We start from the raw sequence: 56,466 nt of genomic DNA, 5'->3' as shown, positions 1-56,466 counted from the left end.
CTACCCCACAACCGCTTCCAAGCTACGGCGAAGGAGCGGTTGTGCTTTGTACTCCCTATGGAAACCTACGTTCTCGGCGATATTCACGGCGGCTTCCGGGCCCTGGAGCAGGTGCTGGAGCGCAGCGCCTTCCGCCCCGGCCTCGACCGGCTCATCCAGCTCGGCGACGTAGCCGATGGCTGGCCCGACACGCCCCAGTGCGTAGAGCGCCTGCTCAGCATTCCGCACAGCATCTGGCTCCAGGGCAACCACGACTGGTGGACGGCCGAATGGCTGGCCACTCGCTTACCGGTATCGGAGCTGAGCCCGGGCTGGCTTAGTCAGGGCGGCCGGGCTACGTATGAGGCTTACCAGCGCGGCCCGCACGAGCAGCTGGGCCGCCACTTCACCGCTTTTTTCGGTCAGCAGCGGCCCTACTTTGAAGACGACCAGAACAACCTCTACGTGCACGGCGGCTACGACCCCACCCGGCCCATTGCCGAACAGGAACCGGCGGAGCTGATCTGGACCCGGGACCTGTGGCAGAATGGCTGGGAAGCGCTGGGCTACACCGAATGCTTTATCGGCCACACCCCCACCGGGGCCAAAAGTCCGGTGCCCGGCCAGCGCGCCAACGTGTGGAACCTGGACCAGGGCGCGGGCTACTCCGGGCGGCTCAGTATGCTGAACGTGCGCACCAAGGAGTTCGTGCAGAGCGACCCGGTGCCGGAGCTGTACCCGGGCGTGAAGGGGCGGTGATAGAAATTGCTTTAAAACAGTAACGCCCGACCAATTGGCCGGGCGTTGCTGTTTTAAAGCAATTTCTGCTTACGAATGCAGCTTGGTCATCGTCTCCACGATTTCTTCCGAGATGCCCGTGCTGCTAAAGCCGCCGTCGTGCAGCAGGTTCTGCATGGTCACGTAGCGGGTCAGGTCCGAGAACAGGCTGACCACGTAGTCGGCGCAGGCTTCGGCCGGAGCGTTGCCCAGCGGCGACATCTTGTCGGCGTAGTCGTAGAAGGCGTCGAAGCCGCCCACGCCGGTACCGGCCGTGGTTTTGGTCGGCGACTGCGAAATGGTGTTCACGCGCACTTTCTTCAGCCGACCAAGGCGGTAGCCGTAGTTGCGGGCAATGCTTTCGAGCACGGCCTTAGCCTGCGACATGTCGGTGTAATCGGGGAATACGCGCTGGGCGGCGATGTACGACAGGGCTACCACCGAGCCCCATTCGTTCAGCGCGTCCTGCTTTTCGGCCACGGCCAGCATCTTGTGAAACGACAGCGCCGACACGTCCAGCGTTTTCTGGAACCATTCGTAGTTCAACTCGCCGTAATGCTTGCCCTTGCGGATGTTGGTGCTCATGCCGATACTGTGCAGCACGAAGTCGAGCTTGCCGCCCAGGTGCTCCTGCGCCCCCGTGAACAGCTTTTCCAGGTCTTCCATCGACGTGGCGTCGGCCGGGATGATGGGCGCGCTGCATTGCTCCGAGAGCTTGTTGATTTCGCCCATGCGCATGGCCAGCGGGGCATTAGTCAGCACGAAGCGGGCGCCTTCGGCGTGGGCCTTCAGGGCTACTTTCCAGGCAATGGACTTCTCATCGAGAGCCCCCGAGATGATGCCGACTTTGCCAGCGAGGATGTTATTGGACATTGGTTTTCTAGTTGGTCGTTTTTGGTTTTTGGTTTTTGGTTGTGGTTTTTGGCCTGTTCAAACAACCACACCGCTTTAGGCAAATCAGCTTTGCCGCTACGGCACCCCAAGTTTACGAATAACCAAAAACTAAAAACCAAAAACTAACCACCAGCCCTACCCCACCAATTCCTCGCCGCGCATGGCCAGCAGCTCGCGGGCACTCTGGAAGGCATTTTCGCTGGGCTTGGCGCCCGCAATCATGTGGGCAATTTCACGGATCCGCTCGTCCAGCGTCAGCTCCCGGATACGGCTCACGGTGCGGTCGGCGCGGTCTTCCTTGTACACGAAGTAGTGGGAGTCGCCGGCGGCGGCCATCTGGGGCAGGTGGCTGATGGCAATCAGCTGGTGCTTCCGGGCCATCTGCTGCATCATGCGACCCACTTTCACCGCAATTTCGCCCGAAATACCCGTGTCGATTTCGTCGAACACGATTGTCGGCAGCGCGGTTTTGTCGGCCAGCATGTACTTGATGCAGAGCATCAGGCGGGAGAACTCCCCGCCCGAGGCGGCTTTGCTCAGCGTCTGGGGCTGAGCCCCCTTGTTGGCCGTGAACAGGATGCTGACCACGTCGAGGCCACTGGCGGCGGGCTCCCCGGCCGCGTGCTGCACCACGATACGGGCGTGGGGCATGCCCAGCTCAGCCAGCAGCCCGCCCAGCTCCTTCTCAAACTTCGGAAACGACTTCAGCCGGCTTTCCGACAGCTTTCCGCCCTGCCGCTTCACCGTGGCCAAGGCGCCCTCGGCATCCTTGCGCAGACGACTGATTTCCTTGTCCAGGTTCAGCACCGAGCCCACTTTCTGCCGCAGCTCGTCGCGCACGGCCAGCAGGGCTTCCACGTCGCGCACCTGATGCTTGCGCTGCAGGTTGTAGAATACGTTGAGGCGCCCCTGCAGCTCGTCGATGCGGGCCGGGTCGCCTTCGGTGCGGCGCTCGGCGGCTTCCACTTCGTCGGCAATGTCGTGCAGCTCAATCAGGCAGCTGTCGAGGCGGGACTTCAACACCTGGAACTGGTCGGCGTAGGCCGCAATCTGACCGAGCATCGTGGCTGCTTCCTTCATGCTGCCCGTGGCGCAGTACTCACTTTCGCTCAGGCTCTGAAAAGCCTGGGTCAGCTTGTACTTGATTTCCTCGGCGTGCTCCAGCTGCTTCACTTCCTGCTCCAGCCCGTCCTGGTCGTCTTCGTCGAGGCGGGCTTCTTCCAGCTCAGTGAGCAGGAAGCTGTGGTAGTCCAGCTCCTTATTGGCCTGCACCACCTGATTTTCCAGGGTTTTCAGGTCCGCTTCCAGCTTGCGGTACTGGCGGAAGGCGTTGCTGTACTGTCCCCGCGCCGGTACCAGGCCGGCGTAGAGGTCGAGCAGGTTAAGCTGAAACACGGCGTCGCCCAGCAGCAGCGTGTCGTGCTGGGAGTGAATGTCCATCAGGTTGGCCCCGATTTTCCGCAGCGCGTCCAGCGTCACGGGCGTATCGTTCACAAAGGCCCTTGATTTACCCGTTGGGCTGATTTCGCGGCGCAGAATACACTGGGCATCGTAGTCGAGGTCTTCCGACTCGAAGATATCCTGGAGGTGATAGGTCGAAATGTCGAATTGCCCCTCAATGACGCACTTGCGCTGGGTGTCGAACAGCATCTTCGAGTCGGCGCGGTTACCGAGCAGCAGCCCGATGGCCCCGAGCATGATGGATTTGCCGGCCCCGGTTTCGCCGGTGATGATATTCAGCAGCGCCGAAGGCCGGAGCTCCAGCTGCTCGATAAGGGCGTAATTTTTTATGCGAAGGTCAACCAGCATGACGCGTCAGTTAGGAGGATAAGGCCCGAAACCGGCTGAATGACCGAAGTTAAATCAACTCCCGAAGCGCTTCAGCGGCTTCCAGCGGCATTTCGACTAATAAAATTAGTCATTCCTCCCAACAACGCAAGTATGCGCCAAGTATTTTAGCAACAACTCCTGGCCGATCCGGTAGTCATTCATCCCGGGTCGCAGCCCAGGCATGAGGGTTTCGCAGACCGCTTACGGCAAGTAGTTGCCGATCTACTTCAGCAGGGCCTGGTACTTGGCCGAGTTGGTGGGGTCTACCTCCGACATCATCGTCACAATCTGCTGCTTCTGCTGGGCATCCTGGGTGGTGCGGAAGATATCCGTGATTTCCTGCGACTTGGCCGTGAAGAACGAGCGGGCCAGCAGCGTACCGGGCCGCCGCACGGCGGCCTGCTGCACGCCCTGCAAAGCAGAGAAAATGCTGGTCCGGGCTTCTACCGGCTTCTCAATAAATACGTCGAGCCCCTGGCGGTAGTAGGCGTAGCTGCCCGAGCGCAGGGCTTCCAGCTGCGGGTCCTGCAGGTTGTTGAGCAGCCAGTAGCGGTTGTTCGACTCCGCGTCTTTCCAGCCATTATCACTCTCGCTGGTGACGCTCTGGGAAGCCGCGTTGTTGAGAATATTGCGGGCCTGATCGTAGTAAGGCGAGCCGCCAAGCCGCGAAAAGCTGTCCTGGTCCATGCCAATAATGAGGTAGGCATAGAAGCTCAGCAGCGACGACAGATTGCCCACGAAAGCATTTTCCGAATAGTCGATTACCGGCACCTGAGGGTCGTAGCGGAACACCCAGTTCTTATCGACGAAAGACAGAATATTCGTCTCGTAGCCCGTGCCGTACACCGGCCGGGTCGTAACAATACGGGCGGTGGCTTCATAGAGGCCGTTTTCGGGAATCTTATTGATGCCGATGAAAAGGCGGCAGTTGATGCGCTCATCGGGCCGGAAAGTTAGCCGGGTGAAGGGGCGGGTGTTCAGAAAGTTCTGAATGCCGCTGCTCATCTGCTGAATGAGCTGCCGGTCGGTTATGGCCACGTTCTCGGCCGTCACCTGTACCTGCACGTTAAGCTCCTGCGCCCGCCCCGGGTGAGCCAGCAGGATGAACAGCAACAGCAGCGGAATCAGAATTTTACGCATCACGACGGGACAGGCGGGCAAGGACGGTTCGGACAATATCGTGGGCCACGGCGGCTTTCGGCTTCAACTCAAAGATAGTCATTTGGCCTCCGGCCTCCAGCAGGGTCACTTTGTTGGTATCGTGGCGGAAGCCCGCGCCGGGGTCGCGCAGGGAATTGAGCACCACCAGGTCGAAATTCTTGCGGTGGAGCTTGTCCAGGGCGTGGGCTTCCTCATTATTGGTCTCCAACGCAAAACCCACCGAAAATTGTTCAGCCCGCTTCGTGCGGCCCAGCGTGGCGGCAATGTCCACGTTCTTCACCAGCTCCAGGGTGAGCGTGTCGCCAGCCTTTTTGATCTTGTTCAGCGCTACCTCCCGCGGCTTGTAATCGGCCACGGCGGCGGCAAACACCCACACGTCGGCGGCGGGAGCGGCCACGGCGGCGGCGGCATACATCTGGTCGGCCGTTTCGACGCGGATGGTCTGAATATGCGGGTGCGCGGGGGCCGTCAGGTTGGTAGGGCCGCTGATGAGGGTGACTTCCGCGCCGGTTGCCGCAAACACCTCGGCCAGCGCGTAACCCATCTTGCCGGTGCTGTGGTTGCCAATGAACCGCACCGGATCAATGGGTTCATAAGTGGGGCCCGCGGTGATAAGGACGCGCATTTTCAATTATAGCAGTTTCGGAATCGGGGTACCGGTCATTGGCTCCGGTCCGGCGGCTTTTTCAGCCGTCGGACCGGTCGACGGTCGCGGATATTGGTTCATGCTGGCGGGTTGTGCTGGCGGCGACCGGCCCGACGGCTGAAAAAGCCGCCGGACCGGAGCCTGTTGCCCATTGACAGATGGCTGACATGAGCCTGCTTCAGAACGACCGGTTTTTAATTTTTAATTAAAAAGAACCGTTCCAGCTCCGCCACGATATCCTCCGGCTCCAGCATTCGACCGGGGCCGGAAAGGCCGCTGGCCAGCTCGCCGGCCGGGGAGGCCAGCACGTGGTTGCCGAAGCTGCGCAGCCGCTCGAAGTTCTGCGTTACGGCCGGGTGAGCATACATATCCAGGTCCATGGCGGGGGCCAGAAACACCGGGCAGCGGGCCGAAAGGTAGACGGCCGCCAGCAGGTTGGGGCAATGCCCCTGAGCCAGCTGAGCCACCGTGTTGGCACTGGCGGGGGCCACGACCAGAGCATCAGCCCAGAGGCCCAGCTGCACGTGGTTGTGCCACTCGCCGGCGGCTTCATCCTTGAGAAAACCCGTAAGCACCGGCTTTTTAGAAAGCGTGCTCAGGGTAAGGGGCGTGACAAAGGCCGAGGCCGAGGCCGTCAGAATGACTTGCACCTCAGCCCCGGCCCTGATCAGCAGACGTACCAGCGTAGCAGATTTGTACGCGGCAATACTGCCGCATACGCCCAGCACTATCTTGCGGCCTTGCAGCGGCATCGCGTGGCAGTAGCTACTACTTACTCGACAACGCGCAGATTGCCGTTCTCGTCAAACTCCGACGGCGTGCTGAAGTAGATTTTGCCTTCCAGAAACTCCTCAATGGCGAGGTTGGTCGGCTTGGGCAGACGCTCGTAGTGCTTGGAAATTTCGATCTGCTCGCGGTTTTCGAACACCTCTTCGAGGTTATCGACCGTAGTGGCAAACTCCGCCAGCTTGCCGTTCAGCTCTTCTTTCAGCTTCACGGAAATCTGGTTGGCCCGCTTCGAAATGATGGCCAGGGACTCGTACACATTGCCGGTTTCGTTGGCGAAATCCGACATGTTGCGGGTCACGATGGAGGCGGAGACGTTGTTCGGAGCTTTCATTTTTTGAGGGGCTGTTTTTAATGTGCTGATGCTTTTAATGTGCTAATGTGGGCTGATGTGCTAATGTGAGAATGTGCTGATGTAGATTAATGTGCTGATGCTTTTAATGTGCTGAACTGTTCATGGGCTGCTTTTTAATGTGCCAGTTTAGGGCAGCAGAAACGAGGACCATGAACACCTCAGCACATTCTCACATTAGCACATTAACCATCCACACATTAATCCACATTAGCACATTAGCCCACATTAGCACCTTAATTAGAGGCCGTGCCTGCTGGTTTGAGCTTGGCAATTTCGGCTTGTGCGGATACGTACATAGTTTCGGCTTCCTTCAGCGTTTTGCTCTGCGGGTAGGTATCGAGCAGGTACTGGTAGAAGGGAACCACTTCCCGGTACCGTTCCAGCTGCTTTTCGGCCACGCTTTCCTTGGCCAAGCTGTACTGGGCGCCTAGTTTCAGGAAGGCGGCCTGCTCGTTGTAGGCCGAGGCCGGGAACTGCTGCTGAAACGAGGTGAAGGCCGTGACGGCGGACTGGTAGTAGCGCACCTGATAATACAGGCGGGCACTTTCGAAGGCCTTATTTTCCAGCTTCTTCTGCAGCTCCAGCGACATGCTTTCGGCCTCGGGCCGGAACTTGCTTTCGGGGTACCGGTTCAGAAACTCCTGAATCGACTCGATGGCGGAATACGTGTTGGTCTGGTCCAGCTCAAATTCCGGCGAGTCGCGGAACAGGGATTTAGCGTTCAGGAAGGTAGCTTCCTCGGCGTAAATCGAGTTGGGGTACGTGTCGGCAAAAGCCTTGAAGTAGTAGGCACTCAGCACGTAGTTGCGCTGTTGGTAGTTGGTATTGGCGAAGTAAAACTGGGCCTTTTCGGCCTCCGGGCGGCCTTTCAGCAGCGGCACCAGATCTTCGAGCAGCGTACCGGCTTTGAAGAAGTCGCCCTTTTCGTAGTACTGCACCGCAGCCTCATACTTTTTGTTGGCGTCGCCGTTCTTGAGCAGCTTTTGGTAGCCGGAGCAGGAACTCAGCAACAACGTGCTCAGAAACAGAAGAAAAAAGGCAGGGCGGAAATGCAGCATAAGGGGCGCAAAGGTAGCGGATTGCGAAACCGAATCAAAGGAAGGGAAAGCGGGGTTATTTAGCCCGGGGCCTGGGCGGGGTAACCGCCGCTGGTCGGGCCGGGGTAACAGGCCGGGGCGACCCGGCCCGCTTCACGGTCTTCGGTTTGATCGTGGTGGTTTTAGTTTTCGCTTTGGGTTTTAGCTTGGGCTTCGGCTTGGCTTTCCCCGGCAGAGCGAAATGCTTGCCCAACACCAGGCGGCGCGTGGGCCGTTCCTTGGGGCGCCAGCTAAAGTCCTTCAGCTGCTTGTCGGATTGCTTGAGCTCGTGGGGCGGAATAAAGCTGGCGTCGGCGTTGGTGAGGTAAGAGATAGTCTGGAGCTTGCTGTCGGCAAAGCGCAGCGTCATGTTGGCGCTCACGGCTTTGTTCATCCCGGTCAGCGCCGTATCCCCCTCAAGAGCGAAGTAGAGGCTCTCCGCGTTGCCAAGCACGTTCACTTTTTTTAGCTTGCTATCCACGAAGTAAGCCAGCATGTTGCGCCCCTTCACCTGGTTGAAGTTCAACAGCGTATCCTGCCCCACGATAAACGAGTTGGCGTACAGCCGCATCTGGTCGATCTTGCCTTTACTCTGGCGCAGCTCCATGCTGTCGGCAGTGAGCTGGTTGTTATCGGTCCACAGCACCGGCCGCTTGTTGAGGTAAATGATGGAATTCTGGCGGTCGTAGGTCAGCGAGTCGCAGCGGCCCTGCAGGTCCTTGCGGAAGATTTTCACCTTCGGGTAGGCATACAGGATGCCCGCCGTGTTTTTCGGGGCCCGCCCTTCCACGCTCACCAGCGTATCAGCGGCCAGGTAAAGCGTATCCCCATCCGAGATATTGCGCATCACGGGGCTGCTGCCGTACACTTTTGTGCGCCCCCGGGCCCGCCAGTACCGGCCCACGTCGCCGCGCAGCACGATGTTATCTTTCTTGGAAGTCATCGACACGTGGCCCGTGGCGACCCCGTACTGCTTCACCTCATCGTACACCAGCTTGTCGCCGCCCAGCAGGTAGCTCGGGGTTTCGATTTTGGCGTTGCGCTGGAAGTTGGAAACCTTGGTAACAGTGTTGTAGGTGCCGTTTTCGGCGTAGATGTTCCCCTGCTTGCCCTTGATGCGCGTGGGCCCGAAGAAGTAGGCCACTTTGCTTAGCGTGTTATACTGCAGCGTATCGGTGGTGATGTCGTTTTCCTTGGTCACCAGGTGCACGTTACGCTTGAAGCTGAATACTTTGCTGGTCGTGTTGTAGTAGCCGTATTGGCTGTCGAGCGTGTTTTCGGGGTCCACGAGGTGGCCGCCGGTGCTGTAGTACGCCAGGTTTTTGCTCAGGTCATAATCCAGGACCTGGGTGGTGAGCGTCATGCGCGGGTCGCGCATGGTCACGTTGCCGGTCATGCGGGCCTTGCGGGTGTCGCCGTCGTAAGTACCCCGGTCGCCGGTAATGGTCACGGTATCATTATCAACGATGCGCACGTTGCTGAACGCCTCAATGGCATTGCGGTCCAGATACTGGTAAGCGGAGTCGCAGTAGAGAAACGTGTTTTCCTGTTTGAAGCTCACGTTGCCGATCAGCTTGCGGATTTCCACGCCGTTGAACGTACCGCCGATCAGCTCCCGGGTGCCGGGCAGCAGCTCAATGCGCTGGCCTTTGGGCGCAGTAGCCGGCGCGGGCCGCTGCTGGGCCAAAGACGCCATAGGCAGCAGCGCTGCCAGAAACAGAAAAAAGGACTTTACGAACGGCATTTCCCAACAAAGGTACGGAAGGCCCGCCGGTAACGCCCATCTTTGCAGGGTAGTGCCTTTTTTTGAGAGGCCAGAGGCTAGAACTACTTTTCTGGTCCCCTCCTTTTTTCAAGGAGGGGTGCCCGAAGGGCGGGGTGGTTAACCAGCGCCAGAGGACTAGAGTTAGAAGTCGTCCAACGCTCCGGTCAACCACCCCTAGCCCCTCCTCAGCTGAGGAGGGGAACTGGTTTTTAGCAGTAGCTACCATCCTAACTCCTAGCTCCTTCCCTCCCATGCTTGACCGCGTCCGCCAATACATTCAGGAAAACGAGCTTTTTGCTTTTACCGACCAGCTGCTGGTAGCCGTCAGCGGCGGCATGGACTCGGTGGTGCTGGCCGACGTGCTGCACCGGCTGGAAATTCCGTTTGCCATTGCCCACTGTCATTTCGGCCTGCGCGGCGAAGAAGCCGATGCCGACGAGGAGTTTGTGCGCAAGCTGGCCAAGAAGTACGAGGTGCCCTATTTCGCCGAGTTCTTCCAGACTAAGGCTTTTGCCGAGCAGGAAGGCATTTCCACCCAGATGGCCGCCCGCACCCTGCGCTACGAGTGGTTTGAGCGGATCCGCCGGACCCAGCAGCTCGCTTACGTAGCCACCGCCCACCACCAGCGCGACGCGGCCGAAACCATGCTGCTCAACCTCACCCACGGCACCGGCCTGGCCGGCCTGCACGGCATCCGCCCCAAAAACGGCCACGTGGTCCGGCCGCTGCTGGGCATGGGCAAAGAGGATCTGTACGACTACCTCGTGGAGCAGCACCTGATCTGGCGCGAGGATGCCTCCAACGACAGTACCCTCTACCAGCGCAACCGCCTGCGTCACGACGTGCTGCCCGTGCTGCGCGACATCAACCCCAACCTCGACCAGACCCTGCACATCACGGCCGAGCGGGTGGGCGGGGCCGAGGAAATCGTGCGCCGCTACGTAGCCGACACGGCCCGCGCGGCCCGGCACGAGGAAGCGGAAGTAACCTACCTCAACATTGCCACCCTCCAGGCCACGGCGGCCGTGGCGCTGGTACTGCACGAGCTGCTGCGGCCGTTCGGCTTCTCCTACCTGGTGGTGAAGGACGTTGTGGCCGCGTTCAAAGCCCCCGCCGGCCGCCGCTTCGAGTCGCCGACGCACCTGCTGGTCAAGGACCGGGAACAGCTAGTCATCACCCGCCGCAGCCTGACCAGGTTCGGCACCCACCAGCTCCTGGCCGGGCAGGAGGTGCTCAAAATCGACGGGCTCCACCTGCGTACCGAGCTGCACGAGGTGGCCGGCTTTGAGGTGCCCAAGGGCAAAGCCGTAGCCGCCCTGGACGCCGACAAGCTCCGCTTCCCGCTCACCGTGCGCCCCTGGCAGGAAGGCGACTGGTTTATGCCCATCGGCATGAAGGGCAAAAAGAAGCTTTCGGACTTCCTCATCGACCAGAAGGTGCCGCTCAACCTCAAGGACGGCGTCTGGGTACTGGTCACGGCCGACGGCAAGATTGCCTGGGTGGTCGGCTTCCGGCCCGATGAGCGGTTTAAGGTGACGGAGGAAACCGCGCGGGTGCTGGTGGTGAAGCGCATGTAGCTGTTTGGGAGAAGCCGGGAGCCAGGCGCTGGAAGCCAGAAGGAAAGTTTCCTGCCCGGGCCATCCACTTCTCCCAACTTCTGGCTTCTAACTCCCAGCTTCTCCTTAGCTTTACGGCTCGGATGTTAAATCTTCTAACTCAATCTCCCACCCGATGAAAGTAACCGTTGTTGGAGCTGGCAATGTAGGCGCTACCTGCGCCGATGTATTGGCCACCCGCGAAATAGCCAACGAAATCGTCCTCGTTGATATTAAGGAAGGCTTCGCCGAAGGCAAGGCGCTGGATATCTGGCAGAAATCCCCCATTATCGGCTACGACTCCCGCACGGTGGGCGTTACCAGCGACTACGCCCGCACGGCTGGTTCCAACGTAGTAGTTATTACTTCGGGCCTGCCCCGCAAGCCCGGCATGAGCCGCGACGACCTGATTTCGACCAACGCCGGCATCGTGAAGTCGGTGACCGAGCAGGTGGTGAAACACTCGCCTGACGCTATCATCATCATCGTTTCGAACCCGCTCGACGTGATGACCTACCAGGCGCACCTTACCTCGGGCCTGCCCCGCGAAAAGGTGTTCGGCATGGCCGGCATCCTCGATACGGCCCGCTACCGCGCTTTCCTCGCTGAAGCCCTTAATGTAAGCCCAAAGGATATTCAGGCCGTCCTCATGGGTGGCCACGGCGACACGATGGTGCCCCTGCCGCGCTACACCACGGTAGCTGGTATTCCGGTAACGGAAATGATTGGCAAAGCGGAGCTCGACGCCATCGTGCAGCGCACGGCCGTAGGTGGCGGGGAGCTGGTGAAGCTGATGGGCACTTCGGCCTGGTACGCTCCCGGGGCCGCCGCGGCCCAGATGGTAGAAGCCATCGTGCGCGACCAGCGCCGCGTGTTCCCCGTGTGCATTGAGTTGCAGGGTGAGTACGGCATGAACGGCGTGTACCTCGGCGCGCCGGTTATTCTGGGCAAAAACGGCGTGGAGAAAGTTATTGAGCTCCAGCTCAACGACGAGGAAAAGGCCCTGCTGGAAACCTCCCGCGGCCACGTGAAAGAAGTGATGGACGCCCTGGACAAGATGATGGCTAACGCCTAAGTCTTTCCGTAGCGCCGTGAAAGGGCCGTTCTGCTGCGCAGAGCGGCCCTTTTTGGTGGCCGTATTTCCCGCCCTGAAACGCCCGCCCACGCCAATTGGAAGTTACCCCCGGCCCGGCGGCAGCGGCATATACGGAAGCAAAAAGCCCATTGACGGAGCCAATGGGCTTATAGGTCAGGTTGATCGGCCGGCGCGAAGTCAGCGAAAAGTCAGCGGCCTCCGTGATTCTACTTCTGGCTCGCTTTGAAGAGCTTCTGCTTTTCCTCCTTCGACAGGCTTTCGTAGCCGGAGCGCGAAATCTTATCCAGAATACCGTCGATTTCTTCCTGCTCCGGCTTGATGGGGCCACTCTTCTTCGCCGTCGGCGCTTCTGCCGGACCACTGCGGTGCGTCACGCGCAGGTTGGGCCGCCCCGATACCAGATTACCTACCCAGTCGCCGATAGCCTGCACGGGCCGGCCCAGGTCGCGGCCGGCCTGAATCTGCTTGATGAAGACGAAGCCCAGCAGGGCCCCGCCCAGGTGGGCTATTTCCCCGCCGGCATTGCCGCCATTGATTCCCGCAACCGACACCAGCACCACTACGGCCGCAATGTATTTGATGCGCACCGGCCCAATAAAGATGATGCTGAACGTATAGTCGGGCAGCAAAGTCGCGGCCGCCAGAATCACGGCCGTCACGCCCGCCGAAGCGCCGTAGAGAATAGCCGGAGCATCGCGGAAAACGGGCAGCAGGTTGAACGCCAGCAGGTACAGGGCCGCACCGGCCAGGGCCCCCAGCACGTACAGGCTCACCAGCCGCCGGTCGCCGAGGTACTCCCGCACCAGGGTGCCAAACCAGTACAGGTTGAGCAGATTGAACAGGATGTGAAAGAAGTCGAAGTGAATGAAGCTGTAGGTGAGCAGCGTCCAGGGCCGGGTGAGCAGCGTTCCGGGCACCGACGGCACGGCCAGCCACTGCAGAATGGGCAAGTGGGCATTCTTGTCTTTGGTCACCAGAAACAGCACGGTGCGCAGCAGAATAAAGGCCACGAACACCAGCACGTTGATCAGCAGCAGCTGGTTCAACGCATTGTCGCGGCGACTGAACGCGGTACGGATGTCATTTACGATACTCATAGCTCAGCAGATCAGTAGAAGCGGGTGCGGCCCCGCTCCCAGATTTTCAACAGAACAAACCCAATCAACATTCCGCCCAAATGGGCGAAGTGCGCCACATTGTCGCCGGGTGTCCGGTGGACGCCATTGTAGAGCTCATACAACGCGTAAAGCGCCACAAAGTACTTGGCCTTGATGGGAAACGGGAAAAACAGGAGCATCAGCTCGGTGTTGGGAAACAGGTAGGCGAAGGCGAACAGGATACCGAACAGCGCCCCCGACGCGCCCAGCATCGGCGAGTTCAGACCGCTGTTGTACATCTGCTGCAACGAAGCCAGGGCGCCCTGAATAAGCTGCTGGTCACCGGGCGTGGCGTGCAGCTGCCGGATTACCGGCTGGAAGCTCTCCTCATACTCCTTCATGTTGTGCTCCACGAAATCCTGGAGGTGGACGTCGGTCGGATCCTGCCGGAAGATTTCCAGGTCCTGCCGCATTTTATTTATTTCAAAATACCGCACCCCCGAATACAGCACGCCGGCCCCGATTCCGCAAATCAGCCAGAAGGTCAGAAAGCGGTTGCCGCCCCAGCGCTGCTCCAGCAGCGGGCCGAAGGAAATCAGGCCGAACATATTGGAGAGCAGGTGCATGAAGCCGCCGTGCATAAACATGTAGGTCACAAACTGCCAGGGCTGAAAGTAGGCGGACTCTACGGAATAGAGCGCCAGAAAATTCATCCGGCTGGTCAGCTGAGTCTGCAACAGGAAGACGCCGATGTTGATAAAAAGCAGCGTGCGTACCGTTGGGGTTAAGTTGAACATGGAAGGCAAAGTAACGCGAAAGCAAATTCGCGGAAAGAGGATGCGGACCGAAGCGGCCACCGACAGTACGCAAACTGAGTGTTTCGGCTAAGGTTTGCGGAAAAATTCCTGGAGCTGGCTCAGCTCCAGCAGCACCAGCGTACGGCGGCCATCGGGGGTGTAGCTGGGCACGGTACAGGCAAAGAGCCGGTCGACGAGCGCCGCCATTTCCTTGTCGGAGAGCCGGGCGTTGTCGCTGCTGGTAGCCACGCGGCGGGCCAGGGCGCGGGCCACTTTCTCGCGCCGGTCGAGGCGCACCGGGCCGGCATGGGTACGAAACTGCTCGATGAGTCCTTCCAGCAGCTCCTTCTCGGCGCGGTTGGGCACGTCGGCGGGCAGCCCTTCCACGGCAATGGTGTTGGGGCCGAACTCGGCGAAGCGGAAGCCCAGGGCGTGCAGATCGTCGGATACCTCGCGCAGAATGGCAAAGTCCTGGGGCGTGAAGGTGACGGTGCGCGGAAACAGCAGGGTCTGGGAGCCGGCACTTTCGCGCTCCAGCCCGAGCACGTACTGCTCGTAGAGAATCCGCTCCCGCGCCGCGGCCTGATCAATGAGCATCACGCCCGACTTCACCGGCACCAGCAGATACTGCTGGTTCACCTGAATCACGCGGCTGCCCGGCCCGTTGGTGGCTTCGCGCAGCGGCAGCTCCGGGGCCGCACTGGCCGGGGCCGGGTTCTTTTCCGCGCCGAATTCCGGCATCGTGGGCGGCGCGGCCGGCAGATCGGGCGCTACCGTCTGCCCCAGGGAACGGTAGAAGTCTTCCAGATCCCGCTTGGCCTGCTCGGTAGGGCGGGCCGGAGCCGTGCCGGACGAAGCGGTGCGCAGATGCTGATCCTCGCGGGACCCGGGAGCCGCGGCCCGGGCCGCGGCCGAAGCCAGGGCATCGGGCCGGAAGTCGTCGGCAAACGAATTGGCCCCGGCCGAGGAGCGCAGGGGCTGAATGGGCGCGAAGTTCACGTCGCCCTCAAAATCCAGCGACGGGGCCATGTTGTGAATCCCCAACGACTGCTTCACGGCGGCCCGCACAATGGCATACACGGTTTTCTCGTCCTCAAACTTGATTTCCGTCTTCGTCGGGTGCACGTTGATGTCGATGGCCTTGGGGTCCAGCTCCAGAAACAGCACGTAGAACGGGAAGGTGTCGCGGGGCAGCAGCCCTTCGTAGGCGGCCAGCACGGCGTGGTTGAGGTAAGCCGAGCGGATAAAGCGGTTGTTGACGAAGAAAAACTGGTCGCCCCGGCTTTTCTTCGCCGCCTCCGGCTTGCCGATAAAGCCCTTCACGGTGAGAAACGGGGTTACTTCCTCGCAGGCCGCCAGCTGCTCCTTATAGCCATTGCCCAGCAGGGCTACGATACGCTGGCTGAGGCGGCCGGCCGGCAGGTTGAATACCTCCAGGTCGTTCTGGTAGAGCGAAAACGTAATCTGCGGGTTGGACAAGGCCACGTGCTGGAACTCGTCCAGGATGTGGCGCATCTCCACGGCATTGGTCTTGAGGAAATTGCGCCGGGCCGGCACGTTGTAGAACAGGTTCTTGACCGCGATACTGGTCCCGTCGGGACAGGCGACGGGCTGCTGGCTCGTTACCTGGGAGCCTTCGATGAGCAGCAGGGTGCCGGTGTCCTGGTCGCGCTTCTTGGTGCGGAGCTCCACCTGGGCTACGGCGGCAATGGAAGCCAGGGCTTCACCCCGAAAACCCAGGGTGCGGATGCGGAACAAATCCTCGGTGGAACGAATCTTGCTGGTAGCGTGTCGCTCCAGACTCATGCGGGCATCGGTGGGGCTCATGCCCGAACCGTTGTCGACAATCTGGACGAGCTGTTTGCCGGCATCCTTCACAATCAGCTGCACCTGGGTGGCCCCGGCATCGACGGCATTTTCGAGGAGCTCCTTCACCACCGACGCCGGGCGCTGCACCACTTCACCCGCCGCAATCTGATTGGCAAGGTACTCGGGAAGCAACTGAATCACATCCGCCATCGGCTACGAACTGAAGTTGAGTATGAAGAAGTTAGCCCCGGCAAAATCGACCACCCGCTGCCAATCGGCGCACCGCGTCGGGAATTTATCCGTAAGTTTGCGGCCAACTTTAGTGTGTCCGGAGGCGGACTATTTTCCAATCCGGTGCGTTAGGAGAGCAGAAAGCAAGGTGCTGGAGGTCAGAAAAACTGGTTGCCACGCTCGCTGAACTACCTTTCCAAGGAACACAAAAGTAGGGCTATTTCCGCTCTGATTCAACTTTAAGACCCTACCACGGGAGCCGATGCTCAAGGATATCCGGATTAGACTTTTACTGCTTCTTTTGGCCGTTACGGGTCTGATCATCACGTCGGCGGCCCCCCGAAACCTGGGCGCCCGGCCGATGTCGGCCGCCGAGCAGACCTGGGTCGACAGCGTGTTCACTTCCCTGACTCCGGACCAGCGCCTGGGGCAGCTGTTCATGGTGGCCGCGTATTCCAACAAGGATAAAAAACACGCCCAGCGCATCGACGAGTTGGTGCGCACCTACAACGTGGGCGGGCTGATGTTTCTGCAGGGCGGCCCCAAGCGGCAGGCGGCGCTGACCAATCGGTACCAGGCGATAGCCAAAGTACCGCTGCTGATTGCTATGGATGCCGAATGGGGCCTCGACATGCGCCTCGACTCCAGCATGCACTTCGCCAAGCAGATGACGCTGGGGGCCATGGACGACGACCAGTACGTGTACCAGATGGGCCGTGAAATTGCCCTTAAGCTTAAAACGCTCGGCGTCCACGTCAGCTTCTCCCCGGTTATCGACGTCAACTCGAACCCCGACAACCCGGTTATCGGCAACCGCTCGTTTGGCGAGAACAAGGAGCAGGTTTCCAAGCGTGGGGTAGCGTATATCCGGGGCCTGCAGGATCATGGCATTGTGGCCGTAGCCAAGCACTTTCCCGGCCACGGCGACACCGACGTGGACTCGCACGTGGCCCTGCCGGTAGTGAACACCGACATGGCCCGCCTGACCAACGTGGACCTCTACCCATTTCAGAAATCGTTTGAGGCCGGCGTGATGGGCGTGATGGTGGCTCACCTCTACATGCCCCTCTTCGATACCATCAAGACCCAGACAACTACCCTTTCCAGGAGTCTGGTGACGGGGCTGCTGAAGGAGAAGATGAGCTACCAGGGCCTGGTGTTCACCGACGCGCTGAATATGAAGAGCGTAGCAAACCTCTATAAGCCCGGCGAGCTGGATGCCCTGGCCCTGATTGCGGGCAACGACGTGCTGCTGTTTTCGGAAGACGTACCCCTGGGCTTGCAGCGCGTCCGGGAAGCTGTCGCGGCCGGCAAAATCACTCAGGAAGACATCGACGCACGGGTCCGCAAGATTCTGCGGGCCAAGTACTGGGCCGGCCTGAACCGGTACCAGCCCGTCGACGTGCCCAATCTGGTCGACAACCTGAACCGCCCGCTGAGCCGTAAGGTGCAGCAGCAGATTTATGAGCACGCCGTGACGGTGGTAAAGAATGGGGATGACCTGCTGCCCTTCCATCGGCTCGATACCCTGCGTATTGCTTCGGTTACGATAGGCACGGGTGCCGGCAGCACCTACGCCACCATCATGAACAAGTATCAGAGTGGCCCCGTGTATTCGGTAGCGAACCGGTACGCCCCTGATTCTACCTTCGAACGGCTGCAGAGCCGCCTGGCGCCCTACAATGTGGTGGTGGTGAGCCTGCACGGGATGAACAACACGCCGACCCACAACTATGGCATCGGCGACGGCGCGCTCAAATTCATCAGGCAGCTGCAGGCTAACCCCCGCCTCAAAACCGTGGTGGTTGCCATGGGCAACGCCTACGCGCTGAAGTATCTGGAAGACGCCCGCACTCTGGTGTGCGGCTACGAAGACAATTATCCTTCCCAGCTGGTAATGCCGCAGGTGTTGTTTGGGGCCCTGCCGGCCAAAGGCCAATTGCCCGTCACGGTGTCGCCGACGCTGAAGGCCGGGGTTGGACTTCCGACGCCGGACTTCCATCGCCTGCGCTATGCTGCTCCGGAAAGCGAAGGACTCGATTCTAAAGTGCTGGCCCAGATCGACAATATTGCCCTCGAGTCGGTGGCCTACGCGGCTGCCCCGGGCTGTCAGGTGCTGGTAGCCAAGAATGGGGCCGTGGTGTTCGACAAAAGCTACGGCTACAGCACCTACGATAAGGCTCACCCCGTGGAAAGCAGCACGCTCTACGATCTGGCGTCGGTGACGAAAGTAGCGGGCACGCTGCAAACCATCATGTACCTCAAGGACCAGGGCAAGCTCAGCCTCGATGCCAAGGTGGCCGATTACCTGCCCGAGCTGCGCACGTCCAACAAGAAGGACATGACCATGCGCGACCTGCTGCTGCACCAGGGCGGCCTCAAGCCCGGCATTCCCACCTGGGAGCGGACCGTAAACAAGGCCGGGCTTAAGCCTACCTTCTACGCCAGCACCCGCTCCGACGATTTTCCCAACGAAGTCGCGCCCGGCACCTTTAGCACCAGGGCCGTGAACGACTCCGTCTGGACCTGGATAGTACGCTCCGGCCTGCTGCCCAAAATCAAGGGCAAGTACCCGGTAGAATACAGCGACCTGAGCTTTATGATTCTGAAACGGGTGAGCGAGAAGCTGCTCAATCAGCCCATCGATGCGTTTCTGCAGAAGACGTTCTACGCGCCGCTGGGCCTGGCCTCCATGACCTATAACCCGCTGGAGCGTTTCCCCAAAGCCTGCATCGCGCCCACCGAAAACGACACGTACTACCGCAAAACCCAGCTCCAGGGCACCGTACACGACCAGACGGCGGCCCTGACCGGCGGGGTGGCCGGCCACGCCGGACTCTTTGCCAATGCTAATGACCTCGCTATTCTGATGCAGATGAATATGCAGAACGGCCGCTACGGCGGGCAGCGCTACTTTCAGTCGCCGGTGGTGACGGAATTTGCCCGGCCCCAGGTAGCGGGCAACCGCCGCGGCCTGGGCTGGGACCACGGCAACCCCGAGAAGCCGGAAGGCCCCACGTCGAACCTGTCGCCGGAAAGTACGTTTGGCCATACGGGCTTCACCGGCACCTGCGTGTGGATGGACCCGGAAAACAAAATCCTCTACATCTTTCTTTCCAATCGGGTGTATCCCGACGGCGGCAACAACAAATTGCGCCAGTATAACATCCGGACGCGCATCCACGACGTTATTTACAAGTCCTTGGTCAAGTCATGATCTGTTGTCCGACTTTCCATTTCTCCTGACCTGCAATTGGCGGTGAGGCATCTGTAGCAGATGACTCACCGCCAATTTTTGTTTTCTCTCCCCGTGCCCCCCGCCCACCCCACTGCCATGAACATCGGAATTGTCTGTTACCCTACTTTTGGCGGCTCCGGCGTGGTGGCCACGGAGCTGGGCAAAGCCCTGGCCCTGAAAGGTCACCGGGTGCACTTTATCACCTACAGCCAGCCCGTGCGCCTCGATTTTTTCAACGAGAACCTATTCTACCACGAGGTCTATATTCCGCCGTATCCGCTGTTTCAGTTTCCGCCCTACGAGCTGGCGCTGGCCTCGAAGATGGTCGACATCGCCCAGAACGAAAAGCTCGACGTGCTGCACGTACACTATGCCATTCCCCACGCTTCGGCGGCCTACATGGCCAAGCAGATTCTGCGCACCAAGGGCATTTCCATTCCGGTCATCACCACCCTGCACGGCACCGATATCACGCTCGTCGGCAAGGATGCCAGCTACGAGCCGGTCGTCACGTTCAGCATCAACCAGAGCGACGGCGTAACGGCCGTGTCGGCGGACCTGCGCAAGGCCACCTACGAGTACTTCGCCATCGAGAAGGATATTGAAGTTATTCCGAACTTCATCAACCTGGCGCGCTTCAAGAAGCAGAACAAGGGCCACTTTAAGGCCGCCATTGCCCCGGAAGGCGAAAAGCTGCTGGTGCATACCTCCAACTTCCGCTCCGTGAAGCGCGTCGACGACGTGGTGCACATCTTCGCCGGGGTGCGCCAGCAGATTCCCGCCAAGCTCCTGCTCGTCGGCGACGGCCCCGACCGGCCGCGCATTGAGAAGCTCTGCCGGGAGCTCGGGCTGTGCGATGATGTCCGCTTCCTGGGCAAGCTCGAAGCCGTGGAGGAAGTCCTCAGCATCGCCGACCTGTTTCTGATGCCTTCCGAGAAGGAAAGCTTCGGCCTGGCCGCTCTCGAAGCCATGGCCTGCGAAGTGCCAGTTATCAGCACCAACGCCGGCGGCATTCCCGAGCTGAACCTGCACGGCGTGACGGGCATGCTCAGCGAAATCGGCGACGTGGCCGACATGGTGAAGAACGCCCTCTACATTCTCGAAGAGGACAACCTGCCCCGCTTCAAAGCTGCCGCCCTGGCGCGGGCCGAGCAGTTCGAGATTGACAAAATCCTGCCCCTCTACGAAGCCTGCTACCAGCGCGCCATCGACGCCGTCCTGGCCACGGCCTAGGTTGGTTTTTGGTGGTTGGTTTTTGGTTTTTGGTCAAACGAAACCCGGCCTTTTTAAGGCTGGGTGGCGGAAAGTCGTGGGCCGCTAAAAACCAAAAACAAATAACCAAAAACCAATAACCACCCTAAAACAGGCCCGTTACTTCGCGTTTCACGGAGTTCAGGGCCTGGGCGGTCGGGTCTACTTCGTCGGCAATGAGAGTTTCCAGGATGCGCTTGGCCAGGTCGGTGCCGCGGGCCTGCTGGGGCGCGGGCAGGGTCTGGTAGGCTTTGTTCACCATCGTCAGGATGGTTTCCTTGGCCTGCCGGATCTGGTCCCACACGTCGGGGCTCATGTAGAGCTGCTGGCTGAGGTTGTGCTCGAACTCGGCCCGAATTTCGGTCACCAGCAGGCGGTGGTACTCGGCGGCCGTCTGGCCGGAACTGCTCAGGCGCACGAGCAGGTTGTTGGGCGTGATGCGCTCGAGCAGCAGCGTCACCCGCTCGTAGGCCTGCAGCCGCAATGGCAGGGTTTCCCTGGACGTTTGCATACGCATCTCAATCAGGCGGCGCTGCTGCTCCTTTTCCAGATACTGCTGGATGAGGTAGAAAATGGAACCCGCCACGATGAGGGCGGGCAGAATAATTTTGAGCAGATCGAAAACGTACGCAGTAGTATCCATGCGGGCTGAAAAGGGCTTTTAGGCGGCGGCAAGGTCGGCAAATATTTTGGTGAACCCGACGCCGGCCCGGGGTGTTCTATACGCGTCGGGGCCGATGGGGTATGCTCCGGGCTTCGTATCTTTGCCCCTACTCTTTTAACGCAGAACGCCCTATGACCACCGCCGTGTCAACTAAAATTGCTCCCATCACCCTCACGCCGGGGGCCTTGGTTGAGGTTCGGAATATCATCGAGGACAAGAAAGTACCGACCGAATACGGCCTGCGCATCGGCGTGCAGGGCGGCGGCTGCTCGGGCATGAGCTACCTGCTCGGCTTCGACAAAGCCAAGGACAACGATGAAATCTACGACCTCGACGGCCTGAAGCTCATCATGGATAAGAAGCACGCCATGTACGTGCTGGGCATGGAAGTCGACTTCCAGGATGGCCTGAATGCCCGCGGCTTCGTCTTCAACAACCCCCAGGCCAAGAGCACCTGCGGCTGCGGCACCTCGTTTTCGGCGTAAATTACGGATGCCGCTGATTTTGCGCTGATTCCCCAGCTTTTCCTCCGCCGATGGATTCCCTGCTGATTACACGGGCAGGATATTTACCGCCGGTTTCCTTGACGAGTAAGAACCCACAAAAATCCCCGGCCTTATGGGCGGGGATTTTTTGCGTCTTCTTGCCAAGCTCGTTCCAGTCGGCTTTTGGTCTGTTCCACAGCATACCAGGTCGAAATATCCGGCTCCTCCGGGTAGTCCGCTGATTTGCACCGTGGATTTTCCGCTATGATGTAGTGGCAATAAAACCGTTCGCCATATTCCAGCGGAGGAATCATGGCCTGGAGGCCGTCGGCAACGATAGTGGTTACCTGTAGGGTATAATTCCTCGAAACTGCCTCTGGGCGCTGTGGCATCCAGTCATTACTACTGGCTCGTTGGGCCATTGCGTCTTTGTCTTCCGTGCCCAGGCGCAGTTGGCGAATCCCATTCTCAGACTCCACAGCAATTAGATTCACGCCAGTATCAGCCCCGGCAGCAATTTCATGCTGACCACCAGCTGCTCCCCGCTGGAATTACGCTTATAGCGGTTTCGGAATTGGTGGACCGGTCATTGGCTCCGGTCCGGCGGCTGAAAAAGCCGCCGGACCGGAGCGTACACCAGTCATGAACCCGCTGTAGTAATGTAGAGCTGCCCTGCCGTTATGGTTTCAACGCTCATGTGCTGGGGCAGCCACTCCAAGGGTGGACGCATACGCCGTATTACTACATCGTGTCCCACGGTGTGAAGGCCCACAGCATCTTGCCCGATCTTAAACAGCACATTGCTTGAGCTTACGTTCAGTTCGGAGCGCCCTGACTGCGACAGGTATATTTCAGTGCAGACCGGAAAGTCGGGGAATGTCCCCATCCCACCTGAGTCGGTTTACTTCCCCGGCTTAAAGCTCACCGCCACCCCGCCACCGGCCGCCAGTTGCAGCTTCAGTACCGACTTGCTGGTCACCTTCTGCTTGCGGATCTGGTAGGCCATGGGGTTCTTATCCCAGGAAGCTCCTTTGCCGTCGGCGTAGATGGTGGCTTCGTATTGCTGACCGGGCGTCAGGAAATCGAGCCGGACCTGCTGCTGACGGGCGTTTTCGTCGGTGATGCTGCCCAGGTACCACTCATCTTTGCCTTTCGCTTTGCGGGCGGTAGTGATAAAGTCGCCCGGCTCAGCCAGCAGGATGCGGGTGTCGTCCCAGTCCACGGGCACGTCGCGGATGAACTGGAAGGCGTCGGGGTGCTTCTCGTAGTTTTCGGGGAGGTCGGCGGCCATTTGCAAAGGGCTGTACAGCGTCACGTACAGGGCCAGCTGCTTGGCCAGGGTGGTGTGCACCTGCTTGCCCTTGTTCTGCGGGGCGTATTCATCGAGCTTGATCTGGAAGATGCCGGGCGTATAGTCCATGGGGCCGCCCATCAGCCGGGTGAAGGGCAGAATAGTTTCGTGCTCGGGCGGGTTGCCGCTGCTCCAGGCGTTGAACTCGTTGCCCCGGGCCGCTTCGTTGGCCAGCCAGTTGGGGTAGGTGCGGTGCAGACCCGTCGGGCGCACGGGCTCGTGCATATCCACCATAATGCGGTTTTCGGCGGTTTTCTGGGCCACGCGCACGTAGTGGTTCACCATCCACTGGCCGTCGTGGTGCTCCCCGCGGGGGATGATGCGGCCCACGTAGCCGGTTTTCACGGCGTCGTAGTTATGCTCCTTCATGAAGCGGTAGGCGCTATCCATCCGCCGCTCGTAGTTGGTGACGGAGCCGCTGTTTTCGTGGTGCATGATGAGCTTCACGTTCTTGCCGCTGGCGTAAGTTTGCAGCTCGTTCACGGCGAAGTCCGGGTAGGGCGTCACGAAGTCGAAGACCTCCTCTTTCCAGTTGCCGAACCAGTCTTCCCAGCCCACGTTCCAGCCTTCGACCAGCACGCCCGGCAAGCCGTTGCGGGCGGCGAAGTCGATGTAGCGCTTCACGTTGGCGGTGTTGGCGGCGTGGCGGCCGTGGGGCTTGAGCGTGGCGAAATCGGTGTCGGCCAGCTTGATGTTGTTCACGTCGGAGTAGGACCAGCTGCCCTTGTTGATCTGCATCTCCCACCACACGCCCACGTATTTCTGCGGCCTGATCCAGCCCGTATCAACCATTTTGCTGGGCTCGTTCAGGTTCAGAATCAGCTTCGACGACAGGATAGCGGGGCCATTATCGGCCACTACCACGGTGCGCCAGGGAGTCTGGGCGGGGGTTTGCAGGTGGGCCATGGCGCCCGTGGCATCGGGGCAGAGCTGACTGGTGAGGCCGTGCATAGCCCCGTTCACGAGCAGGGCCATGGCCGGGTAGTTGACCAGCGCCGCCTCGTGGATGTTCACGTACAGCCCGTCGTCGGACCTGAGCATGAGCGGCGTTTGCACAGCGTTGCCCGCAATCGGGGTCTGGGTGGCAATTTCGGGCGTGGGCCTGGCCGTGGCCGGACTTACCTCACTCAGCCGGGTGGTCGAGTAAAGGTATTCGTTGGTGTCGTAGTCGCCCCGCATCCAGAAGGCCTGGTGGTCGGCGGGGAGGTTGAACTCGGTTTTCTCGGCCGTCACCGTGAAGTACTTCAGGCTGGGCTGCTCCGGAAACTCGTAGCGGAAACCCAGCCCATCGTCGAACAGGCGGAAGCGCAGGACCAGCTGCCGGTTCTGCGGGGCCGGCTGCTGCAGCGTCACGGCCAGCTCGCGGTAGTGGTTGCGGATGCTTTTCACCTCGCCCCACACCGGTGTCCAGGTGTCGTCGTGCCGGCTGGAATCAATCCGGGCGATGGTGAAGCCCTTATCGAAGCCGGGCTGCCCCTGGAGCAGCACGCCGAGGCGGCTGGCCTGCACCACCGATTTCGCGCCGTACTGAAGCTGGTACGTGGGTTCCCCGGCCGGGCTCAGGCGGAAGCTGAGCGTGAGCTTGTGGGCGGGGGAATGCAGGGTTTGGGCGGGGGCAGTGAGGGCGGCAAAGGCTGCGAGGAGCAGCAGGAAGGCTTTTTTCATGGAGAAGCGCGGGGATTTCGAGGAAAGATACGCCGCTCCAACCAATGCGGACCAGGCCTCGGTTGCGCCGTTCCGGTTTCCGGTTAACCTGCTTTTTATCAGCCGCTGAGCAGCGCAAGGCCCTAAACCCAAAAACAGCTACGGGCTGAAAAACGGAATTTTACAACCTTATGGGCAAGGTTAAAACTAGTTGTTGCGTTTAGCAAACCCAAGTATACTTCAAGGCCAAAGAATGAGGAAATATCGTGTTATACTGGTTGCACTACCCTTTTTATCCGGCTGTGTCGACGAAATCAGCGTTGATCTGCCGGCTCCGCCGAAGGTATTGGTGGTAAACTCCGTTCTCACGCCGGATAGCGTATTTCGGGTGCAGGTGAGTCGCGTCGCCAGCACGGTCGATTCTTCGTCTCGCCTGCTATCCTCGGCTAATGTGTACCTGCTGGCCCCCGGCCGGGGGGCTGAGCTGCTGCGCAACCAGGGCCGGGGGATGTACACCAGCCCAAATAAACCCGCCAGCGGGGTGGCCTATACGCTGCGGGCCGAGGCCGACGGCTACCCGGCCGCCAGTGCTACGGACACGGTGCCGGCCGCGGTGCCTATCCGGGAGGGGTGGCATTCTTACCCCACGGGCACGGACCGCAACAACGAATTGCTGGGCACCATCGTCGTGCGCTTTGATGACCCCGCGGATGAAGTCAACTACTACGAAATAAGTGCTTATCAACAGCAGTACGGTAACCAGGGCCGGATTTACCGGAGTCAGGACTTTGTGCTGGATGCGCGGGGAAACGCCGCGCTGGCGGCTGAAGGCGACGCGGAATTTAGCCCCGGCTCGCTGGTTTTTTCGGACAAGCTTTTCAACGGCCAGGCGTTTGAGCTGCGGGCCTCGTTCATGCCCTGGAGTTTCAGTGCTGGCTCAGGCACAGTTAACGGCGTACCCTTTGGCCCCCGGTTGTCGGGCGAGGCGTTCGTGTCGCTACGGTCCGTCAGTCGCTCCTACTACCAGTACCGCAAAAGCTGGACCCGGCACTTCTACAACCAGGGCACCAAGGGTCCGGGCGGCGATTTGAATCAACTACTATTTCTGGGCGACCCCACCCGGATGTATTCCAACGTGAAGGGCGGCTACGGCGTGGTAGTGGGCCATGCCCAGACCGTCCGATTCCTGCCCAAACGCTAATACGACCTTGGCCTACCACTCCATCTACCGCGGGCCGCTGGGCTTTATCACGTTCCTGCTGCTGGCCGCAACGACTACCATTCAGGCCCAAAGCCCCGGCGGCCGCGTCACGCTCAGCGGCACCGTGCAGGATGCCCGCACCGGCGAGAAGCTGCCGGGGGCCGCCGTGTACACGGCCGGGGGCCAGGTCGGCACGACCACCAACGCGGCGGGCTTCTACTCGCTGACCCTGCCGGCGCGAGATTCGGTGCGCCTGACGGCCAGCTACCTGGGCTACGCGCGGGCCACTGTGGTCCTGGCCGGCCGCCGGACGACGACCCACGTCTTTGCCCTGGTTGCCAGCAATGAGCTGGGCGAGGTACGGGTGAGCGGCGCGTCCGACGTGCCGCTGGAACGCCGGGTGGAGATGAGCACCCTCCAGATTCCGGTGGCGCAACTGCGGAAGCTGCCGGCGTTGCTGGGCGAGCCCGACGTGCTGCGGGCGTTCCAGCTCATGCCCGGCGTGCAGGCCGGCCGCGAGGGCAGCGGGGCCCTGTACGTGCGCGGCGGCTCCCCGGACCAGAACCTGACGCTGCTCGACGACGTGCCCATCTACTACGTCAGCCACGTCGGCGGCTTTCTCTCCGTTTTCGATGCCAATGCCATCAGCGACATCCGCCTCATCAAGGGCGGCTTCCCGGCCCGCTACGGCGGCCGGCTCTCGTCGGTGCTGGATGTGCGCCTGAAAGAAGGCAACCAGCAAAAGCTGAGCGGCAACGCGGGCATCGGGGTGCTGGCCACCCATTTCTCGCTGGAAGGGCCGCTGAAGAATGGCAAAACCACCTTCCTCGTGTCGGCCCGGCGCGGCAATCTGGATCTGTTTTCGCGGGTGGCCAGCTCCCTCTCATCCGGTGGCAACAGCGTGGTGGGGTACTCCTTCTATGATGCCAGCGCCAAGGTCAGCCACCAGCTCACGCCCCGCGACCAGCTCTTCGCCGCTCTCTACCTGGGCGGCGACCGGCTGTTTCTGACCCAAAAGCCGCAGACCATCGCCGGCCCGCAGGGCGAGCTGCGCTACCGGAATGCCAGCAATCTGCGCTACGGCAACGCCCTGGCCTCGCTGCGCTGGAACCGGCAGCTCACGCCCCAGCTGTTCGGCAACGCGACGCTCGCCGCCACTCGCTTCCGCTATGCCAACGAGCAGACCTTCCGTTTGGAGGACCTCTCGCCGGCCGGCAAGCTGGGCGAGAACAGCCGGGCGAGCTTCACCTCCGGCGTGCGGGATATCCTGGTGAAAGCGGACTTTGACTACTACCCCCGGCCGGCCCACCAGGTGCGGTTTGGGGCCACCGCCGTGCAGCACGCCTTTACCCCCGGCAGCAACTTCTTCACCAGCCGCACCCCCGCCACGGCCCTGGATACGACTTTCGGCGCGCAGCGGGTGGGGGCTCAGGAAGTGGCGCTTTACGGCGAAGATGAAATTCGGCTGACTGCGCGGCTGTCGGCCAACGTGGGCCTGCGGGCCATCCGCTATTGGGTGGAGGGGCAGGGATTCGGCGGCGTGCAGCCCCGATTACTCGCCACGTACCTGGTGGGGGAGCACACCGCCGTGAAAGCCTCGTATGCGAGCATGCAGCAGTACCTGCACCTGCTGTCGAACAACGGGGCCGGCCTGCCCACGGACCTGTGGGTGCCGGCCACCCGGCGCGTGGCCCCGCAGCGGGCGCGGCAGGTAGCCCTGGGCGTGGCCCATACCATCACCGGGCTGGGAGTAGAAGTCAGCCTCGAAGCCTTTCACAAGTCGCTGCGCGACCTCATCGAGTTTCGGGAGGGAGCTACCTTCTACAACAGCTCGCAGAACTGGCAGGACAAAGTAGTGACCGGCGGGCAGGGGCGGGTGCAGGGCCTGGAGGTGCTGGTGCAGCGCAAGACCGGTCGCCTGACGGGCTGGGTGGGCTACACGCTGGCCCGCAACGAGCGGCAGTTCGACCAGCTCAACCAGGGGCAGTGGTATCCTTACAAGTATGACCGCCGGCACGACGGCTCCGTGGTGCTCATCTACACGGTGCGGCCCCATATCACGCTGTCGATGACGTGGACCTACGGCACCGGCAATGCGCTGACCCTGGCCCAGGGCAACTACAACGTCATCGACCAGAGCTACGGCCTGCTCTCGGGTGATGCCTCCGACCGCTACGTCTACCCCGAAGCCGAAGTGTACGGGGACAAAAACAGCTACCGGATGCGGGCCTACCACCGCCTGGACCTGGGCGCGACCTTCACCAAAGCCGTCCGGCACGGGGAGCGAATCTGGCGGGTGGGCGCCTACAATGCCTACAGCCGGCATAATCCGTACTACATCTACTACAGCTCGGGCGAGAATGATGGCTACTACACCAGGGGGCAGCGGCGGCTGTATCAGCTGAGCCTGTTTCCCATCCTGCCGGCTCTCAGCTACGAGCGCAGCTTCTGAGCCGTTCCAATTCTGAGGCTACACCGTCTCGCCGTGCGGGCGGCTTACCCTACCCCTCTTTTCTTTCCACCCCACCCGCTCAAACCGCACTTCCCCGCTCTTCGTCCGGCCCGTTTCCTGCCAGCCCTGGCGGCGGTAGAATTCCTCGGCGCGGGTGCCGGGCGCGGTACTGAGCCAGACGGGATGCTGGGTTTGCCGGAAATACCAGGTCAGCAGCAGGTCGTGCAGGGTTTTGCCGATACCCTGGCCTTCGTAGTCGGGATGGACGAACAGGGCCCAGATGCGGTGGTCCTGCAAGTCGGCAATGGCGAAGCCCACTACGGTTGCGTTTACCTCGCACACCCGGCCCCGGCCGCGCCGGGTGAGGTAGTCCTCGTTGTGAGGGGCCACCAGGTCAGGAGTGGAAAGCTGGTTTTCGCGCACCGCTATCCGCACGGTCATTATCTGCGGAATATCGGCGCCGAGGGCTTCCCGGTAGAGCATGACAGCGGTGGAACTGAGGTAAGGTACTGTCGTCGGCTGACCGGCCGCGCCCACCGGAACTAGTCGAAGACGTAGGGGTAATCGATTTCGTCCAGGTCGCGGCGCAGCTGCTCCCAGTCGGCAATGTGCTTTACCAGGGACAGCACAGTGGTTTTGGTCAGCGTTTCGCCGTAATACAGCTGGGCCACAGCCACCACCGGCAGGCCGTCCTTGGGAAAGGTATCTTCCTCGAAATACTCCTGCGCCCACTCCACGTAGGTGCGCGGATGGCCATCCAGAATGTAGAGCAGCTCACCGGAGCCGTCTTCATCGGTGGCTCCTTTACCGAGCTGCCAGGCCTCGCTGCCGGTGGCCCAGAGGCAGAAGGTGGTGCCGATGGAGCTGACCGGCTCCCCGAACATAAATTCGCGAAAAGCGGCCGGCAGTCCGTGAGTGAGTCGGGTTTTGTCGGGCTCCTCGAGGCCATCAGCGTAGCCGTTAATAACGCAGCCTTCGGGCCGGAACAGTACCAGCAGCTGGTCGCCTTCGCCGTCGTTCATCTGAAATACCTGCTCACCTTCGCCCCAGTGCGCGTCGTAGGTATGGTAGCGGTATTCTTCCTCCGGCGAGATGATGGCGTCGAGCACGGCCAGCGCCTTACAGATGCGCTGCAGGGCTATTTCGTCGGGTAAAGCGGTGGAATTCTGGGTCGAAAGCATGGGCAGGCAGAAAGGAATTGTCAGGCCGGGCCAGGCGTAGCATGACGGGCGGTTAAAGTTTAACTGATGTTATGCGGGGTGAGGCGGGGTGCCGGCAGTTGGAAGTAAGGAGCTGGAAGTCAGGAGTTAGAAGTTGAGGGAGCAGGTAAAACAGCAAGGAACGAAATGGGTGCCAAGGCAGCCGCGCCTTACCTCGGCAGCCGGCTCATATTCTGACTTCTAACTGAACTGACAAGCTAATGTGGCATAAGTAGGTGGCGAAAATCGTTTTGCATTAAAAAGCACGTCATGCTGAGCTTGTCGAAGCATCTCTACCGCTCACTAAACCAATCGTTTAACGACTCGTTAGAGATGCTTCGACAAGCTCAGCATGACGTTCCAAATAGGTCAAACTAATTCTTGTTGGGTACTTACACTTGCCTAGGTTAAATCTCGCGCAGAGGACGCAGAGCCACGCAAAGCCCGAACGAACGGGTATGCCAATTTAATAGGTCAGTTCACCTAACTCCTCCAACCCGGTTTCAGTAAGCCCCCCGCGTAACAGCAGGTTTAATACGTTCTGGTCATATCGGCCGGTACCACCAGCACGAAGTCGGCTTTTTGCCGATGGTCCTTCGCCAGCTGGCCGAGCTGCTCCTGCATGACGGTGGAAATAGTTAGCACCCGCAGCGCCGGATTTGATTGGCGCAGATAGGCGATGATGCCGTCGTGGTTGTCGGAGTGGTAGCTGCCGTTGAGGTGGAGCAGCAGGTGGCCGGCCGGCCGGGCCTGGGCCAGGAAGTGCGCCATCGTGGCATCCTTGAGCGCCTGGGCCTGAATGATGTTCTGCACGCCGGCCGCGTGGGCCGCGTCGCCCCCGAACATCCTGACCATATTCCGGTAGCCGGGCAGCTCATAATCGACCGTCAGCGGCAGCGGCACCAGCCACGCTTTGGTCGGCGCCGACAACGTATCCAGCGCCGTCAGACTGCCTTTGGCCACCAGCGACGCGTAGCGGCGCGGCACGTTGGTGCCGACTACCCGGAATTTCTGCTGCCGGGCCAGCTGCACCAGCGGCTTGTAGTCGGTGGCGTAATTGGGCCAGGGGCGGCTCTGCGCTTCAAATTGCTCGTCGGTCAGCTCGCCGGTAGTGTACTGGTCGACGAGGGGCTGCACGTCGCGCTCGAACATTTCCAGCCCCAGCACCAGCTGGCCCTGCCGGAGGCGCAGCAGGTCCTGGGTCAGCTGCAGCGTCAGCCAGTGCCCGATGGGGTCGTTGTGCTGCTCGCCGAAGAACACCACGTCGGCGCGGGCCAGCTCCCGGAGCATCTGCTCGTAGCGGGCCGCTTTGCCGGCGGCGGTAAACAGGCGGTAGGCGGGCTTGTCGTCGGCGCGGAAGCCAAGCAACGCCAGCAGCAGCGGAAGAAGCAGGATTTTTTTAGTCATGATGGGCATACCGCGCTGGAAACCCGGACGAAGCAGATCGTCCCGGCCCCGGCTCCGAACCCAAAGTACGCAGAAAGGGCTGTCATTGCGAGCATTCTGCGGCTGAAGCCGGGACGCGGCAATCCGTCGTTTCCACTACCCCGGCCCTTTTCAGCAAAAAGCCCCGCCGCCGGCCGGCAACGGGGCTTCTCAGCGAATAAGGACTCCTGCGTGGTTCAGGCCGGATGGCTTCGACCTGGACGTAAAGGCAGGGTCGGGGCGGCTAAGTAGGTGGCGAAAATCGTTTTGCATTAAAAAGAACGTCATGCTGAGCTTGTCGAAGCATCTCTACCGCACACTAAACCAATCGTTTAACGACTCGTTAGAGATGCTTCGACAAGCTCAGCATGACGTTCCAAATAGGTCAAACTAATTCTTGTTGGGTACTTAGCCTTTGTAGAACATCCAGCGCGACAGCTCGCGGTAGTTTACTTTCTTGCCGTACATCAGAATGCCTACGCGGTAGATGCGGCCGGCCAGCCAGATAGTACCCAGGAAGCCCAGGATCAGCATTCCCATCGACACGAGCAGCTGCCAGGTGGGCACGCCCCCGAACGGCAGGCGCATCATCATGGCGATGGGCGAAGTGAAGGGAATCATGGACATCCAGACCGCCACCGAGCCGTTGGGATTGGTCGTCAGCACGGCCTGCGACACGACGAAGGTGAGCACCAGCGGCATGGTCACGGGCAGCATAAACTGCTGGGTATCGGTTTCGTTGTCGGCCGCCGCGCCGATAGCGCCGAACAAAGCGCCGTAGAACAGGTAGCCGCCCAGAAAGTAGAACAGGAAGCAGCCGACAATAAGGGGCACGTTCAGATCAGCATTGCGCAGCGCGGTGGTGATTTTGGCGGCCACGTTGCCGTCCTTTTTGGCCGCTTTGTCCTGGGCCGTATCGGTGCGGACCATAGCCGTGGTGCGGTTCACCCGGGCCTCCACCATCTTATCGGGGCTCACCGAGCCCGCCATCACCGAGCTGATGCCCACCGACAGCAGCACCCACAGCGCCAGCTGGGTGAAGCCCACGGCCGCAATGCCCAGCACTTTGCCCATCATCAGCTGGAAGGGCTTCACCGAGGAAATCACCACTTCCACGATGCGGCTGGTTTTTTCCTCCATCACCCCGCGCATCACCTGCACGCCGTAGATGAAGATGAACATGTAAATCAGAAAGCCGCACAGGTAGGCCACGCCGGTACTCACGCCGGTGCTGGAGCTTTTCTCGCCTTCGTCGCTGAGGCTCACGGTTTCCAGGTCCACGCTGGCCTTGAGCTTATCGAGCGTAGCCCGGTCGATACCCGAGGCGGTGAGGCGCTGGTTTTCAATCTGCAGATTCACGGTCCGCCGGATATCCGACTCCAGCGACACGCCCAGGCCCTTGCGGGAAAACACCTGGAATCCGCCGGGATTGGCCAGGTCCTGCCTGGGCACGTACAGCAGCGCGTCGTGCTTGCTTTCGCGGAAAGCCCGCTTGGCCTGGGCCAGATCCGCCGTGGTAGGCACGAAGCGGATGTCGTCTTTGGCTTCGGGCATCCGGCCGCCGAAGAGGTTGCCGGCGTCGGCCACGGCCACGGTTTTGTCGGTGTCCGACATGCGGGCAATGAGCACGGGCACGGCAAACAGCGCCACCGTGAGCAGGGGCCCGATGAGCGACATGATGACGAAGCTTTTTTTGCGCACCCGGGTCAGGTATTCGCGCTGAAAAATGAGGAATATTTTATCCATGAGGAGTAAGGTCTTGAAGACGTAAGAGCTGCGACTACCGGCAGCCAAAACGGAGGGGTGAACTGCTTAAAAGCCTCAGGAAGCCAGCGGGGCCTCTTCCAGCAGGGTTTCGGGCATGGTTTCGCGCACGCGCCGGATGAAGATGTCGTTGATGCTCGGCACCAGCTCCCGGAACGCCTGAACCTCCACGTTGCCGATCAGGTAGCGCAGCAAATCGTTGGGCGAGGTGCCGGCGTGCAGGCGGATGACGTCGTAGAAGTGGCCGTTTTCGCGCTCCTTGTGTTCCAGCACCTCAAAGTCGGGGTGGGTCACCATCAGCCGGCCCCGGCCTTCCACTTCGTAGGTCTGGCTGCGGAAAGTATTTTTGATGTCGCGCACCGGGCCGTCGAGCACTTTGCGGGAGCGGTTGATGAGGGCAATACTGTCGCAGAGCTCCTCCACCGACTCCATGCGGTGGGTGGAGAAGATGATGGTGGCCCCGCGCTGGCGCAGCTCCAGAATCTCATCCTTGATGAGGTTGGCGTTGATGGGGTCGAAGCCCGAAAACGGCTCGTCGAGAATAATCAGGCTGGGTTCGTGCAGCACGGTGGCAATGAACTGCACCTTCTGCTGCATGCCTTTGCTGAGGTCTTCCACGTTCTTATCGACCCAGGTGCGCAGGTCCAGCCGGTCGATCCAGCGTTTGATGCGCTGGGTGGCATCGGCCTTGCTGAGGCCCTTGAGCCGGGCCAGGTAGAGCAGCTGCTCACCCACCTTCATCTTCTTGTACAGGCCGCGCTCCTCGGGCAGGTAGCCGATCTGGGCAATGTGGCGGGGGTTGAGCCGCTCGCCCCGGAAGCGGATTTCGCCCGAGTCGGCGCCCGTAATCTGGGTGATGATGCGGATCAGGGACGTTTTGCCGGCCCCGTTAGGGCCGAGCAGCCCGAAGATGCTGCCCTCGGGAATGTCGAGGCTCACCCCGTCGAGGGCGACGTGGGCAGCATAGGCCTTGCGTACATCAATGGCTTGCAGAATGTTGTTCACAGCTTGAGAAGAATGGAATGAGAGGTGGTGGGGGTTAAATGTATAAACCGGGTTAAATGTATAAAATTTGCTATGTATCGGCGGCAGGAAAATCCCCAATTGTCAGTTTTAGCCCTCCAGCTCGCGCAGCTGGCTTTCCAGCCGGTCGAGGTGGCGGCCGTACTGGCGCTGCAGATGCCAGCGGGTAATCCAGCCGGTGATGAGCCAGGAAATCAGCGCCGTCAGTCCCAGCCACAGGCCGCGTTGCCACAGCGTGCGGGCGTCGCCGTGGAACAGCTGCGGCAGGTGGATGTAAGTTGAGTACAGCAGAAAGCTGCCCATCAGCACCAGCGTGCCCATCGTGAAGTGGTAGTACAGGCGCAGCAGGCTCCGCAGGCTCTGCAGCTGCTGCTCCAAGTGGCCGCGCAGGGCCGTGGTGGTGGTGCCCAGCCGCTGCAGCACCCGCAGCTTATGATAGTAATAATAGCCCATCAGCACGGAAGCGGTCAGCAGCAGCAAGCCAAACGGACGCATCCAGGGGAGGTGCACAAACTGCAGCCCTACCATCGTCAGGGCCAGAATCAGCACAGTGGAAATAATTTCCTGCCGGGCATTGCGCAGCATCCGGGCGACGGGACTAGTCGAGGGCTGGGTCAGCAGGGCACGCAGGGCGGCTTCATCCGGGGCCGCGCTATCCGGGGCGGGCTGCTGCTGCCACTGCCGGCGCAAGTCATCGAGTTCCATCAGGCGGGTTGGGTTAAGAGTTGACGAAGCTGGTTCTGCACGCGGTGCATTTTCACGCGCACGTTGTTCTGGGTTATTCCAAGGATTTCGGCCATTTCCTCGTAGGTGCGCTCTTCCAGATAAAGCAGCACGAAGGCTTTTTCCACTTCCGAGAGCCGCTCAATTGCCTGGTAGAGCTGGGCTAAATCTTCCGGATCGGGCCCCGAGTCGGGCGGTAGAGCGACGTCGGGCACCCGCGGACCCAACCGTTCGGGCGCGGGGTGGCGGGTGCGCTGCCGCAGGTTGGAAATGGTTACATTCAACGCAATCCGATACAGCCAGGTGCTGATTTTGGCGGCCCCGGGCCGGTACTGCGGCCAGGCCCGCCAGAGTTGGAGCACGATTTCCTGGTACAGATCCTGCCGGTCGTCGGCATCGGCGCAGTACAGCCGGCACACGCGGTGCAGCAGGCCCTGGTTGGCATTCACGACGGCAACGAAAGAAGCAGACTGCGGGGCGTCGGACACGGGACGAGGAAGAGTTGAATGATCCTTTTTATCGCACTTCCCGCCGCGGCATTACGGACTTCGCGCTAAAAAATAATTCTGCAAAAAAAATACGCTGTACCGGTAATGATCCATCGACTTTGCCGATTAAGCAAGTAGTTCAGGACCCTGAATTCACTGCGTCATGAAAAAGCTTAATGTTCCCTGCGGCATTGTCTTTGACTTGCTGAGTCTGGTCAACCTGGTTTCCGGTGCATGGCTGACCGCCAGCATCAATGGCCTGCTGGCCGCTGGTTTTCTGCTCTCGGATATTGCCTACGCTCCTGCCGGCGCGGCAGCGGCGGACCTTCCGCCACCCATCTGGCGGCGCTATAGCTCAATAGCGCTGGCGGGGGCTGCCCTGCTGCTGTTCGGCTACCAGATAAGCCGCGACAGCAGTGCCAGGCGCTAGGGGCCCCAGGCTCCTGAAACAAACTTAGCCCGCTGAACCAATCCAGCCGCGGGCACGAAAAACCCGCACAATTGGGGACGGGCAGGAAGCTGGTCATAAATTTTTACGGCGCTATCTGCCAGGGCAAAGTGCGGGGTGTTGGCAGCCTCACCACCAGATATCCGAGAAGCAATTGAGGCTGATTTTACTCCTTGCGCACAGATTATATTGTCTTTTGCCAATAATTATTTGACCTTTATCATAGTTTATCGGTAAATTAGAGTTCCCCTTCAATTTACCGGTCTACCATGAAACAGTCCCTTCTCCTTACGTTCATTGCTGTTTTGTTCACGGCGGTCAGTGGCAGCTATGCCCAGGGCCCGCAGAAAGCTCGTCCGGTCACCTCCTTTTTTAGCCAAGCGTATCACCGCCCCGGCAGCCCGCCTGCCCGCGGCCCAAGCTTGGCCGCCCGCGGAGCCAGCACGCTGGTCACGCTGCCAGGCCGCGGCGTAACCCATTTCTGGGACCAGCAGACCAATCGGTGGGGGTATGCCAGCATTTTCACTTATACGTATGACGCGAAGGGCAAACCCACCCAAGTTATCCTGGCCGATTCGGCCACTAACGCACCACAACGCAAGCAAATACTAGCCTATAACGCGCAAGGCTTGCTGACCGAAGAATTATTCCAGAATTGGAACGGGTCAGCGTACGTTAACTTCGGTCGCGACCAGTATAGCTACGACGTCCGGAACCGCGAAATCCTGTTTCTCCATCAGGACTGGCAGAACAATGCCTGGGTGATGCGCTACGGCAACCGGTCCACCAATACGTACAACCCAGCTGGTGTACTAACCAGCGAAGTATACGAAAGCTGGGACAGCGCTACCAGCAGCTGGAAGCCGGACGGCCGCACAACCTACACGGTGAACGCCGGCAACCAGTGGAGTGCAGTGCTGGAACAGGACTGGGAAAATGGGGCTTACGTGAATGAGTATCGGGCTTACAACATCATCTGGTACAATTGGACGAAGTTGCTTCCCTCCTCCTTTGAAGAACAGGCATGGGACGGTAGCACCAACACCTGGACTGATGATCATCGCAGTACGCTGACTTATCAGCCCAACGGCAGCTACGTAATGGTAAGCCAGCTCCTGACTGCTCCGGCAACGTGGGTCAACGAGTACCGCTCCACGTATACGCTCGACAACTTCGGCAACTTGCTTCTGAGCCAGGGGGAGGAATGGCTCAGCAACAGCTGGGTGATTGAGTATGCATACCGGCAACTGCTTTCCTACACCGCGGCTAACGTGGTGCGCCGGGCCGTGGGACAGAGCTACGACAACTCGCTTAGCTCCTATGTAAACTTAACAGTCAGCACCTACGGTAACTTTATCACGCTGGGCACCCGCCGGGCCAGGGAGCTGGAAGCCGCCACAGCGCTGTATCCAAATCCGGCCCGGCAGTCCGCTATGCTCCGGGTGGCGGGCCTGCGCGAGCAGGAAGCCGTCCGCACCGAAATCCTGAACCCGCTGGGACAAGTGGTAAAAGTATTGTCGCTCCGGCCGCAGCAAGGCGTTATTGAGCAGGAATTGGACTTAGCAGCCCTACCCGCCGGCCTCTATACCATTCGCCTGTACACGGCCGAAGGCACCGTAGCCAAGCGCGTGATGAAGCAGTAGCTGACGCGGCAAGGTTGCGGCTGCCGGTCACCACAGCAACACCTTACCGCTTACGTTGCTGACCGGCTTCCGCAAAAAAGGCCCGTTCTCCCTTGGGGAGAACGGGCCTTTTTTGCGGAAGCCGGTCAGCGAAATCAAAAGAATCCGCGTCAATCAGCGGTTTACTGAAAGTACTCTTTCACTTTCTCGAAGAAGCCTTTCTCGTTTTTGCCGGGGTTGGGCGTGAAGTTCTGGGCGTTGCGCAGCTTCTCCAGCAGCTCCCGCTCCTCGTTGCTCACGTTCTTGGGCGTCCAGACGCTGAGGTGAATGAGCTGGTCGCCGCGGCCGTAGCCGTTCAGGTCCTTGATACCCTTGCCCCGCAGGCGCAGTATTTTACCCGGCTGGGTGCCTGGATCAACCTTGATCTTCACCTTGCCTTCGATGGTGGGCACTTCGATGTTGGCGCCCAGCGCCGCATCCACGAACGAAATGTACTGCTCGAACATGATGTTGTTGCCATCGCGCTTAAGCAGCTCGTGCGGCTCTTCCTCAATCTGGATGAGCAGGTCGCCGGGTACGCCGCCGCGCTCGGGGAAGTTGCCTTTGCCACTCATGCTGAGCTGCATACCCTCGGCTACGCCGGCCGGAATATTGATCGGAATAACTTCTTCGTGCAGCTGCCGGCCTTCCCCGTGGCACACGTCGCACTTGCTGCTCACGATTTTACCCTCGCCATTGCACGTCGGGCAGGTGGCGGCGCTGACCATCTGGCCGAGCATGGTGTTCACCACCCGCTTCACCTGGCCCTGGCCGTGGCAGGTGCCGCAGTCCTTCAGATCGGTGCCGTTTTTGGCCCCGGTGCCCGAGCAGGGCGAACAGGCCACGTAGCGTTTCACCTTGATTTTCTTCTCCACGCCGTTGGCTACCTCCTCCAGCTCCAGCTTCAGCTTGATGCGCAGATTAGAGCCTTTTTTTACGCGCCGGCCCTGGCCGCGACCCTGGCCACCGAAGAAACCATCGAAGCCGCCGCCGCCGAAGATGTCGCCGAACTGGGAGAAGATATCTTCCATATTCTGCGCCCCCCCGCCACCGCCGCTCTGGTGCCCGAACCGGTCGTAGCGGGCCCGCTTATCGTCATTGGACAGCATCTCGTAGGCCTCGGCGGCTTCCTTGAATTTGTCCTCGGTCGTCGGGTCGTCGGGGTTTTTATCAGGGTGATACTTGATGGCCACCTTGCGGTAGGCTTTCTTAATCTCTTCCCCCGACGCGGTTTTGGCGACGCCCAACACCTCGTAATAATCTCGCTTCGTTGCCATTGCTGTGTACTTCGTCTGTCATGCTTCAACTTCGCGGACGCAAGATGAAGCGTGACGTTCATTTTTACTGGCCCAGCACCACCTTAGCGTGCCGGATTACTTTGTCGCCGAGGTAGTAGCCTTTTTCCACTTCGTCGACCACCTTGCCTTTCAACTCCTCGGAAGGAGCCGGAATCTGCGTAATAGCCTCGTGCAAATCGGCGTCGAAAGCGCCGCCCTTGGTTTCCATGGGCGTCAGGCCTTTCTGCTGGAGGGTTTTCACCAGCTTGTTGTAGATGATGTCGACACTCTCGCGCACCATGCTCACGTCTTCCGATTCCTGCGTGTGCGTACGGGCCCGCTCAAAATCGTCGAGCACCGGCAGCAGCGTTACCATCAGCTCCTGGTTGGCGGTCCGGAACAGGTCGGCGCGCTCCTTGGTGGTGCGGCGCTTGTAGTTATCAAACTCAGCCGCGAGGCGCAGGTATTTGTCTTTGAGCTCCGCCAGCTCGGTATCCGTCTTAGTCGACTCGGTCTTGGGGGCCCCGCCGTCATTCTCTTCTGCTACGCCCAGATCGGGGGCATGCGAGTCTGCCGGCAATTCGCCGGCCGTATGGCCGGGGTCAACGGACAGATTGTCATCCTGGGGCAAGGTGGTATCGTCAGCCATTTTGGTAAATATTCGTCGGAATGGGTTTTTCACGGGAGTTGCCGTTGGGCTACCCGTCGGGCACAAGTAGTTTGCCAAAGCCAGCTCGGCTGTCATTTTGACACGGAACCGGTTGCATCTACAACGTCATTCCGAGCGTGCCGAGGAATCTCGCATGCTGACGTCTGAGTAGTAATCTAACGACCTCACGCGAGATTCCTCGGCACGCTCGGCATGACGTTCTGATTAGTTGTGCCTACTCCTTCTCATTCAGCGCCTGCCAGATCATATCTTTCAGCGGCATAATATTCTTGTTGGCCAGGCTGGAAATGAAGATGGTGGGCAGGTCCGTAGGCAGCGTTTCGCGAATTTCGGCTTCCAGCTCGTCGTCAATCAAATCAGCTTTGGTGATGGCCAGCAGGCGCTTCTTGTCCAGCAGCTCGGGGTTGAACTGCTGCAGCTCGCTCACCAGCACCTTGTACTCGGCGGCAATATCCGGGCTATCCACCGAAATCATGAACAGCAGCATGGAGTTGCGCTCGATGTGCTTCAGGAAGCGGATACCCAGCCCCCGCCCTTCCGCCGCCCCTTCGATAATGCCGGGAATGTCGGCCATCACGAACGACTTGTAGTCGCGGTAGTCCACTACCCCCAGATTGGGCACCAGCGTGGTGAAGGCATAGTCGGCAATCTTGGGCTTGGCGGCCGACACCACCGACAGCAGCGTGCTTTTGCCCGCGTTGGGGAAACCCACCAGGCCCACGTCGGCCAGCAGCTTCAGCTCCAGAATCACCAGCTCGTCGACGCCGGCCTCGCCGGGCTGGGCGTAGGTCGGAGCCTGGTTGGTGGCCGATTTGAAGTGGTCGTTGCCCAGACCGCCGCGGCCGCCGGGCGTGAGGATAACGCGCTGGCCATGCTCGGTAATTTCAACTTTCTTGGCGCCGGTTTCGGCATCCCGGGCAATGGTCCCCAGCGGCACCTGAATGGTAATGTCCTTACCCTGGGCCCCGGTGCAGAGCGTCTCGCCGCCGTTCACCCCGTTGTCAGCAAACTGGTGCTTCTTATACTGCAGGTGCAGCAGCGTCCAGAGCTGGGAGTTGCCTTCCAGGATGATGTGGCCGCCCCGGCCGCCATCGCCGCCGTCGGGGCCGCCGTTGGGCAGGCCTTTGGCGCGGAAAAAGTGCGCCGAGCCCGCCCCCCCATTGCCGGAGCGGCAGTTGATTTTGACGTAGTCGATGAAATTATTAGAAGCCACGGGAAAGGAATTAAGAATTAAGCAGTAAGAAGTAAGAATTGGGGTATTCCTGATTCCGCCGTCTTAATGAGTTGTCTAAAAACAGCTGTCATCCTGGGCAAAGCGAAGGACCTTACTGCGGCAGAACGACTTGGGGGTCGTTCCAGCGTGATAAGGTCCTTCGCTGGGCTCAGGATGACAGAGAGGTTCTGCCACTACCCAAGCGGGTAGCAGCCGCAAAGTTACGCTTTTACTTCGTCGGTTGCGGCGGCGGGGCTGCCGGCCACGGAAGCAACCGGCTGGTGCCGGTCGATAATACCGCAGATCTGGCCGAAAATCTCATCGATAGCGCCGATGCCATTCAACGAATGAAACTTCTGCTGCCCGGCATAATAGCCGGCGACCTGGGCGGTTTCAGTGTTGTAGACCGTTACGCGCTTGCGAATCTTCTCTTCGTTCTGGTCGTCGGGGCGGCCGCTGGTTTTGCCCCGCTCCATGAGGCGCTTCACCAGCTCTTCCTCATCTACTTCCAGCGCAATCATGCAGCTTACGCCGGTATCGTAGCGCTGGGTGAGCGTATCGAGGCTTTGGGCCTGGGGCACTGTGCGGGGGAAGCCGTCGAAGATGAAGCCGGCCGCTTCGGTGTTGCTGGCCAGCTGACTTTCAATCATGCCGATAACCACTTCGTCGGGGACCAGCAGACCTTCGTCCATGAGTTTTTTAGCCTGCAGACCCAGCTCGGTACCCTGAGTGATCTGGGAGCGGAGCAGGTCGCCGGTGGAAAGGTGAACCAGATTGTAACGGGCAATGAGTTTCTGGCTTTGCGTTCCTTTGCCGGCGCCGGGCGGGCCGAAGAGCACTATATTGAGCATAAAGCGAGGCGTTTCGCGGAGAAGAAGAGTACGGGTGAAGTCGGGAAAGATAACAAATCGGCAACAAACCACCCCTTACGGCACGCAGCTTATTTTGGCTGCCGGGAGTGGTCAGACCGCTTTGTATACATCCGGGTAGTTGCGGCCCAGGCCATCATAATCAAGGCCATAGCCCACAATGAAGTCGTTGGGAATCGTCAGTCCCACGTAGCGGATATCGAGCTCGTGCTGGAGGCATTCAGGCTTCAGAAACAACGTAGCCACCGCCAATGAGGCCGGTTTCTGCGCCCCCAGCAGCTCGAGCAGCGCCCGCATCGTGTGCCCCGTATCGACGATATCCTCGACAATGATCAGGTCGCGGCCCGCAACGTCTTCCTGCAGGCCCAGAATTTCCCTTACCCGGCCAGTGCTGCTGATACCCTCGTAGGAAGCAACCCGGATGAAGGCAATTTCACAGGGAATGAGCATCTCCTTCAGCAAATCGGAGGCAAACATGAACGAGCCGTTGAGCACCGCCACGAACAGGGGCTGTTTGCCGGCGTAATCCTGGTTGAGACGACCGGCGAGCTCCTGGACCGCGGCCATGACTTGCTGCGCCGGCAGATACGGAGTGAACTGCTTGTCGTGGAGAGTAATAGTGGATTGGAGCATCCAGATGGGGTTGGGCCGCTTAGCGAATGGGGCCCAAATGTAGCGCAAAAAAACTACCCCTCCGGCAGGGAGAGGCAGCTCTTCAACGGGTGTGAGCGGTCTGGATCAGCCCTTAGCGCCTAGCCACCGTCGCCGTCGGCATCGTTTTAACCACCGCCGGACGTGGGGTTATGGTTTGGGCAGGCGCTTCCACCGACAGCTTCTGGCGGAAGGTTTCCACCTGGGCCATACCCCGATCCGGAACGGCAATGTGGGGCGCGATAACCAGCGAGACAATGGACATGAGCTTGATAAGAATGTTCATCGACGGACCGGAGGTATCCTTGAACGGGTCCCCCACGGTGTCGCCCGTCACGGAGGCTTTGTGGGCCTCGGAGCCTTTGTACTGCATTACGCCGTCGATCATCACGCCTTTCTCGAACGACTTTTTGGCATTGTCCCAGGCGCCACCGGCATTGCTCTGAAAAATGGCCATCAGCACCCCCGACACGGTTACGCCCGCCAGCAGACCACCCAGCACTTCCGGGCCCATCGTGAAGCCCACGATAACCGGCACTACCAGGGCAATGGCCCCCGGCAGCATCATTTCGCGAATGGCCGCCTGGGTGGAAATAGCGACGCACTTCTCGTACTCCGGCCGACCCGTCCCTTCCATGATGCCGGGGATTTCGCGGAACTGCCGCCGTACCTCCTGCACCATCGCCATAGCCGCGCGGCCGACGGCCGAAATGGCCAGGCCGGAGAAAATAAACGGAATCATCCCGCCCACGAACAAACCGGCCAGCACGTCGGCATGACTGATATCGATGACGCTGATGTTAGCCGTGCCCATGAAGGCGGCAAACAACGCCAGCGACGTAAGGGCCGCCGAAGCAATGGCGAAGCCTTTGCCGGTGGCGGCGGTGGTGTTGCCTACGGCGTCCAGAATATCGGTCCGCTCGCGCACTTCCTTGGGTAATTCGCTCATTTCGGCAATGCCCCCGGCATTATCGGCAATGGGGCCGAAGGCATCAATGGCCAGCTGCATGGCAGTAGTCGCCATCATACCGGCGGCGGCAATCGCCACGCCGTAGAGGCCTGCAAAACGAAACGACAATACAATACCAGCCGCCAGGACCAGAATCGGCAGCACCGTAGATTCCATGCCCACCGCCAGCCCACCGATGACGGTAGTGGCGTGGCCGGTGCTGCTTTGCTTCACGATGCTCAGCACCGGACGCTTACCCATGGCCGTGTAATACTCGGTGATGATGCTCATCAGCGTACCCACTACCAGCCCCACCACAACGGCGTAGAACACGTCCATGGAGGTGAAGGGAATAGCCCCGGCCCGGCCAATAACCAGGTCGCCGGCGGGCAGCATCCAGCGGATAATGAAAAACGCGGCCACTGCGGAAATGGCCACCGATACGTAGTTGCCAAAGTTGAGGGCCGCCTGTACGTCGCCGCCTTCCTTCACGCGCACCATCAGAATGCCGATCAGGGAAGCCACGATGCCGACGCCGGCAATAACCATCGGCAGCAGAATCGGCGACAGACCATTGAACTGGTCGCCGGCGGCTACCACTTCGCGGCCCAGCACCATAGTGGCCAGGATAGTGGCCACGTAGGACCCGAACAGATCCGCACCCATACCGGCTACGTCGCCCACGTTGTCGCCCACGTTGTCGGCGATGGTGGCGGGGTTACGCGGGTCATCTTCGGGAATACCGGCTTCGACTTTCCCCACGAGGTCAGCGCCCACGTCGGCCGCCTTGGTGTAGATACCGCCGCCCACGCGGGCAAACAGGGCAATGCTTTCGGCTCCCAGCGAAAAACCGGTGAGTACCTCCAGCGCGGTTTCCATCTCCACGCCGTTGGCGCTGCCACCCTTACTGACCACGAATATCTGGTAGAACACGATGAAGAGCGAGCCCAGTCCCAGCACGGCCAGGCCGGCTACGCCCATGCCCATCACCGAGCCGCCTGAAAACGATACGTTCAGCGCTTTGGCCAGGCTGGTGCGCGCCGCCTGCGCGGTACGAACGTTGGCTTTGGTGGCAATCTTCATCCCGATAAAGCCGGCCAGGGCCGAGAAAACGGCCCCAATCAGGAACGCCACCACGATGATGGGGCTGGATTTTTCGCCCGTACTGCCCAGGTAAAACAGGAAGGCGCTGGCAATGAGCGCAAACAGAACCATAACTTTGTATTCGGCCTTCAGAAACGCAATGGCCCCGTCGGCAATGTAGCCGGCAATGGTTTTCATGCGGTCGTCCCCGGCATCCTGGCGGGACACCCAGCCGGAGCGCACCCAGGTGTAAATAAGAGCCAGGACACCCAGCCCAGGCGCTACGTAAAGAATATTCATCATAGAAGCGGTGGAAAGTGAGGGGTTTGGGGTGAGAAGAAAGAGCGTTCAGGTCGGTAAAATAGAGCTTCTTCGCTAATCCTCAACTTCTCCAATCAAAACGCCCGTTTTTCTCATGCTCCCCTCCCACCGCTATTGTAACTACAGCAATAAGCCGGGCCCGGCGCAGTACTTCGACGGCTACGATTTACCCTTTGCTGTTCCGCAGGGCCTTACTGAAACCCTGTTTGAGGAGCGGGAAGCTAGAAGTCAGCATACGAGCAGGTTGCCGATTTAAGGCGCGGCGGCCTGGTCACCCGTTTCGTTCCTGCATCTTTTACCACCTGCTCCCTAAACTTCTGGATTCCAGCCCCTGACTTCTTACCGCCGGCACCCCACCTCACCCGGCGTAATATCAGTTCCTCTTACCGGGCACTGGATCGGTTACCAGGATTTATAATTCCACCATCAGCACCTGATACAGGGCCAGCATACCGGCAATGTCACGCTTGTCCACCAGCTCGTCGGGCGAATGCACGTGATCTTCAGGAGCGCCAATAAAACACCAGTCCCAGGGCTGGGCCCCGTGCTGCAGCTCCTTGGCATCGGAGCCGCCGCTGCCTTCCACTTCCAGCTGATGGGGAATATTCGCGGCGCGGGCTATGCGGCAAATCCGCTCAACATAGGAGCGCCGCGGAATAAGCGAGTCGCGCAGGGAAATAGCGACCCCGGCTCCGGCCTCTACTCCTTCCGTGACCCAGGTGATGTCTGAGATCAGGGCCTGGTGTACGCCATACTCCTCATAGATATACTTCGCCAGATAAGCCACCGAGCCGCCGCCATGCTCTTCCCAGCAGCTGAAAGCGATAATGCCGTTTTCCAGCGTTTCGGCCAACTGCAGCGCATTCCATACGCCCAGCCGGTTGTCCAGGTAACAAGACTGCACCGTGGTGTCCGTTTCCCGGAAATCACAGCGGAAGGTGAGTTCGGTTCCCCGATCAATAGGCCGGGTGAACTCGTAACTCAGTTCACCGGTTTCCTCGTCAACGATCAGGGTACAATCGATTTCGCCCTGCGAATCCTGTCCGACAAGGTGGTACCCGGTTTGGGCCCGGGGGCCGCCGATACGAATCAGCTCCCGGCCGTAGCGTACGGTGAAACCAATACTATCGATGTGAGCAAAAACGGCCGTGCGCGGCTTGCCAAAAACCAGAATAATACAATCCTGAAACTGCCCGCCCGCGCGCACCTGTGGTTGGACCCGCCAGGTACCTTGATTTTGCCGTACATAGTCCAGCAGGAATTTTGTCATTGGTGCCTCATTGCCGGCCGGGGCCGCCAACTGGCATAAGGTGTGCAGAAGCCTCATATCGCCTTGGTTGTTCCGCCAAATCTAGGATAAAAGACATACTTTAGCCTTCCCGTTGGGTAGCCTTTGCGCAGCTACAGCTGCCACTCTCGCTGCAATCAGACGTTCCTATGATTCAAAAACTCTGTTTTGTCCTGTTGTTCGCCTTTATACCCTTTACGGGATGGGCACAACAGCCCGATACGGCCCGCAAAGACGCTCCCGTCCGCAACATCGATTTAGCGAACGTGGACATTGCCCCCAACGCGGTGGATACCAAAGGCTGGCTGCTGCTGGATAAGGACATCCAGACCGAGCTGGACGGCGCAGTACAGAATTTGTACAACTTCAAGTATGACAAGGCCGAGCGGCAGTTTCGCTCCCTGCGCCGGCGCTACCCTACCCACCCCATGCCCTACTTTCTGTTGGGGCTGAGCACCTGGTGGAAGATTGCGCCTACCAACGTGCAGTCGAAGATGTATGACAAGATTTTCTTCGCCTACATGGATACGGCCATCACCAATGGCGAGCGGCTCTACGAAGCGGACAACAAGAACTACGAAGCCTGCTTTTTCCTCTCCGCCGCCTATGGCTTCGATGCCCGCCTGCACGCGGAACGCCGCGACTGGCGCAAAGCCACGGTCAGCAGCAAACGGGCCCTCGACTACCTGGATAAGAGCAAGGAAGCCAACGGGCTGAGTCCGGAGTTTCTGTTCGGTCAGGCGCTGTTCAATTATTACCAGGTCTGGATTGCCGACAATTACCCGCTGCTACGGCCGGTGATGCTGTTCTTCCCCAAGGGCAACAAGCAGCTGGGCCTGCAGCAGCTCAAGAACGTGGCCGACAACGGGTTTTATACCGGTATGGAAGCCAAGTTCTTCCTGATGCGGATTTTGAACAACGAGGAGAACAACCCTACGGCCGCCATGCCCGTGGCCCGGTACATGGCTACCACGTATCCGGATAACGGCTATTTTCAGCGCTTCTACGCCTTGCTATGCTTCAACGAGGGCTTGTTTCCGGAATGTGAGCGGACCAGCCGGGATATTCTGGAAAAGCTGAACCGCGGCATGCCGGGCTATGAGGCTATCAGTGGCCGCTATGCTACCTACTTTCTGGGCTGGCTGATGCAATACAAATACAAGGACGCGACGAAAGCAAAAGACTATTACCTCCGTAGTATCGTTTTCGCTGAGAGTACTGATGAAACAGAGGGCGGCTTTTACGTTTATGCTCACTTCAACCTGGCCCGCATTGCCGATAAGGAGAAGGACTTAAAGAATGCGGTACGTTACTACGCTGTAGTACAGGATAAAGCAGATAAGAAGTCGGAGTATTACCGGGAAGCTAAGGCGTATCTGAAGAAAAACAAGAAGTAGCAGGGTCAGCCGGCTTCCGCTGCTGGTTTTTCTCAGCCTGACATCTTAGCTCACCGCCCTGCTGAAGTTATTATTCACGAATGTTAATACTTTTTCCCTGTATCCACTTTGCTATAATTATCATTCCTAACTGCCCGTGCGGCCCGCTCCTTTCATACCATGGACTTTCAGGATCTTTTTCTAACGCCGATTTACCTGGGTCTGTTTTACGGAATTGCCTTTGCAATCCGGGGTAGATTCACGAACGCGCTTACCCGGCGATATTTTATTCCGGCGCTGTCGGTCAAGTTTTTGGGGGCCATTGCTTTGGGCATAGTTTACCAGTTTTATTACGGCGGCGGCGACACCTACAACTACTACGCCCACACCAAAATCGTGTACCAGGCTTTCAGCGACTCGCCCATGCTGGGACTGAAGTTGGTGATGGCCAACGGCGAATTTGACGCGGCCACCATTAAGTATACCTCCCAGATGTACTGGTACAAAGCCTCCACCGAATACTTTGTGGTGCGCGTGGCCTCGCTATGTGGGTTTCTGTGCTTTAATACCTATTCTGTTATTGCCCTAATGTTTGCCCTGCTGAGCTTTAGCGGGATGTGGGCCATGTTCATCACCTTCGTGCGCATCGCGCCGATAGCTTACAAAAAGTTGGCCTTCTCGGTGTTTTTTCTGCCGTCGGTCTTTTTCTGGGGGTCGGGCCTGATGAAGGACTCGCTGTGCATCGGGGCGCTGGGCTGGGTATTTTACGCCTTCTACCACCTCACCATCGAGAAGAGAAATCTGACCATAGCCGCCGCCATGGGCGCACTCGGCGTGTATGTGCTGGTTTCGACCAAGGTATATATCCTACTCTCGTTTATGCCGCCGGCCCTGCTCTGGACGTTCAACGAAAACAATCAGCGGATTCGCTCGGCGGCGCTGCGCGCGCTGCTCAAGCCGGTATTTCTGGTGCTGGGCCTGGCCGCCGGCTACCTGGGCGCTACCAACCTGACGGCCGGCGACGAGAAGTACGACGTGGAAAAAATCGGGGAGCGCACCAAGGTCAATCAGCAGTACCTCACTTCGGGCACCGAAAACGGCTCGTCTTACAACATCGGCAGCTTCGATGGCAGCCTCTCGGCGCTGGCCACGGTGGCACCGCAGGCCGTGGTGGTGTCGCTGTTCCGGCCATTTCCGTGGGAAGCCCGCAGCGCCATCATGATTTTATCGGCCTTGGAATCAATGCTGATGCTCTACCTGACGGTGTCGCTATTCTACAAAACGGGCGTGCTGAAAACCTTTCGGCTCATCATTAGCAAGCCCATACTCACGTTCTGCTTCATCTTCGTCATCATCTTCGCCATCGGCGTAGGCACCAACAGCGGCAACTTCGGCACGCTGGTGCGCTACAAGATTCCGCTGATGCCATTCTACCTGGCGGCGCTCTACATCATGCAGTTTCAGGCAAACAGCGCCAAGAAGTTAGGCCGGTTTGCCTCCACCGAGAAACGCGCCTCGATGGTGGCCCGCGCCGCCTGACCAAAGCGGGTGCGCAGGTCGTGGTCTTGCAGCAGCTTTGCCAGGCCGTCGTACCACTGCTGGTAGGTGGCGCAGATGTAGCCATTCACACCCTCAGTTACTACTTCGCTGTTCATGCCCACCGGCGACACCATTGCCGGCACCCCCAAAGCCATGTATTGCAGGGCTTTAAAGGCGCACTTGCCTTTAGCCCACGGGTCGTCTTCCAGCGGCATCAGACCGATATTGAATGTAAGCAGATCGGCAATTTCAGTGTCTTTGCGCCAAGGCCGAAACGAGAGCGACTCTAGTGGCAGCACCGGCTCCTGGTTGGAAATCACCCGAAACTCGAAGGCGTAGCGCTGCTCCAGCGCGGCAATAACGGGCACCACCTGCTCCAGGTATTTCATGGTCGAGTGCGTGCCCGTCCAGCCAATCACCGGCTTATCGGTACGCTGATCTTTCACCTGGTTGTGCAGATTCACCGTGTCGATGGTCGTGGGGTTGACCACCGCGTTGGGGTTGAACTGCCGGGCATAATCGCACAGATAGGTGTTACCGCAGCTGATTTTATAGGCCCAGCGGCTGATGCTGCCCACTTTGTGATGCCACTTCACGCCCGCCACGATGCTGTTAGCCGCCGACGTATTGGGAATCCAGATGGCGTCGTCAAAATCGTAGATGATGCGCTTGCCGAATACTTTGGCAATAATCCACTCGAAAACAGGCGGCCCGATGGGCGACGCTTCGCGGTGAATAAAGACGAAATCGGCCTTGGGCACCTCCGACAGCAGCAGAAATCGCCGCAAAAAGCCTCCCAGAATGCCCAGGGCCTTGCTTACGGTGTGGCCGGGCTTGTAGAGAATGGCCCAGGTAGTCTCCGAAATAAACGACTCAAGCTGGTAGGTGTGGCCAGCTTCGGCGAGAAAGTGCAGGTATTGCTCGAAACGGAAGCGTTGAGAAGGTGCCTTGCCCGCAGGATACGGAACCAGAAACAGAATGTGCATAGCAGGAAGAGGTGGGAAAACCATTCCACCCAAAGATGATCGGCCACAAAAGTACGGTAACAATAAGCAAGATGGTTATCGGACCGGTGCTACAGCCAGAGATGAAACTGGTATTGACGCTTCACTTCCACAAATCCACGCTGCTCGTAAAAGGCGCAGGCCACCGTATTAGCAGCCTGGGTAGTGACCGTCAACACTGGAATCTGCCGTTTGATGAGTTGCCGATAACACGCTGCCAACAGTTGATTGCCAATACCTTGTCCGCGCGCTGACAACTGCACCGCCAGTAAACCAATAGCAGCATTCGGGAGCGTATAGGCCAACGTTACCAGGCCTGCTGGTGCGGCGGCAGAAATCCCTACGTGCCCGTAAGCTTGCTGACCGTTGGCCCCCGCTATTGCGTTGGCAATCCATTGAGCATACAATGCTTCGAATACACCAGCGGCGAAGTTAGGATCGCGGCGAAAACGGGAGAATTCTCCACTTAGCTGCGCCAGCTGTACTACCGCTGGCGTCAGGTGTATAAGGGGCACAACGCCGGCGGAAAGAGTATCATCCGGCACCTGTACGGGCACGGAGTATTGATAAATCACTTTCTCATCGGCCAGAAAAGCGCCCTGCTGCTGCGCACTGGCTACCGACACCACATCCCGGGGATCAACAGCCCAGTACAGCAGCCGCCAATGGCGACGGCGCGCAGTCTGCAGCAGGGTGTGCAGCCCGGCTGCCGAAAGGCCGTGCGCGGTGAGTTGGCCTGTACCGAAGCCCAGAAATTTGGTATCCCAGGGTAGCAGATGCAGTAGTGGGTCTTCTCGCGTTGTGGTGCTCATTGATAAACTCCATAGTCCTTGCTGCTGGCAGACTCCCGGCAGTGCCTTCGCACTCACTATCTTTGAAGACCTGACCGGCTGCAGCGTTGCTCACCTAAGCCCTCAGACTTCACTCCGGTGCATATTTTCTTTATTCAATGTCCGCTGCTGTCCCTGCGCCTTTATTTTCAGTTGTCAGTCCGGTGTATCAGGCCGCGCTGCTGCTTAACGAACTTGTGACGCGAATTGAGCGAGAACTTACGACCCTTTCCCCGGACTACGAAATCATCCTGGTAGATGATGGCAGTCAGGACGAAAGCTGGGCGGGAATTCAGCACCAGGCCGCCCGAAACCCACGCATCAAAGGGTTACGCCTGAGTCGCAATTTTGGCCAGCACCATGCGCTCACCGCCGGCCTCGATCTGGCGCAGGGCCAATGGGTAGTGGTTATGGACTGTGACCTGCAGGATCAGCCGGAGGAAATAGGCCGCCTGTACCGTAAGGCACTGGAAGGGTACGACGTGGTGCTGGCCAGCCGACAACAGCGCCAGGACACCTGGTTGAAAACCACGCTTTCAAAAGCATTCTATCGGCTGCTCTCCTACCTGACCGATACCCGGCAAGACCCGCAGGTAGCCAATTTCGGCATCTATCATCAGCGGGTTATTACCAGGGTTGGGCAGTTGCGCGAAAGTATTCGCTATTTCCCGACCATGGTAGGTTGGGTGGGGTTTCGGCAGACTACGCTGCCGGTACAGCACGCTGCTGCTGGCCGACCTGGCACCTACAGCTTGCGCCGACGCCTGCGTCTGGCGACGGATGTGTTGCTGGCTCATTCTGATAAGCCGTTGCGTCTGACTGCCTGTCTGGGCCTGCTGCTATCGGCCGGGGCCTTTATGCTGGGCCTCCTGAGTTTAGTTCGCTTCTGGCTCGGCCAGATCACGGTGCCGGGTTATGCCAGTCTGATTATTTCCATCAGCTTTTTTTCGGGGTTGATTATTCTGGTCCTGGGCATCGTGGGGCTGTACGTCGGTAAAACATTCGAACAAGTTCGCAACCGCCCTCTTTACATCGTCAGGGATACTACCTGCGAACCGCTTGCTTATGAGAATCCCGTTTAATAAGCCGGCCCTCGCCGGCCGGGAGCTGGAATACATTCAGCAGGCGGTAAGCAATGGCCACCTTTCCGGCAACGGAGCTTTTACCCGGCAATGCCAGACATTTTTTGAGCACCGCTACGGAATTCAAAAAGCGCTGCTGACTACCAGTGGTACCGCCGCACTGGAAATGGCCGCTCTGCTGCTCGACCTGCAGCCCGGCGACGAGGTCATTATACCGTCGTTTACGTTCACCTCCACGGCCAATGCCTTTGTACTGCGGGGAGCCCGCATCGTTTTTGCCGATAGCTCAGCCAGTCATCCCAATATGGCTGTCGGACAAGTGGCAGCCCTGATTACCCGCCGTACCCGGGCTATTGTACCAGTGCATTATGCCGGGGTTGCCTGCGATATGGCTCCTATCATGGCCCTGGCAGAGCACCACGGTTTAGTGGTCATCGAAGATGCCGCACAGGCCATTGAAAGCTTTTATCTTGACCGCCCCCTGGGTAGCATCGGTCATCTGGCGGCTTTTTCATTCCATGAAACCAAGAACATCAGCGCGGGCGAAGGCGGCTTGCTGGCCATCAACGACCCCCGGTTTGCTGCCCGCGCCGAAATTCTGTGGGAGAAAGGAACCAACCGCGCGGCTTTTTTCCGGGGTGAAACGGCCCGGTATCAATGGGTGGACGTGGGTTCTTCCTTCTTACCGCCGGAGCTGACGGCGGCGTATCTGCTGGCCCAGTTAGAGCAGCTTGCTGTCATTCAGCAGCAGCGGCTCCGGCAATGGAACCGATACTACGCGGCGTTGCTGCCCCTGGCCCAAGCGGGCTGCTTTGCGGTTCCCACACTCCCGGACTATGCCCGGCACAACGGCCATATCTTTTACCTGATCTGTGCGGACAGAACTCAACGGCAGGCATTGATTCAGCAGCTGGCAGCGGCCGGCATTCTAGCCGTCTTTCACTATCAGACCCTTCATAATAGTACGTTCTACCGCGCGAAACACGATGGACGAGACCTGCCTCACGCAACTCGTTATGATCAATGCCTGGTTCGGTTGCCGTTATATTACGAGCTTACGGAAGCGGACCAGCAGACTGTAATCGATGTTGTGCGGACCTTTTTCGCCTAGTACCTGTTCTTGAAAAGCAATGCTTTCTCATTCTGCGCACCAGGATAAAAAAACATGGCGGTGGTCTAATTCAACTAACCTTACGCACCCGCCTCAAGCGGCTCGCGCGCAAAACCATCTATTTTTCCCAAAAACAGTTCTTTCGTGATGGCCCCATTACCCTCTTTATCTTTCGTTCCTTTTTCTAACCCTCTACATGCTCAACACACGACCCGGGCGCCGTGCGTGCCGTTTTATCAGCAGCTCGAGCACGAGGAGGTGCGTCTTATCAGCCAGTTGATTAGGGAAAAATACGCATGAAGTTAGCCATCATGCAGCCCTATCTGTTTCCGTATCTGGGTTATTACCAGCTGCTTAATGCTGTCGACCGGTTCGTGGTCTACGACGACGTGCAGTTTATGCTGCAAGGCTGGGTTAACCGCAACCATTTGCTGGTAAATGGGCGTTCCTACCTCTTTACGCTGCCGCTGGAAAAAGTCAGCAGCCACCGCACAGTCAGGGCAACCCAGGTGAAAAACCGGCTTTTCCCGGGCTGGTACGCCAAGTTTATGCGCACGCTACGCCAAAGCTACAGCCGGGCCCCGCAGGTGGAGCGGGTGCTGGAGCTGGTAGCGCAGACTTTCGTCGGCGCCCGGGAAAGGTCAGCGGCGGAAGTTGCCACGGAAAGCCTGCGGCAGGTTCACCACTATCTGCAGCTCCCTGGTGAGCTGGTGCCCACAGCTACTACTTACCAGAATGCCCACCTGAGCGGACCTGCCCGGGTGCTGGACATTTGCCGGCAGGAGGGAGCCACGCACTACGTAAATGCCATCAACGGCACCCGCCTTTACCAGCGGGCCGATTTTGCGGTGGCCGGCATTGAATTGCAGTTCCTGCAGTCGGCCCCGCTACCCTATCCGCAGCGGCAGCCGGGGTTTGTGCCCAATCTTTCTATTTTGGACGCGCTGATGTTCAACGAGCCGGCCGCCGTACGGGAGCTGCTCACTCAGTATACCCTGGTCTGAGCGCCACGCGGCCGGCCGGCTGCGGCGGGGTGCCAGTTGTTTTTTCTGCTACTATGATTGGATACTATTCACCGGAAGAATTAGCCGAGCTGGGCTTCGCAGCAGTGGGGGAGAACGTGCGCATCTCGAAAACAGCCACCATCTACAACACCGGCAACATCCATATTGGCAGCCACGTGCGCATCGACAACTTCTGCGTCATTGCCGTATCGGGCGGGGCGGCGCTGCGCATTGGCAGCTACTGCCACATTTCGGCTTTCAACTTCCTCAACGGCCTGGGTGACATCACGCTCGACGACTTTTTTACCAGCGCCCCCTACGTGCGTATTTTCTCTTCCTCCGACGACTACAGCGGGGAGCATATGACCAACGCCATGGTGCCGCGCGAGGCGCTGGGCACGGAGTCGGCGCCAGTGCGGGCTTATCGGCACGTGCTGATTGGCACCGGCTCCACCATTCTGCCGGGAGTGGAGCTGGCCGAGGGTACGGCGGTGGCGGCCCACTCCCTCGTTACCAGGAGCACGGCACCCTTTACGCTGGTGGGCGGCGTACCGGCACGCAAGCTTAAGGACCGTAGTCGGAACTTGCTGGAGCTGGAAAAAAAATACATCCATGGCCGCACCCAAGGTTAGTGTCTGCATGATTACCTATAACCACGAGGCTTTCATTGCTCAGGCTATTGAAAGCGTGCTGATGCAGAAGACGGACTTCGCGGTGGAGCTGGTAATTGGCGAAGACTACTCCACGGACCACACCCGGGCGGTTATTGAGGACTACCAGCAGCAGCATCCCGGCAAAATCCGCCTGGTTACGGGGCCTCACAATGTGGGAGCCCAACCGAACTTTATTCGCACCTACGAAGCCTGCCGGGGGCAGTACGTGGCCATGCTCGAAGGCGACGACTACTGGACCGACCCGCGCAAGTTGCGGCGGCAGGTAGCCCTGCTCGACCACCGCCCGGAAGTAGTGATGTGCTTCGGCGACTGCGCCATGACCGATGAGCAGGGCCGCGTCATAAAAGACAGCATCGTGCCCGAGAACTTCCGCCGCGAGCTAACCCAGCGCGACATCGTGCGCGACTACTGCCCGCCGACGCTCAGTACGCTGTACCGCAACCACGTGCTGCCGCCGTTCCCGGCGGCTTTTACCACCGTCAGCAACGGCGACTATTTCCTCTACAGCCTGCTCACTGAATACGGCACGGCTGCCTACCAGCCCGGCGTTGTGGCGCACTACCGGCAGCACGGCGGCGGCATCTGGTCGAGCCTCGACCAGGAAAAGCGCTACCGGCAAAACCTGCGCACCAAGCTGACGATGCTGGAGTACTTCCGGGGCCGCTACCACGCTGAAATCATGGCCTCGGTAAACTGGTACTACATTCAGCTGTGCACCCTGTTGTGGCAGCAGCAGCGGTGGGGAGAATTCCGCCGGCTTTTCGCCGAGTTTACCCGCTTATCGGTGCGCACGCTCAACAAGGAACTGCCGGCTTTCACGCTCCGGTTGCTTACCGGCCGGCTGCCGCTGCTACCTTTGTCAGCGCCGTAGCTGATTTTCCCGCATTCGTGGGCTGCCACGCCGCCTTGCCGTACCTGAGAAACCCTGTCTTCATGTCTACTTCGCCTTCAGCTGCCGCGGGCGTTACCGTGCTCATTTGCACCTACAACGGGGCCGCGCGCCTGCCCGAAATGCTCCGCCACGTAGCTGCCCAGCAGGTGCCCGCGCACGTTCCCTGGGAGGTGCTCATCATCAGCAATGCCTCCAAGGACGACACGCTGGCAGTAGCCGAAAAGCTGGGGTGCGCACTGGCCCTACCCGTCCCGTTTCGGGTGCTCGACGAGCCCCACCCGGGCAAGGAACACGCCCTGGTCCAGGGCTTCGCCGCCGCGGCCTACGAGTTTGTGGCCGTCGTGGACGATGACAATTGGCTGGCTCCCGACTACGTGCGGCGCGCCTACGAGGTGCTGTCAGCCCACCCCGAAATCGGGGTGCTGGGCGCCCATGCCGAGGGGGCCTTTGAAGTGCCGCCGCCGGCCTGGTTTCCGGAGTTTCAGGCCGTGTATGCCGTGGGACCGCAGAACGGGGGCAAAAGCGGGCCGCTGCCGGCCAGGGAAGGCTACCTCTACGGGGCCTGCTCGGTAGTGCGGCAGTCGGGGTGGCGCAAGCTGCTGACCCACGGCTTTACTTTCACCACCTCGGCCAAGCGTGGTAAGGTGCTCTCGGGTGCCGAAGACGTGGAGCTGGGCGACGCGCTGCGGCTGGCTGGCTATGTGCTCTGGTACGATGAGCACCTGCGCTTCCGCCACTTTATGTTCAAGGAGCGCCTGACGTGGCAGTATCTATTGCGCATGGCCCGCGGCACGGCCTCCTCGCAGCTGACCAGCGTAGTGTACTACTTCATCTTCCGCCACCCGGAGCTGAGCGAGTCCCGTTTCCGGCAACTCTACGCCAAGCGGCTGCTGTGGCTGGCCTCGCAGATTGCCCGGCAGCCCGGCAACCTGGTAAATGCCCTGCTGCGCCCCAACCTGGAAGAGCTGACCAGCAACTTCGAGACGATGCGCCTACTGTATAACTTTAAAGTATCGATAGCTCAACGCGAAGATGCCGTGGCCGTATTCCGGCAGGTGCGGGCCTTGCAGCAGCGCCTGGCCGAAGCCGGATCCACAGCCTGATTTACAGCTGCTTCTGCCAGCCCGCTTTTTGTCGGCGCCCAGCAGCTAATCCGGGCTGGGGTAACTACTTTATCCGGAAACCCGGTATTTTTGCAGGTTCAACGCCCGGCGTGCCCCTGGTATACCGGCTACTGCTGCCTTTCCTTCGCTTATGCCTGACTCCCAAGCGCCGCTGGTTTCCGTAATTCTGCCCGTTTACAATGCCGGGGAGTACCTGCGTCCGGCCATCGACAGCATCCTGAGCCAGACCCTGCCGGACTTTGAGCTCATCATCGTAGACGACTGCTCGCCCGACGGCAGCCTGGCCGTGGCCCGCAGCTACGAAACCGATCCGCGCGTGCGGGTGCTGGCCAATTCCCAGAACCGCGGCCGCTCCTCCAGCGATAACTATGGTGCTGAACTGGCCCGTGGCCGCTATATCGCCAAAATGGATGCTGATGACATTGCCCGGCCGGACCGCCTCCGGCGCCAGGTTGATTTTCTGGAGCAAAATCCGTCAGTAGGACTCACCAGCAGCTACATGCAATGCTTTGGTGAATCGGATATCATATATATACCCATCACGAAGCAGGTTGCGAATCGATAATATGAAATTTTAGGGTTAGCAGGGACATGAGTT

General features: G+C 59.6%; 50 protein-coding genes. 20 read left to right on the top strand and 30 right to left on the bottom strand.

Features of this window, described 5'->3' with window-relative positions; translation table 11 throughout:
• Positions 1-57: 57 nt before the first annotated feature.
• Positions 58-738, top strand: a complete 681-nt coding sequence (locus tag ABD833_RS17925; RefSeq protein ID WP_345074873.1) for a metallophosphoesterase — start codon at positions 58-60, stop codon at positions 736-738.
• Between the two features lie 69 nt (positions 739-807).
• On the opposite strand, the gene ABD833_RS17920 is transcribed toward ABD833_RS17925, so the two are convergent.
• From ABD833_RS17920 to ABD833_RS17885, 8 genes are all read right to left on the bottom strand, one after another.
• Positions 808-1,629, bottom strand: a complete 822-nt coding sequence (locus tag ABD833_RS17920) for an enoyl-ACP reductase FabI (RefSeq protein ID WP_345074871.1) — start codon at positions 1,627-1,629, stop codon at positions 808-810.
• Between the two features lie 156 nt (positions 1,630-1,785).
• Complete coding sequence (gene recN, locus ABD833_RS17915) at positions 1,786-3,459, bottom strand: DNA repair protein RecN (protein WP_345074870.1); 1,674 nt, start codon at positions 3,457-3,459, stop codon at positions 1,786-1,788.
• 243 nt (positions 3,460-3,702) lie between these two features.
• The gene (gene porD, locus ABD833_RS17910) at positions 3,703-4,620 is read right to left on the bottom strand and encodes a type IX secretion system protein PorD (protein WP_345074869.1); all 918 of its coding nucleotides are present in this window, start codon (positions 4,618-4,620) and stop codon (positions 3,703-3,705) included.
• Positions 4,613-5,266, bottom strand: coding sequence for a phosphopantothenoylcysteine decarboxylase domain-containing protein (locus ABD833_RS17905; protein WP_345074868.1), 654 nt, complete (start codon positions 5,264-5,266; stop codon positions 4,613-4,615). Before ABD833_RS17905 ends, porD begins: the two co-directional genes overlap by 8 nt.
• A 215-nt stretch (positions 5,267-5,481) precedes the next feature.
• Positions 5,482-6,039 carry a flavoprotein gene (locus ABD833_RS17900; protein WP_345074867.1) on the bottom strand — a complete coding sequence of 186 codons (558 nt, stop codon included), beginning with the start codon at positions 6,037-6,039 and terminating at the stop codon, positions 5,482-5,484.
• A 20-nt stretch (positions 6,040-6,059) separates the two neighbouring features.
• Complete coding sequence (locus ABD833_RS17895) at positions 6,060-6,407, bottom strand: DNA-directed RNA polymerase subunit omega (protein ID WP_345074865.1); 348 nt, start codon at positions 6,405-6,407, stop codon at positions 6,060-6,062.
• Between the two features lie 254 nt (positions 6,408-6,661).
• Positions 6,662-7,486, bottom strand: coding sequence for an outer membrane protein assembly factor BamD (locus ABD833_RS17890; RefSeq protein ID WP_345074864.1), 825 nt, complete (start codon positions 7,484-7,486; stop codon positions 6,662-6,664).
• A gap of 55 nt (positions 7,487-7,541) precedes the next feature.
• Entirely contained in the window at positions 7,542-9,248 is a 1,707-nt protein-coding gene (locus ABD833_RS17885) for an OstA-like protein (RefSeq protein ID WP_345074862.1), read from the bottom strand.
• 272 nt (positions 9,249-9,520) lie between these two features.
• Between ABD833_RS17885 and tilS the strand changes: the two genes are divergently transcribed.
• Complete coding sequence (tilS, locus tag ABD833_RS17880) at positions 9,521-10,846, top strand: tRNA lysidine(34) synthetase TilS (protein WP_345074860.1); 1,326 nt, start codon at positions 9,521-9,523, stop codon at positions 10,844-10,846.
• Positions 10,847-11,000: 154 nt separating this feature from the next.
• Positions 11,001-11,939 (top strand): malate dehydrogenase, encoded by a 939-nt coding sequence (gene mdh, locus ABD833_RS17875; protein WP_345074859.1) that lies wholly within the window; start codon positions 11,001-11,003, stop codon positions 11,937-11,939.
• Between the two features lie 227 nt (positions 11,940-12,166).
• On the opposite strand, the gene ABD833_RS17870 is transcribed toward mdh, so the two are convergent.
• The 3 genes from ABD833_RS17870 to mutL form a co-directional block, all read right to left on the bottom strand.
• Positions 12,167-13,057: a rhomboid family intramembrane serine protease gene (locus ABD833_RS17870; RefSeq protein WP_345074858.1), complete on the bottom strand. Its 891-nt coding sequence runs from the start codon at positions 13,055-13,057 to the stop codon at positions 12,167-12,169.
• A gap of 11 nt (positions 13,058-13,068) precedes the next feature.
• Positions 13,069-13,854, bottom strand: a complete 786-nt coding sequence (locus ABD833_RS17865; protein WP_345074857.1) for a rhomboid family intramembrane serine protease — start codon at positions 13,852-13,854, stop codon at positions 13,069-13,071.
• Between the two features lie 87 nt (positions 13,855-13,941).
• Positions 13,942-15,873, bottom strand: coding sequence for a DNA mismatch repair endonuclease MutL (mutL, locus tag ABD833_RS17860; protein ID WP_345074856.1), 1,932 nt, complete (start codon positions 15,871-15,873; stop codon positions 13,942-13,944).
• Positions 15,874-16,195: 322 nt separating this feature from the next.
• On the opposite strand from mutL, the gene ABD833_RS17855 reads away from it, so the two are divergent.
• The gene (locus ABD833_RS17855) at positions 16,196-19,111 is read left to right on the top strand and encodes a serine hydrolase domain-containing protein (protein ID WP_345074854.1); all 2,916 of its coding nucleotides are present in this window, start codon (positions 16,196-16,198) and stop codon (positions 19,109-19,111) included.
• A gap of 117 nt (positions 19,112-19,228) precedes the next feature.
• Positions 19,229-20,365: an N-acetyl-alpha-D-glucosaminyl L-malate synthase BshA gene (gene bshA / locus ABD833_RS17850; RefSeq protein ID WP_345074853.1), complete on the top strand. Its 1,137-nt coding sequence runs from the start codon at positions 19,229-19,231 to the stop codon at positions 20,363-20,365.
• A 124-nt stretch (positions 20,366-20,489) separates the two neighbouring features.
• Here the strand turns inward: bshA and ABD833_RS17845 are convergent, their stop codons facing one another.
• The gene (locus tag ABD833_RS17845; protein ID WP_345074852.1) at positions 20,490-21,026 is read right to left on the bottom strand and encodes a DUF7935 family protein; all 537 of its coding nucleotides are present in this window, start codon (positions 21,024-21,026) and stop codon (positions 20,490-20,492) included.
• Between the two features lie 152 nt (positions 21,027-21,178).
• On the opposite strand from ABD833_RS17845, the gene ABD833_RS17840 reads away from it, so the two are divergent.
• Positions 21,179-21,532, top strand: coding sequence for a HesB/IscA family protein (locus tag ABD833_RS17840; protein ID WP_345074851.1), 354 nt, complete (start codon positions 21,179-21,181; stop codon positions 21,530-21,532).
• A 1-nt stretch (position 21,533) separates the two neighbouring features.
• Here the strand turns inward: ABD833_RS17840 and ABD833_RS17835 are convergent, their stop codons facing one another.
• Positions 21,534-21,734 (bottom strand): hypothetical protein, encoded by a 201-nt coding sequence (locus ABD833_RS17835; RefSeq protein WP_345074850.1) that lies wholly within the window; start codon positions 21,732-21,734, stop codon positions 21,534-21,536.
• 699 nt (positions 21,735-22,433) lie between these two features.
• Positions 22,434-24,548 (bottom strand): glycoside hydrolase family 97 protein, encoded by a 2,115-nt coding sequence (locus ABD833_RS17830; protein WP_345074848.1) that lies wholly within the window; start codon positions 24,546-24,548, stop codon positions 22,434-22,436.
• A 232-nt stretch (positions 24,549-24,780) separates the two neighbouring features.
• Between ABD833_RS17830 and ABD833_RS17825 the strand changes: the two genes are divergently transcribed.
• Positions 24,781-25,728: a DUF4249 domain-containing protein gene (locus ABD833_RS17825; protein WP_345074846.1), complete on the top strand. Its 948-nt coding sequence runs from the start codon at positions 24,781-24,783 to the stop codon at positions 25,726-25,728.
• 7 nt (positions 25,729-25,735) lie between these two features.
• The gene (locus tag ABD833_RS17820) at positions 25,736-28,180 is read left to right on the top strand and encodes a TonB-dependent receptor (protein ID WP_345074845.1); all 2,445 of its coding nucleotides are present in this window, start codon (positions 25,736-25,738) and stop codon (positions 28,178-28,180) included.
• Between the two features lie 18 nt (positions 28,181-28,198).
• Here the strand turns inward: ABD833_RS17820 and ABD833_RS17815 are convergent, their stop codons facing one another.
• From ABD833_RS17815 to ABD833_RS17785, 7 genes are all read right to left on the bottom strand, one after another.
• On the bottom strand, positions 28,199-28,663 hold the full coding sequence (locus ABD833_RS17815; protein ID WP_345074844.1) for a GNAT family N-acetyltransferase: 465 nt from the start codon (positions 28,661-28,663) through the stop codon (positions 28,199-28,201).
• Positions 28,664-28,722: 59 nt separating this feature from the next.
• Positions 28,723-29,361 carry a hypothetical protein gene (locus ABD833_RS17810; protein ID WP_345074843.1) on the bottom strand — a complete coding sequence of 213 codons (639 nt, stop codon included), beginning with the start codon at positions 29,359-29,361 and terminating at the stop codon, positions 28,723-28,725.
• A 549-nt stretch (positions 29,362-29,910) separates the two neighbouring features.
• Positions 29,911-30,795 carry a ChaN family lipoprotein gene (locus ABD833_RS17805; protein WP_345074842.1) on the bottom strand — a complete coding sequence of 295 codons (885 nt, stop codon included), beginning with the start codon at positions 30,793-30,795 and terminating at the stop codon, positions 29,911-29,913.
• 417 nt (positions 30,796-31,212) lie between these two features.
• Positions 31,213-32,550: an ABC transporter permease gene (locus ABD833_RS17800; RefSeq protein WP_345074841.1), complete on the bottom strand. Its 1,338-nt coding sequence runs from the start codon at positions 32,548-32,550 to the stop codon at positions 31,213-31,215.
• 75 nt (positions 32,551-32,625) lie between these two features.
• Complete coding sequence (locus ABD833_RS17795; protein WP_345074840.1) at positions 32,626-33,573, bottom strand: ABC transporter ATP-binding protein; 948 nt, start codon at positions 33,571-33,573, stop codon at positions 32,626-32,628.
• Positions 33,574-33,681: 108 nt separating this feature from the next.
• Positions 33,682-34,296 carry a hypothetical protein gene (locus ABD833_RS17790; RefSeq protein ID WP_345074839.1) on the bottom strand — a complete coding sequence of 205 codons (615 nt, stop codon included), beginning with the start codon at positions 34,294-34,296 and terminating at the stop codon, positions 33,682-33,684.
• Positions 34,296-34,802, bottom strand: coding sequence for an RNA polymerase sigma factor (locus ABD833_RS17785; protein WP_345074837.1), 507 nt, complete (start codon positions 34,800-34,802; stop codon positions 34,296-34,298). Before ABD833_RS17785 ends, ABD833_RS17790 begins: the two co-directional genes overlap by 1 nt.
• Positions 34,803-34,965: 163 nt before the next feature.
• On the opposite strand from ABD833_RS17785, the gene ABD833_RS17780 reads away from it, so the two are divergent.
• Both ABD833_RS17780 and ABD833_RS17775 read left to right on the top strand, forming a co-directional pair.
• Positions 34,966-35,232 carry a hypothetical protein gene (locus ABD833_RS17780; protein ID WP_345074836.1) on the top strand — a complete coding sequence of 89 codons (267 nt, stop codon included), beginning with the start codon at positions 34,966-34,968 and terminating at the stop codon, positions 35,230-35,232.
• 287 nt (positions 35,233-35,519) lie between these two features.
• Positions 35,520-36,893 (top strand): T9SS type A sorting domain-containing protein, encoded by a 1,374-nt coding sequence (locus tag ABD833_RS17775; protein ID WP_345074834.1) that lies wholly within the window; start codon positions 35,520-35,522, stop codon positions 36,891-36,893.
• 161 nt (positions 36,894-37,054) lie between these two features.
• On the opposite strand, the gene dnaJ is transcribed toward ABD833_RS17775, so the two are convergent.
• The 6 genes from dnaJ to ABD833_RS17745 form a co-directional block, all read right to left on the bottom strand.
• Positions 37,055-38,188, bottom strand: coding sequence for a molecular chaperone DnaJ (gene dnaJ / locus ABD833_RS17770; protein WP_345074833.1), 1,134 nt, complete (start codon positions 38,186-38,188; stop codon positions 37,055-37,057).
• Positions 38,189-38,252: 64 nt separating this feature from the next.
• On the bottom strand, positions 38,253-38,837 hold the full coding sequence (locus tag ABD833_RS17765) for a nucleotide exchange factor GrpE (RefSeq protein ID WP_345074831.1): 585 nt from the start codon (positions 38,835-38,837) through the stop codon (positions 38,253-38,255).
• Positions 38,838-39,072: 235 nt separating this feature from the next.
• Positions 39,073-40,071 (bottom strand): GTPase ObgE, encoded by a 999-nt coding sequence (obgE, locus tag ABD833_RS17760; protein ID WP_345074829.1) that lies wholly within the window; start codon positions 40,069-40,071, stop codon positions 39,073-39,075.
• A 221-nt stretch (positions 40,072-40,292) separates the two neighbouring features.
• Positions 40,293-40,922, bottom strand: a complete 630-nt coding sequence (locus ABD833_RS17755; protein ID WP_345074827.1) for an adenylate kinase — start codon at positions 40,920-40,922, stop codon at positions 40,293-40,295.
• Positions 40,923-41,033: 111 nt separating this feature from the next.
• Positions 41,034-41,573 (bottom strand): hypoxanthine phosphoribosyltransferase, encoded by a 540-nt coding sequence (gene hpt / locus ABD833_RS17750; protein ID WP_345074825.1) that lies wholly within the window; start codon positions 41,571-41,573, stop codon positions 41,034-41,036.
• 112 nt (positions 41,574-41,685) lie between these two features.
• Positions 41,686-43,926: a sodium-translocating pyrophosphatase gene (locus tag ABD833_RS17745; RefSeq protein WP_345074824.1), complete on the bottom strand. Its 2,241-nt coding sequence runs from the start codon at positions 43,924-43,926 to the stop codon at positions 41,686-41,688.
• Between the two features lie 112 nt (positions 43,927-44,038).
• Between ABD833_RS17745 and ABD833_RS17740 the strand changes: the two genes are divergently transcribed.
• The gene (locus tag ABD833_RS17740) at positions 44,039-44,200 is read left to right on the top strand and encodes a hypothetical protein (RefSeq protein ID WP_345074823.1); all 162 of its coding nucleotides are present in this window, start codon (positions 44,039-44,041) and stop codon (positions 44,198-44,200) included.
• A 156-nt stretch (positions 44,201-44,356) separates the two neighbouring features.
• On the opposite strand, the gene ABD833_RS17735 is transcribed toward ABD833_RS17740, so the two are convergent.
• Positions 44,357-45,271: a M20/M25/M40 family metallo-hydrolase gene (locus ABD833_RS17735; protein ID WP_345074821.1), complete on the bottom strand. Its 915-nt coding sequence runs from the start codon at positions 45,269-45,271 to the stop codon at positions 44,357-44,359.
• 110 nt (positions 45,272-45,381) lie between these two features.
• On the opposite strand from ABD833_RS17735, the gene ABD833_RS17730 reads away from it, so the two are divergent.
• Both ABD833_RS17730 and ABD833_RS17725 read left to right on the top strand, forming a co-directional pair.
• Complete coding sequence (locus ABD833_RS17730) at positions 45,382-46,629, top strand: tetratricopeptide repeat protein (protein ID WP_345074820.1); 1,248 nt, start codon at positions 45,382-45,384, stop codon at positions 46,627-46,629.
• A gap of 306 nt (positions 46,630-46,935) precedes the next feature.
• A complete protein-coding gene (locus ABD833_RS17725) occupies positions 46,936-48,147 on the top strand; it encodes a hypothetical protein (RefSeq protein ID WP_345074819.1) in 1,212 nt (403 codons plus the stop codon).
• On the opposite strand, the gene ABD833_RS17720 is transcribed toward ABD833_RS17725, so the two are convergent.
• Both ABD833_RS17720 and ABD833_RS17715 read right to left on the bottom strand, forming a co-directional pair.
• Positions 48,069-49,133 carry a glycosyltransferase family 4 protein gene (locus tag ABD833_RS17720; RefSeq protein ID WP_345074818.1) on the bottom strand — a complete coding sequence of 355 codons (1,065 nt, stop codon included), beginning with the start codon at positions 49,131-49,133 and terminating at the stop codon, positions 48,069-48,071. The genes ABD833_RS17725 and ABD833_RS17720 overlap by 79 nt on opposite strands.
• Positions 49,134-49,222: 89 nt before the next feature.
• Positions 49,223-49,963 (bottom strand): GNAT family N-acetyltransferase, encoded by a 741-nt coding sequence (locus ABD833_RS17715; protein ID WP_345074817.1) that lies wholly within the window; start codon positions 49,961-49,963, stop codon positions 49,223-49,225.
• 137 nt (positions 49,964-50,100) lie between these two features.
• On the opposite strand from ABD833_RS17715, the gene ABD833_RS17710 reads away from it, so the two are divergent.
• From ABD833_RS17710 to ABD833_RS17680, 7 genes are all read left to right on the top strand, one after another.
• A complete protein-coding gene (locus ABD833_RS17710; RefSeq protein WP_345074816.1) occupies positions 50,101-51,063 on the top strand; it encodes a glycosyltransferase family 2 protein in 963 nt (320 codons plus the stop codon).
• A complete protein-coding gene (gene rffA / locus ABD833_RS17705; protein WP_345074814.1) occupies positions 51,047-52,174 on the top strand; it encodes a dTDP-4-amino-4,6-dideoxygalactose transaminase in 1,128 nt (375 codons plus the stop codon). Before ABD833_RS17710 ends, rffA begins: the two co-directional genes overlap by 17 nt.
• 296 nt (positions 52,175-52,470) lie before the next feature.
• Positions 52,471-53,178, top strand: coding sequence for a WbqC family protein (locus tag ABD833_RS17700; protein ID WP_345074812.1), 708 nt, complete (start codon positions 52,471-52,473; stop codon positions 53,176-53,178).
• 53 nt (positions 53,179-53,231) lie between these two features.
• Positions 53,232-53,810 (top strand): acyltransferase, encoded by a 579-nt coding sequence (locus ABD833_RS17695; RefSeq protein ID WP_345074810.1) that lies wholly within the window; start codon positions 53,232-53,234, stop codon positions 53,808-53,810.
• 7 nt (positions 53,811-53,817) lie between these two features.
• A complete protein-coding gene (locus ABD833_RS17690; RefSeq protein ID WP_345074809.1) occupies positions 53,818-54,723 on the top strand; it encodes a glycosyltransferase in 906 nt (301 codons plus the stop codon).
• Between the two features lie 62 nt (positions 54,724-54,785).
• Positions 54,786-55,847, top strand: coding sequence for a glycosyltransferase (locus ABD833_RS17685; protein ID WP_345074808.1), 1,062 nt, complete (start codon positions 54,786-54,788; stop codon positions 55,845-55,847).
• 151 nt (positions 55,848-55,998) lie between these two features.
• Entirely contained in the window at positions 55,999-56,433 is a 435-nt protein-coding gene (locus ABD833_RS17680; RefSeq protein WP_345074807.1) for a glycosyltransferase family 2 protein, read from the top strand.
• The last annotated feature ends 33 nt before the right edge of the window (positions 56,434-56,466 follow it).

Origin of the sequence: Hymenobacter fastidiosus (assembly GCF_039539565.1) — a bacterium.
Lineage (GTDB): Bacteria > Bacteroidota > Bacteroidia > Cytophagales > Hymenobacteraceae > Hymenobacter > Hymenobacter fastidiosus.
Note: the sequence above shows the minus strand (reverse complement) of the source record. Positions and strands in the feature narration are given on the sequence as shown.

What these genes read in the sequence shown, in the direction of transcription:
- ABD833_RS17925 (WP_345074873.1), top strand. Translation starts at nt 58, where the DNA reads ATGGAAACCTACGTTCTCGGCGATATTCACGGCGGCTTCCGGGCCCTG.
- ABD833_RS17920 (WP_345074871.1), bottom strand. Translation starts at nt 1,629, where the DNA reads ATGTCCAATAACATCCTCGCTGGCAAAGTCGGCATCATCTCGGGGGCT.
- recN (WP_345074870.1), bottom strand. Translation starts at nt 3,459, where the DNA reads ATGCTGGTTGACCTTCGCATAAAAAATTACGCCCTTATCGAGCAGCTG.
- porD (WP_345074869.1), bottom strand. Translation starts at nt 4,620, where the DNA reads ATGCGTAAAATTCTGATTCCGCTGCTGTTGCTGTTCATCCTGCTGGCT.
- ABD833_RS17905 (WP_345074868.1), bottom strand. Translation starts at nt 5,266, where the DNA reads ATGCGCGTCCTTATCACCGCGGGCCCCACTTATGAACCCATTGATCCG.
- ABD833_RS17900 (WP_345074867.1), bottom strand. Translation starts at nt 6,039, where the DNA reads ATGCCGCTGCAAGGCCGCAAGATAGTGCTGGGCGTATGCGGCAGTATT.
- ABD833_RS17895 (WP_345074865.1), bottom strand. Translation starts at nt 6,407, where the DNA reads ATGAAAGCTCCGAACAACGTCTCCGCCTCCATCGTGACCCGCAACATG.
- ABD833_RS17890 (WP_345074864.1), bottom strand. Translation starts at nt 7,486, where the DNA reads ATGCTGCATTTCCGCCCTGCCTTTTTTCTTCTGTTTCTGAGCACGTTG.
- ABD833_RS17885 (WP_345074862.1), bottom strand. Translation starts at nt 9,248, where the DNA reads ATGCCGTTCGTAAAGTCCTTTTTTCTGTTTCTGGCAGCGCTGCTGCCT.
- tilS (WP_345074860.1), top strand. Translation starts at nt 9,521, where the DNA reads ATGCTTGACCGCGTCCGCCAATACATTCAGGAAAACGAGCTTTTTGCT.
- mdh (WP_345074859.1), top strand. Translation starts at nt 11,001, where the DNA reads ATGAAAGTAACCGTTGTTGGAGCTGGCAATGTAGGCGCTACCTGCGCC.
- ABD833_RS17870 (WP_345074858.1), bottom strand. Translation starts at nt 13,057, where the DNA reads ATGAGTATCGTAAATGACATCCGTACCGCGTTCAGTCGCCGCGACAAT.
- ABD833_RS17865 (WP_345074857.1), bottom strand. Translation starts at nt 13,854, where the DNA reads ATGTTCAACTTAACCCCAACGGTACGCACGCTGCTTTTTATCAACATC.
- mutL (WP_345074856.1), bottom strand. Translation starts at nt 15,873, where the DNA reads ATGGCGGATGTGATTCAGTTGCTTCCCGAGTACCTTGCCAATCAGATT.
- bshA (WP_345074853.1), top strand. Translation starts at nt 19,229, where the DNA reads ATGAACATCGGAATTGTCTGTTACCCTACTTTTGGCGGCTCCGGCGTG.
- ABD833_RS17845 (WP_345074852.1), bottom strand. Translation starts at nt 21,026, where the DNA reads ATGGATACTACTGCGTACGTTTTCGATCTGCTCAAAATTATTCTGCCC.
- ABD833_RS17840 (WP_345074851.1), top strand. Translation starts at nt 21,179, where the DNA reads ATGACCACCGCCGTGTCAACTAAAATTGCTCCCATCACCCTCACGCCG.
- ABD833_RS17835 (WP_345074850.1), bottom strand. Translation starts at nt 21,734, where the DNA reads ATGCTGTGGAACAGACCAAAAGCCGACTGGAACGAGCTTGGCAAGAAG.
- ABD833_RS17830 (WP_345074848.1), bottom strand. Translation starts at nt 24,548, where the DNA reads ATGAAAAAAGCCTTCCTGCTGCTCCTCGCAGCCTTTGCCGCCCTCACT.
- ABD833_RS17825 (WP_345074846.1), top strand. Translation starts at nt 24,781, where the DNA reads ATGAGGAAATATCGTGTTATACTGGTTGCACTACCCTTTTTATCCGGC.
- ABD833_RS17815 (WP_345074844.1), bottom strand. Translation starts at nt 28,663, where the DNA reads ATGCTCTACCGGGAAGCCCTCGGCGCCGATATTCCGCAGATAATGACC.
- ABD833_RS17810 (WP_345074843.1), bottom strand. Translation starts at nt 29,361, where the DNA reads ATGCTTTCGACCCAGAATTCCACCGCTTTACCCGACGAAATAGCCCTG.
- ABD833_RS17805 (WP_345074842.1), bottom strand. Translation starts at nt 30,795, where the DNA reads ATGCCCATCATGACTAAAAAAATCCTGCTTCTTCCGCTGCTGCTGGCG.
- ABD833_RS17800 (WP_345074841.1), bottom strand. Translation starts at nt 32,550, where the DNA reads ATGGATAAAATATTCCTCATTTTTCAGCGCGAATACCTGACCCGGGTG.
- ABD833_RS17790 (WP_345074839.1), bottom strand. Translation starts at nt 34,296, where the DNA reads ATGGAACTCGATGACTTGCGCCGGCAGTGGCAGCAGCAGCCCGCCCCG.
- ABD833_RS17780 (WP_345074836.1), top strand. Translation starts at nt 34,966, where the DNA reads ATGAAAAAGCTTAATGTTCCCTGCGGCATTGTCTTTGACTTGCTGAGT.
- ABD833_RS17775 (WP_345074834.1), top strand. Translation starts at nt 35,520, where the DNA reads ATGAAACAGTCCCTTCTCCTTACGTTCATTGCTGTTTTGTTCACGGCG.
- dnaJ (WP_345074833.1), bottom strand. Translation starts at nt 38,188, where the DNA reads ATGGCAACGAAGCGAGATTATTACGAGGTGTTGGGCGTCGCCAAAACC.
- ABD833_RS17765 (WP_345074831.1), bottom strand. Translation starts at nt 38,837, where the DNA reads ATGGCTGACGATACCACCTTGCCCCAGGATGACAATCTGTCCGTTGAC.
- ABD833_RS17755 (WP_345074827.1), bottom strand. Translation starts at nt 40,922, where the DNA reads ATGCTCAATATAGTGCTCTTCGGCCCGCCCGGCGCCGGCAAAGGAACG.
- hpt (WP_345074825.1), bottom strand. Translation starts at nt 41,573, where the DNA reads ATGCTCCAATCCACTATTACTCTCCACGACAAGCAGTTCACTCCGTAT.
- ABD833_RS17745 (WP_345074824.1), bottom strand. Translation starts at nt 43,926, where the DNA reads ATGATGAATATTCTTTACGTAGCGCCTGGGCTGGGTGTCCTGGCTCTT.
- ABD833_RS17740 (WP_345074823.1), top strand. Translation starts at nt 44,039, where the DNA reads ATGCTCCCCTCCCACCGCTATTGTAACTACAGCAATAAGCCGGGCCCG.
- ABD833_RS17735 (WP_345074821.1), bottom strand. Translation starts at nt 45,271, where the DNA reads ATGAGGCTTCTGCACACCTTATGCCAGTTGGCGGCCCCGGCCGGCAAT.
- ABD833_RS17730 (WP_345074820.1), top strand. Translation starts at nt 45,382, where the DNA reads ATGATTCAAAAACTCTGTTTTGTCCTGTTGTTCGCCTTTATACCCTTT.
- ABD833_RS17720 (WP_345074818.1), bottom strand. Translation starts at nt 49,133, where the DNA reads ATGCACATTCTGTTTCTGGTTCCGTATCCTGCGGGCAAGGCACCTTCT.
- ABD833_RS17715 (WP_345074817.1), bottom strand. Translation starts at nt 49,963, where the DNA reads ATGAGCACCACAACGCGAGAAGACCCACTACTGCATCTGCTACCCTGG.
- ABD833_RS17710 (WP_345074816.1), top strand. Translation starts at nt 50,101, where the DNA reads ATGTCCGCTGCTGTCCCTGCGCCTTTATTTTCAGTTGTCAGTCCGGTG.
- rffA (WP_345074814.1), top strand. Translation starts at nt 51,047, where the DNA reads ATGAGAATCCCGTTTAATAAGCCGGCCCTCGCCGGCCGGGAGCTGGAA.
- ABD833_RS17700 (WP_345074812.1), top strand. Translation starts at nt 52,471, where the DNA reads ATGAAGTTAGCCATCATGCAGCCCTATCTGTTTCCGTATCTGGGTTAT.
- ABD833_RS17695 (WP_345074810.1), top strand. Translation starts at nt 53,232, where the DNA reads ATGATTGGATACTATTCACCGGAAGAATTAGCCGAGCTGGGCTTCGCA.
- ABD833_RS17690 (WP_345074809.1), top strand. Translation starts at nt 53,818, where the DNA reads ATGATTACCTATAACCACGAGGCTTTCATTGCTCAGGCTATTGAAAGC.
- ABD833_RS17685 (WP_345074808.1), top strand. Translation starts at nt 54,786, where the DNA reads ATGTCTACTTCGCCTTCAGCTGCCGCGGGCGTTACCGTGCTCATTTGC.
- ABD833_RS17680 (WP_345074807.1), top strand. Translation starts at nt 55,999, where the DNA reads ATGCCTGACTCCCAAGCGCCGCTGGTTTCCGTAATTCTGCCCGTTTAC.